This is a genomic window from Limosilactobacillus sp. C0001E2, from assembly GCF_056590915.1.
The window spans coordinates 1-57,671 of the sequence record NZ_JBWPXC010000007.1; the positions used below are offsets into that span (position 1 = coordinate 1).

At 44.1% G+C, this 57,671-nt stretch carries 51 protein-coding genes and 3 pseudogenes (1 of these 54 running past the window's edge); 8 read left to right on the forward strand and 46 right to left on the reverse strand.

The window, feature by feature from the left end:
• Positions 1-472: 472 nt before the first annotated feature.
• The 11 genes from lysS to pth all read right to left on the reverse strand — a co-directional run bounded on the left by lysS (position 473) and on the right by pth (position 13,743).
• The gene (gene lysS / locus AC1EKL_RS07365; protein WP_480189447.1) at positions 473-1,972 is read right to left on the reverse strand and encodes a lysine--tRNA ligase; all 1,500 of its coding nucleotides are present in this window, start codon (positions 1,970-1,972) and stop codon (positions 473-475) included.
• A 14-nt stretch (positions 1,973-1,986) separates the two neighbouring features.
• Positions 1,987-2,991 (reverse strand): tRNA dihydrouridine synthase DusB, encoded by a 1,005-nt coding sequence (dusB, locus tag AC1EKL_RS07370; RefSeq protein ID WP_480190263.1) that lies wholly within the window; start codon positions 2,989-2,991, stop codon positions 1,987-1,989.
• Positions 2,992-3,048: 57 nt separating this feature from the next.
• On the reverse strand, positions 3,049-3,936 hold the full coding sequence (gene hslO / locus AC1EKL_RS07375; protein WP_480189449.1) for an Hsp33 family molecular chaperone HslO: 888 nt from the start codon (positions 3,934-3,936) through the stop codon (positions 3,049-3,051).
• A gap of 104 nt (positions 3,937-4,040) precedes the next feature.
• Positions 4,041-6,167: an ATP-dependent zinc metalloprotease FtsH gene (gene ftsH, locus AC1EKL_RS07380; RefSeq protein ID WP_480189450.1), complete on the reverse strand. Its 2,127-nt coding sequence runs from the start codon at positions 6,165-6,167 to the stop codon at positions 4,041-4,043.
• Positions 6,168-6,252: 85 nt separating this feature from the next.
• Positions 6,253-6,804 (reverse strand): hypoxanthine phosphoribosyltransferase, encoded by a 552-nt coding sequence (gene hpt, locus AC1EKL_RS07385; RefSeq protein WP_480189451.1) that lies wholly within the window; start codon positions 6,802-6,804, stop codon positions 6,253-6,255.
• Between the two features lie 15 nt (positions 6,805-6,819).
• Positions 6,820-8,166: a tRNA lysidine(34) synthetase TilS gene (gene tilS / locus AC1EKL_RS07390; protein ID WP_480189452.1), complete on the reverse strand. Its 1,347-nt coding sequence runs from the start codon at positions 8,164-8,166 to the stop codon at positions 6,820-6,822.
• Positions 8,166-8,669, reverse strand: a complete 504-nt coding sequence (locus AC1EKL_RS07395; protein WP_480189453.1) for a S1 domain-containing RNA-binding protein — start codon at positions 8,667-8,669, stop codon at positions 8,166-8,168. The genes tilS and AC1EKL_RS07395 overlap by 1 nt, the downstream gene beginning before the upstream one ends.
• Before the next feature lie 133 nt (positions 8,670-8,802).
• Complete coding sequence (locus AC1EKL_RS07400) at positions 8,803-9,174, reverse strand: FtsB family cell division protein (RefSeq protein ID WP_480172860.1); 372 nt, start codon at positions 9,172-9,174, stop codon at positions 8,803-8,805.
• 156 nt (positions 9,175-9,330) lie between these two features.
• A complete protein-coding gene (locus tag AC1EKL_RS07405; RefSeq protein WP_006917345.1) occupies positions 9,331-9,606 on the reverse strand; it encodes an RNA-binding S4 domain-containing protein in 276 nt (91 codons plus the stop codon).
• 10 nt (positions 9,607-9,616) lie between these two features.
• Positions 9,617-13,156, reverse strand: coding sequence for a transcription-repair coupling factor (mfd, locus tag AC1EKL_RS07410; RefSeq protein ID WP_480190264.1), 3,540 nt, complete (start codon positions 13,154-13,156; stop codon positions 9,617-9,619).
• A gap of 23 nt (positions 13,157-13,179) precedes the next feature.
• Positions 13,180-13,743: an aminoacyl-tRNA hydrolase gene (pth, locus tag AC1EKL_RS07415; protein ID WP_480189455.1), complete on the reverse strand. Its 564-nt coding sequence runs from the start codon at positions 13,741-13,743 to the stop codon at positions 13,180-13,182.
• A 180-nt stretch (positions 13,744-13,923) separates the two neighbouring features.
• On the opposite strand from pth, the gene cbpA reads away from it, so the two are divergent.
• Positions 13,924-14,565, forward strand: coding sequence for a cyclic di-AMP binding protein CbpA (gene cbpA, locus AC1EKL_RS07420; RefSeq protein WP_480189494.1), 642 nt, complete (start codon positions 13,924-13,926; stop codon positions 14,563-14,565).
• Positions 14,566-14,610: 45 nt separating this feature from the next.
• On the opposite strand, the gene AC1EKL_RS07425 is transcribed toward cbpA, so the two are convergent.
• The 8 genes from AC1EKL_RS07425 to AC1EKL_RS07460 all read right to left on the reverse strand — a co-directional run bounded on the left by AC1EKL_RS07425 (position 14,611) and on the right by AC1EKL_RS07460 (position 22,548).
• Positions 14,611-16,083: an MFS transporter gene (locus AC1EKL_RS07425; RefSeq protein WP_480189456.1), complete on the reverse strand. Its 1,473-nt coding sequence runs from the start codon at positions 16,081-16,083 to the stop codon at positions 14,611-14,613.
• A gap of 71 nt (positions 16,084-16,154) precedes the next feature.
• Positions 16,155-16,508, reverse strand: a complete 354-nt coding sequence (locus tag AC1EKL_RS07430; protein WP_480189495.1) for a type II toxin-antitoxin system PemK/MazF family toxin — start codon at positions 16,506-16,508, stop codon at positions 16,155-16,157.
• A gap of 2 nt (positions 16,509-16,510) precedes the next feature.
• Positions 16,511-17,647 (reverse strand): alanine racemase, encoded by a 1,137-nt coding sequence (gene alr, locus AC1EKL_RS07435; RefSeq protein WP_480189457.1) that lies wholly within the window; start codon positions 17,645-17,647, stop codon positions 16,511-16,513.
• On the reverse strand, positions 17,640-18,011 hold the full coding sequence (gene acpS, locus AC1EKL_RS07440) for a holo-ACP synthase (RefSeq protein WP_480189458.1): 372 nt from the start codon (positions 18,009-18,011) through the stop codon (positions 17,640-17,642). Before acpS ends, alr begins: the two co-directional genes overlap by 8 nt.
• A gap of 19 nt (positions 18,012-18,030) precedes the next feature.
• Entirely contained in the window at positions 18,031-19,497 is a 1,467-nt protein-coding gene (gene cshA, locus AC1EKL_RS07445; protein WP_480189459.1) for a degradosome RNA helicase CshA, read from the reverse strand.
• 85 nt (positions 19,498-19,582) lie between these two features.
• Positions 19,583-20,962 (reverse strand): UDP-N-acetylmuramoyl-tripeptide--D-alanyl-D-alanine ligase, encoded by a 1,380-nt coding sequence (locus AC1EKL_RS07450; RefSeq protein ID WP_480189460.1) that lies wholly within the window; start codon positions 20,960-20,962, stop codon positions 19,583-19,585.
• Between the two features lie 108 nt (positions 20,963-21,070).
• Positions 21,071-21,964, reverse strand: a complete 894-nt coding sequence (gene htpX, locus AC1EKL_RS07455; RefSeq protein WP_480189461.1) for a zinc metalloprotease HtpX — start codon at positions 21,962-21,964, stop codon at positions 21,071-21,073.
• A 17-nt stretch (positions 21,965-21,981) separates the two neighbouring features.
• Positions 21,982-22,548 carry a LemA family protein gene (locus AC1EKL_RS07460; protein ID WP_480189462.1) on the reverse strand — a complete coding sequence of 189 codons (567 nt, stop codon included), beginning with the start codon at positions 22,546-22,548 and terminating at the stop codon, positions 21,982-21,984.
• Positions 22,549-22,681: 133 nt separating this feature from the next.
• On the opposite strand from AC1EKL_RS07460, the gene AC1EKL_RS07465 reads away from it, so the two are divergent.
• Positions 22,682-23,143 (forward strand): low molecular weight protein-tyrosine-phosphatase, encoded by a 462-nt coding sequence (locus AC1EKL_RS07465; RefSeq protein WP_480189463.1) that lies wholly within the window; start codon positions 22,682-22,684, stop codon positions 23,141-23,143.
• A 54-nt stretch (positions 23,144-23,197) separates the two neighbouring features.
• On the opposite strand, the gene AC1EKL_RS07470 is transcribed toward AC1EKL_RS07465, so the two are convergent.
• Entirely contained in the window at positions 23,198-23,884 is a 687-nt protein-coding gene (locus tag AC1EKL_RS07470) for a class A sortase (RefSeq protein ID WP_480189464.1), read from the reverse strand.
• A 73-nt stretch (positions 23,885-23,957) separates the two neighbouring features.
• Here AC1EKL_RS07470 and AC1EKL_RS07475 point away from each other — a divergent pair, with 73 nt between their 5' ends.
• Complete coding sequence (locus AC1EKL_RS07475) at positions 23,958-25,172, forward strand: MFS transporter (RefSeq protein WP_480189465.1); 1,215 nt, start codon at positions 23,958-23,960, stop codon at positions 25,170-25,172.
• Positions 25,173-25,219: 47 nt separating this feature from the next.
• Here the strand turns inward: AC1EKL_RS07475 and AC1EKL_RS07480 are convergent, their stop codons facing one another.
• The 5 genes from AC1EKL_RS07480 to AC1EKL_RS07500 all read right to left on the reverse strand — a co-directional run bounded on the left by AC1EKL_RS07480 (position 25,220) and on the right by AC1EKL_RS07500 (position 29,786).
• On the reverse strand, positions 25,220-25,471 hold the full coding sequence (locus AC1EKL_RS07480; protein WP_006917318.1) for a type B 50S ribosomal protein L31: 252 nt from the start codon (positions 25,469-25,471) through the stop codon (positions 25,220-25,222).
• A gap of 96 nt (positions 25,472-25,567) precedes the next feature.
• The gene (locus tag AC1EKL_RS07485) at positions 25,568-26,830 is read right to left on the reverse strand and encodes a UDP-N-acetylglucosamine 1-carboxyvinyltransferase (RefSeq protein WP_480190265.1); all 1,263 of its coding nucleotides are present in this window, start codon (positions 26,828-26,830) and stop codon (positions 25,568-25,570) included.
• Between the two features lie 208 nt (positions 26,831-27,038).
• Entirely contained in the window at positions 27,039-28,643 is a 1,605-nt protein-coding gene (locus tag AC1EKL_RS07490) for a CTP synthase (protein ID WP_480189467.1), read from the reverse strand.
• 147 nt (positions 28,644-28,790) lie between these two features.
• Positions 28,791-29,333, reverse strand: coding sequence for a DNA-directed RNA polymerase subunit delta (gene rpoE / locus AC1EKL_RS07495; RefSeq protein ID WP_480189468.1), 543 nt, complete (start codon positions 29,331-29,333; stop codon positions 28,791-28,793).
• Between the two features lie 45 nt (positions 29,334-29,378).
• Positions 29,379-29,786 (reverse strand): YwiB family protein, encoded by a 408-nt coding sequence (locus AC1EKL_RS07500; RefSeq protein WP_480189469.1) that lies wholly within the window; start codon positions 29,784-29,786, stop codon positions 29,379-29,381.
• Between the two features lie 137 nt (positions 29,787-29,923).
• On the opposite strand from AC1EKL_RS07500, the gene AC1EKL_RS07505 reads away from it, so the two are divergent.
• Entirely contained in the window at positions 29,924-31,279 is a 1,356-nt protein-coding gene (locus AC1EKL_RS07505) for an HD domain-containing protein (RefSeq protein ID WP_480189470.1), read from the forward strand.
• Between the two features lie 72 nt (positions 31,280-31,351).
• Here AC1EKL_RS07505 and AC1EKL_RS07510 read toward each other — a convergent pair whose 3' ends face one another.
• The 18 genes and pseudogenes from AC1EKL_RS07510 to AC1EKL_RS07595 all read right to left on the reverse strand — a co-directional run bounded on the left by AC1EKL_RS07510 (position 31,352) and on the right by AC1EKL_RS07595 (position 49,947).
• Positions 31,352-32,059 (reverse strand): outer membrane protein assembly factor BamD, encoded by a 708-nt coding sequence (locus tag AC1EKL_RS07510; RefSeq protein ID WP_464465533.1) that lies wholly within the window; start codon positions 32,057-32,059, stop codon positions 31,352-31,354.
• Positions 32,060-32,165: 106 nt separating this feature from the next.
• Positions 32,166-33,149 (reverse strand): ribose-phosphate diphosphokinase, encoded by a 984-nt coding sequence (locus AC1EKL_RS07515; protein ID WP_480189471.1) that lies wholly within the window; start codon positions 33,147-33,149, stop codon positions 32,166-32,168.
• A 64-nt stretch (positions 33,150-33,213) separates the two neighbouring features.
• A complete protein-coding gene (gene glmU / locus AC1EKL_RS07520) occupies positions 33,214-34,581 on the reverse strand; it encodes a bifunctional UDP-N-acetylglucosamine diphosphorylase/glucosamine-1-phosphate N-acetyltransferase GlmU (protein WP_480189472.1) in 1,368 nt (455 codons plus the stop codon).
• A 15-nt stretch (positions 34,582-34,596) separates the two neighbouring features.
• Positions 34,597-35,427, reverse strand: coding sequence for a pur operon repressor (gene purR / locus AC1EKL_RS07525; RefSeq protein ID WP_480189473.1), 831 nt, complete (start codon positions 35,425-35,427; stop codon positions 34,597-34,599).
• A 157-nt stretch (positions 35,428-35,584) separates the two neighbouring features.
• Positions 35,585-36,370: a metal ABC transporter permease gene (locus AC1EKL_RS07530; protein ID WP_480189474.1), complete on the reverse strand. Its 786-nt coding sequence runs from the start codon at positions 36,368-36,370 to the stop codon at positions 35,585-35,587.
• A complete protein-coding gene (locus tag AC1EKL_RS07535; RefSeq protein WP_480189475.1) occupies positions 36,363-37,037 on the reverse strand; it encodes a metal ABC transporter ATP-binding protein in 675 nt (224 codons plus the stop codon). The genes AC1EKL_RS07530 and AC1EKL_RS07535 overlap by 8 nt, the downstream gene beginning before the upstream one ends.
• A 1-nt stretch (position 37,038) precedes the next feature.
• Positions 37,039-37,937: pseudogene (locus tag AC1EKL_RS07540) on the reverse strand (metal ABC transporter solute-binding protein, Zn/Mn family).
• A 129-nt stretch (positions 37,938-38,066) separates the two neighbouring features.
• A complete protein-coding gene (ispE, locus tag AC1EKL_RS07545) occupies positions 38,067-38,918 on the reverse strand; it encodes a 4-(cytidine 5'-diphospho)-2-C-methyl-D-erythritol kinase (RefSeq protein WP_480189476.1) in 852 nt (283 codons plus the stop codon).
• 171 nt (positions 38,919-39,089) lie between these two features.
• Complete coding sequence (gene rsmA, locus AC1EKL_RS07550) at positions 39,090-39,986, reverse strand: 16S rRNA (adenine(1518)-N(6)/adenine(1519)-N(6))-dimethyltransferase RsmA (RefSeq protein WP_480189477.1); 897 nt, start codon at positions 39,984-39,986, stop codon at positions 39,090-39,092.
• Positions 39,967-40,539 (reverse strand): ribonuclease M5, encoded by a 573-nt coding sequence (gene rnmV / locus AC1EKL_RS07555; protein ID WP_480189478.1) that lies wholly within the window; start codon positions 40,537-40,539, stop codon positions 39,967-39,969. The genes rsmA and rnmV overlap by 20 nt, the downstream gene beginning before the upstream one ends.
• Positions 40,526-41,335 carry a TatD family hydrolase gene (locus AC1EKL_RS07560; RefSeq protein ID WP_480189479.1) on the reverse strand — a complete coding sequence of 270 codons (810 nt, stop codon included), beginning with the start codon at positions 41,333-41,335 and terminating at the stop codon, positions 40,526-40,528. The genes rnmV and AC1EKL_RS07560 overlap by 14 nt, the downstream gene beginning before the upstream one ends.
• Before the next feature lie 25 nt (positions 41,336-41,360).
• A complete protein-coding gene (gene metG / locus AC1EKL_RS07565) occupies positions 41,361-43,385 on the reverse strand; it encodes a methionine--tRNA ligase (RefSeq protein ID WP_480190266.1) in 2,025 nt (674 codons plus the stop codon).
• A gap of 93 nt (positions 43,386-43,478) precedes the next feature.
• Positions 43,479-44,330 carry a DUF72 domain-containing protein gene (locus AC1EKL_RS07570; RefSeq protein ID WP_480189481.1) on the reverse strand — a complete coding sequence of 284 codons (852 nt, stop codon included), beginning with the start codon at positions 44,328-44,330 and terminating at the stop codon, positions 43,479-43,481.
• A 550-nt stretch (positions 44,331-44,880) separates the two neighbouring features.
• Positions 44,881-45,981 carry an MFS transporter gene (locus tag AC1EKL_RS07575; protein WP_480189482.1) on the reverse strand — a complete coding sequence of 367 codons (1,101 nt, stop codon included), beginning with the start codon at positions 45,979-45,981 and terminating at the stop codon, positions 44,881-44,883.
• A 96-nt stretch (positions 45,982-46,077) separates the two neighbouring features.
• The gene (locus AC1EKL_RS07580; RefSeq protein WP_480189483.1) at positions 46,078-46,779 is read right to left on the reverse strand and encodes an NAD-dependent protein deacylase; all 702 of its coding nucleotides are present in this window, start codon (positions 46,777-46,779) and stop codon (positions 46,078-46,080) included.
• A 4-nt stretch (positions 46,780-46,783) separates the two neighbouring features.
• Positions 46,784-47,755 carry an IpaB/EvcA family protein gene (locus tag AC1EKL_RS07585; RefSeq protein WP_480189484.1) on the reverse strand — a complete coding sequence of 324 codons (972 nt, stop codon included), beginning with the start codon at positions 47,753-47,755 and terminating at the stop codon, positions 46,784-46,786.
• Position 47,756: 1 nt separating this feature from the next.
• Entirely contained in the window at positions 47,757-49,010 is a 1,254-nt protein-coding gene (locus AC1EKL_RS07590) for a hydroxymethylglutaryl-CoA reductase, degradative (protein WP_480189485.1), read from the reverse strand.
• The gene (locus tag AC1EKL_RS07595; RefSeq protein ID WP_480189486.1) at positions 49,003-49,947 is read right to left on the reverse strand and encodes a Ppx/GppA phosphatase family protein; all 945 of its coding nucleotides are present in this window, start codon (positions 49,945-49,947) and stop codon (positions 49,003-49,005) included. The genes AC1EKL_RS07590 and AC1EKL_RS07595 overlap by 8 nt, the downstream gene beginning before the upstream one ends.
• 178 nt (positions 49,948-50,125) lie before the next feature.
• On the opposite strand from AC1EKL_RS07595, the pseudogene helD reads away from it, so the two are divergent.
• The 4 genes and pseudogenes from helD to asd all read left to right on the forward strand — a co-directional run bounded on the left by helD (position 50,126) and on the right by asd (position 54,751).
• A pseudogene (helD, locus tag AC1EKL_RS07600) lies at positions 50,126-52,445 on the forward strand (RNA polymerase recycling motor HelD).
• A gap of 17 nt (positions 52,446-52,462) precedes the next feature.
• Positions 52,463-52,765, forward strand: a complete 303-nt coding sequence (locus tag AC1EKL_RS07605; protein WP_480189496.1) for an ArsR/SmtB family transcription factor — start codon at positions 52,463-52,465, stop codon at positions 52,763-52,765.
• 253 nt (positions 52,766-53,018) lie between these two features.
• Positions 53,019-53,582 (forward strand): cadmium resistance transporter, encoded by a 564-nt coding sequence (locus AC1EKL_RS07610; RefSeq protein ID WP_480189487.1) that lies wholly within the window; start codon positions 53,019-53,021, stop codon positions 53,580-53,582.
• A 74-nt stretch (positions 53,583-53,656) separates the two neighbouring features.
• Positions 53,657-54,751: an aspartate-semialdehyde dehydrogenase gene (asd, locus tag AC1EKL_RS07615; RefSeq protein ID WP_480189488.1), complete on the forward strand. Its 1,095-nt coding sequence runs from the start codon at positions 53,657-53,659 to the stop codon at positions 54,749-54,751.
• Between the two features lie 53 nt (positions 54,752-54,804).
• Here the strand turns inward: asd and AC1EKL_RS07620 are convergent.
• From AC1EKL_RS07620 to AC1EKL_RS07630, 3 genes and pseudogenes are all read right to left on the reverse strand, one after another.
• Positions 54,805-55,661 (reverse strand): annotated as a pseudogene (locus AC1EKL_RS07620) (alpha/beta hydrolase).
• Between the two features lies 1 nt (position 55,662).
• Positions 55,663-56,823, reverse strand: a complete 1,161-nt coding sequence (locus AC1EKL_RS07625) for a cation:proton antiporter (RefSeq protein ID WP_480189489.1) — start codon at positions 56,821-56,823, stop codon at positions 55,663-55,665.
• Positions 56,824-56,845: 22 nt separating this feature from the next.
• Positions 56,846-57,671: the 3' portion of an aldo/keto reductase gene (locus AC1EKL_RS07630; protein ID WP_480190267.1), read on the reverse strand. 65 nt of this gene lie beyond the right edge of the window; the window shows 826 of its 891 coding nt (coding positions 66-891); its start codon lies beyond the right edge, outside the window; its stop codon occupies positions 56,846-56,848.

Sequence of the window (57,671 nt, forward strand, 5' to 3'; positions counted from 1 at the left end):
TTGCTTTGATCTTCCGATCAAAGACCCTACACATTTGATTCGTCGAAACTTTATTCAGTTTTCAAAGGTCTACCATGCTGACTGATAACTCAGAAAGCATTTGTTATATTACAACGTTATCAAGAATTTGTCAACAACTTTTTTGAAGAAGTCAATTAAAACTGACAACTTTTAAAATATATCATATTGATATCTCATCGTCAACATCAAATTTGATATATTTTTCGTTGAAACAACAAGCTGTCGTAACAACGCTTATATACTATAAAGAACCAAGCATTAAAAGTCAACACTCTTTTCTTGATAGCCAAACTACAAATCTGCAATACCACGAACTTTATGCAAAATGCATCATATATTATCCATAAATTGTGAACTTTTTCAGCTCATACTACTTAATCATTCCTCTTTTCAAACTAAATACCTAACAATAAAAAAATAAAGAAAAGTCAAAAAATGACTTTTCTTTATTTTAGTTATTCGTCTTTGGCCGCATCGTTGGGAAAAGTAAAACATCCCGGATAGACTTGGCATCCGTCATCAACATTACTAACCGATCAATTCCAACACCGAGTCCCCCTGTTGGTGGCATCCCATATTCGAGCGCTTCTACAAAGTCTTCATCAATTGGTTGGTATTCATCATTACCTTCAGCATGTTCCTTTGCTTCCGCTTCAAAACGCTGCAGCTGATCAATTGGATCATTTAATTCTGTAAAGGCATTTGCGTATTCATTCCCTAAAATGTACAGCTCAAACCGATCCGTAAATCGTGGATCTTCACGGTTCAAATGTGCTAATGGTGAAATTTCCTTTGGATGGCCATAGATAAAGATCGGTTGTTCTAGCTGATCCTGCACCTTATCTTCAAAGAAGGCGTTGATAATATGACCAACTTTCCACCAATCTTCATACTGAACTCCATTTTCATCAGCCAGTTTACGAGCTTCTTCAACAGTCATTTCAGGCCAGAAGTCTACCCCAGTGAACTTCTTAATGGCATCGACCATGTGCATCCGCTCAAATGGTTTGCTGAAATCAAGTTCTGTCCCTTGATAATTAACCTTAAGATCATCACTAACTACTTTGGCAGCGGTCTTAAAGATTCCTTCGGTTTCCTGCATAACATCATTAAAATCGAAGTAAGCAGCATAGGTTTCCATCGTGTCAAATTCTGGATTATGGTGCGGATCCATTCCTTCATTTCGGAAAATCCGGCCGAGTTCGTAAACCCGTTCCATGCCACCAACAATCAAACGCTTTAGGCGTAATTCAGTAGCAATTCGCATATACATATCAATGTCAAGGGCATTATGGTGCGTAATAAACGGCCGTGCCTCGGCACCTGATGCCACGTTTTCCAAAATTGGTGTTTCAACTTCCGTAAAATCGTTACTATCCATATAGTTCCGGATTGCCTTAATGATCTTAGTCCGGGTCTGGAAGCGTTCAAAGCTGTCACGGTTGGTAATTAAATCCAAGTACCGCTGACGATATACTAATTCAGGGTCTTGCAAACCATGGTACTTATCTGGGAGCGGACGCAGAGCCTTCGTCAAGAAAGTCATTTTACGTGCACGAATCGTTAATTCACCCATCCGGGTCTTAATTACATCACCAGTGATTCCCCAGAAGTCACCAATATCTGAATCTTTAAACAGCTGATACGTTTCTTCACCAACAACATCTTGACGAACATAAAATTGAATCTTGCCGCCACGATCTAGCAAGTCAGCAAAACTAGCCTTCCCACTACCCCGCTTGGCAATCATTCGACCAGCAATTGTCACTTCGTTTTGTTGTTGAGCTAATAATTCTTCACTATCATTACCGTACTTTGCCCGAATTTCTGTTGAAATATCGTGATCCGGTGCAAAACGGTGCCCAAATGGGTCAATCCCTTGCTCACGCAATGCGTCCATCTTTTGCCGACGGACAAGCATTTGATCATTTAACTTTTCTTCCTTTGCCATCAATAATCCTCCTCTTACTGTGTGGTTTGCTTCTTAGCAAGTCGTTCTTCGTATTGATCCAAAAAACGGTCAAAAATTTCATCGGCCTCGGCCTGTTTAGTCGCCGACATTAACGCAACCTTAGTCCGTGCAGACCGTGGAATTCCTTTGAGATAGTAGGCCGCCTGACCGCGAAATTCACGGATTCCAACATACTCACCCTTTAAATTGCAAAGCGCTGCTAAGTGTTCCTTAGCGGTCTGGATCTTTTGTTGAGGAGTCGCTTCTGGTAGTAACTCCCCAGTTTCCAAATAATGTTCTGTCCGGGTCAACATCCATGGGTTACCCATTGCTGCCCGACCAATCATCACAGCATCAGCACCCACTTCATCTAACATCCGTTTGGCGTCTTCTGGAGTTTTGACATCCCCATTACCCATAAACGGAATTGTTAATTGTCCGGCCACTTCTTTTAGGATATCCCAATCAGCATGTCCTGTATACATTTGTTTTCTGGTTCGACCATGCATTGCGATTGCCGAAGCACCTGCTCGTTCTGCTGCCAGTGCATTCTCAACCGCAAAAATGTGTTTATCATCCCAGCCAGTCCGCATTTTAACGGTCACCGGTTTTTGAACAGCATCCACGACATAAGAAACCATCTCGTACACCTTGTTGGGATCAAGTAACCACCGTGCTCCAGCATCAGTATTCACAACTTTATTGACCGGGCACCCCATATTGATATCAATCACATCGGCAGCCGTGTGTTGATCAATAAACTTAGCCCCTTCAACTAAAGTCTCCTTGGTGCCACCAAAAATCTGGATTCCCATCGGATGTTCATGCGGATCCACTGTCGTCATCGACAAGGTCTTTTTATTATGATACATAATCCCGCGATCAGAAATCATCTCGCAAACTACGTAACCAGCACCAAATTTTTTACAAATTACCCGAAAGGCCTTATTTGTGACCCCCGCCATCGGTGCCACAACGACTTGATTGGGAATTTTAACGTCCCCAATGTGCCATTCCATGAGCTTTCCTCCTTCTCTACAAAAATCACAATCACTATTGTATCACAGCAATGCAAACTATTTTTGTGCAGCAATCATTGCCTTTAATTCATCTTCTGTAAATTCATACTTTTTGCCACAGAATTGGCAGACCGCTTGCGCGCCATGATCCTTCGTAATCATCTCTTGTAAATCGGCCTTTTTCACACTGGCCAAGGCCTTAGCAAAACGTTCCTTTGAGCAATTACATTGGTACTTCACCGGTATTTTATCTAAAATCTTTAATTCCTTCCCAGCAAAGATACGCTTTAAAATATCTTCCGGTGTATCACCATCCCGAAGCATTTCTGACACAAGTGGTAAGTCTTTGATTGATTTTTCCAATTCTTCAATCTGTTCATCTTTCGCTCCCGGCAATACTTGAACCATAAATCCACCAGCAACCCCAATCTGATCATCCTTTTCAACAAACACGGATAACCCAACTGCGGACGGAATTTGTTCTGACTGTGCGAGATAGTAAGTAAAATCATCACCTAACTCACCAGAAACTAGGTCAACCTCTCCAGTATATGGCGTTTTATCACCTGGATTCATTTTGGTAACTGCTAACGTTCCCTGATGACCGACTGCTCCAGCCACATCAATCTTTCCCTTACTATTCAGCGGTAAATTTACGTGAGGGTTGTGAACATAGCCCTTAACCGTTCCATTGGCTGTCCCGTCTGCCACAATAAAGCCAACTGGACCATTGCCTTGAATTTTAACAGTTAAACCTGCATCACCTTGTAAACCAGATGTTGACAATAATAATGTTCCAATCAACGTCCGGCCAAGCGCTGCCGAAGCGGCACTCCAAGTACCGTGAATTTTTTGGGCCTCCGCTACCAAGTGCGTCGCGTTGACCGCATAAGCACGAAACATGCCATTTTCTGCCACTGCTTTTACTAAATAATCTTCCGTCATCTTTAACTCCTCCAGTTAAAATATCTGCACCTATTTTATCATTAAATGACTACTAAAAAAGGAATTGTGCTTGCTTGGCACAATTCCTTCAATTTAATTAATCATTAATCATCATCTGTAGAATGATGGTCGGTAGTTTTATCTTCACCATTAGTTGATGAATTGTCATAACTACTCTTTGGAGCAACCGTCTCATCAGAACTGTCTGGTAGTTCATCCGCTTTTTCTTGATCACTCTTTGCGTTTTCTCGACGCTCTAATTCACGCTTTGATTCCTCAAAAGTTGCTGCCCGCTGTTCATCTTCCGCAGCTTCAACATCCTTTTCTGGCATCTTCCCGTCCTTGTAAAGGCTGAGAATTTGCTTTTCATCAAGCGTTTCATACTTCAGCAATGCTTCCGCAATCAGCTTATGTTGATCACGATGCGTTTCAATAATATGCAATGCCCGTTGATGACCTTCAGTTAAGATCCGCCGAACTTCTTCATCAACTAAGGCCGCGGTCTTTTCTGAATATGGCGACTGATCATAACCTTGACCAGTAAAGACTTGACCAGAGCTCTGTAGTTCGACTGGCCCAATCTTGTCACTCATTCCGTATTGGGTGACCATAGAACGAGCGATCTGGGTTGCTTGTTCAAAGTCATTTGAAGCCCCAGATGATTGGGAGTTGAAAATCAATTCTTCGGCAGCACGACCACCCATCAGACCAGCAATTTGTTCCTCAGCATTCTTCTTACTCATTAGCATCTGGTCTTCCTTTGGCAGCATGATGGCATAACCACCAGCTCGTCCACGAGGAACAATCGTTACCTTATGAACGACTCGTGCATCGTTCAGAACTAACCCAACAATGGTGTGCCCAGCTTCGTGGTATGCCACTGTCTTGCGTTCTTGTGGTGAAACTACTCGATCTCGCTTAGCTGGACCTGCAATTACCCGGTCTTCAGCCTCATCAACATCAGATGCATCAATTTCGGTCTTATTCCGGCGGGCCGCTAACAACGCTGCCTCGTTTAACAGGTTAGCTAAATCTGCCCCGACAAAACCTGGCGTTTGTTTAGCAATTTCCTTCAAATCGACATCTGGTGCCAACGGCTTATTCTTGGCATGAACCCGTAAAATAGCTTCCCGGCCCTTAACGTCTGGTCGACCAACCAGAATTTTCCGGTCAAACCGGCCAGGACGCAGCAAGGCTGGATCAAGGACGTCGGAACGGTTCGTAGCAGCCATAACAATGACTCCTTCATCGCCTTGAAAACCATCCATTTCAACCAACAGTTGGTTCAAGGTTTGTTCCCGTTCATCATGGCCACCACCCATGCCGTTACCACGGCGGCGACCCACGGCATCAATTTCATCAATGAAAATGATCGATGGTGCATTCTTTTTGGCTTGATCAAAAAGATCCCGGACACGACTAGCACCGACCCCGACAAACATTTCAACGAAGTCCGAACCAGAAATTGAATAGAATGGTACACCCGCTTCACCAGCAACGGCTTTGGCTAGCAAAGTCTTACCAGTACCTGGAGGTCCTTCCAGCAAGACCCCAGATGGAATCTTGGCACCTAATTTCATAAACTTCTTCGGGTCTTTCAAGAATTCAACAACTTCGACCAGTTCTTGTTTTTCTTCTTCTTCACCGGCCACATCTGAGAAGCGCACCTTGTTATCTTTGGAGTTAGATGGTTTGGCCTTGGTTTTACCAAAATTCATCACTCCACGGCCGCCGCCTTGCCCTGCTTGACCCATCATCATATAGAAGAAGAGGATCATAATTACAATTGGTAAGGCCGTGACTAACAAGTTAACCCAAATACTATTGGACTCTTCTGGATGCGTAGTGATCTTAACGTTATTTTTATCCGCATACTTTTGTAATTGGTTAACCGTCACGTCACTTTGCAAAACAGAACTTTGGAAATTGGTCGTGGTGCTTGAGTGTTGGTTCATTAAGGAAAAACCAGCTTGATTGTCGCTAGACATCTTTTGCGGCTTTCGATAAGTCCCCGTAACTTTGTAAACACCACCATTTGGTTGAACTTGGAAACTCTTAACCTGATTCTTACGTAACGCAGTCACAAACTGAGTCTGGGAAACGTTTTTGCTTTGGCCGCCATTATTATTGCCGCCAAAGAAAAAGTAAACAATTCCCATGATGCACAGGAAGATAACTGCATAGAAGAGCACGTTATGAGTAAATCCGTTATTTTTACGATTGTTGTTCATAACAACCTCCTATTCCTAGCAGTGTTGGTGCTTATTGATTACAGTGCATTCATAATAGCATATTTGACCATCACTGACCAATATTTTAATCATGTTTTTTTTGGTACACACTGGGCTTTAAAACCCCAATATATGGTAGGTTACGATACAACCCTTGATAATCTAGTCCGTAACCTACTAAAAATTCGTTCGGTACATCAAAACCAACGTAATCAGCTTGAACATCAACGACCCGACCAGCCGGCTTGTCAAAAATGGAACAAATCTTGATGCTGTTAGCACCGCGGTCTTTGAGTAAATCAATCAGAAACTTGAGGGTACGGCCAGTATCCACAATATCCTCGCAGATAATCACATCTTTTCCTTTGATGTCATTTTTTAGGTCGTGCAATAACTTTACTGAACCCGTCGAAGAAGTCCCTCCTTGATAGCTGGAAACATCTACAAAATCAATGTGGGCATACAAATCAAGACGCTTGTAAAGATCCATCGTAAACATAATTGCCCCGGTTAAGACCGCAACCACAACTATATCCCGCTTACCAGCATAATCATGATTCAATTCTTTGGCAAGCTCACTGACCCGCTGGTCAATTTGGTGTTGGTCATAAATGACGCGTTCAATATCGTTATTCATCGTTCTCTCCCGTATCTATTTTTGACAAAAATATCTCTTTTCATACCGTTGGTCACGAACTTGCTGCCGATCCAGCCAGGCCGTTTTGTGACCAATTAACCAAAGCACTTGATCAAGCCGATCAACAACCACTAACTGTTGCTGTCGCTGGTCAAGTGGTACTTTTTGGTTAATTAGAACCCGGCGGATTGCTTGATGATGACCCGACTTAAGCCGAATCCGATCCGTCGCCTGCCACGGTCTGGCCCTTAACGGCAGCTGATCGCTAGCTAGCCATACCTCAGCAATTGTGTGCGCTTGTGGGTGACTAAAAATCCCCCATTGCTCACCAGCAGGCCCCGTGTACCAATGGTCAAATTTTACCATAAAACCACTAACTTTTTGCTTTTTTGTGGGTAAATTCTGAACCTTTTTTAGTTCTGCCCGCTGATAGTTCTTAATTAACTGTAAATCACTACTAATCATCATTGTTGAAGATGGCGACTGTTGATTACACAAAAAATGGTCAATTTGGTGACTGCGCTGCTCTTGTAGATCAAACATTCCTTGATCATTAATCCAGCGATATAGTAGCCAACGCCGAATCAGCGGCTCTTGTTGTTGGTAACTGGCGATATCTAGTTGACCATTGTGAACTAGCTTAGTTATAAGCGATGTGACGATGGCATCCTTCATCGTTAATAATTCCGTTAACTGGTCATGAAACTTAAGCAGGTGTTCCACCATCCGCGGATTTTCTTGCTCCCATTCAGGAAGATAGTGATGGCGAACCCGATTTCTCAGCGTCATGTTTTCATGATTTGTTGCATCTTCATACCACTTCAATTGATGTGCACGAGCATACTCAATTAATGATTTTTTGGTAACTCGCAGAAACGGCCGCAACAATTGTCCATTTGCAAACGGCCGGGCCTCACGAATCCCGACAGTAGCGGTAACATCTCCAGTTCGCAATAGCTTCATCAGCATCGTTTCCGCAAGGTCATTTTCATGATGGGCAGTCAGTAAATAAGCTGCCTTCGTTTCGTGCATTACCTGGGCGAAAAAACGGTACCGCTCCTGACGTGCCGCATTTTCAATACCATGCTGCGGATGTTTTTCCCACTGGTCAACATAAAGTCGAACTCCCATTTGTTGACATCGCTGCCGCAAAAACTGTTCTTCCTGCTGACTTTGCGCTCGCAAATGGTGATTGACATGAGCCACCACCACCTGATTGGCTGGTAATAGTGCGTTAAGCACTTGGAGTAAAGTCATTGAATCAACACCGGTAGAAACGGCAACCACCAGCGGTTGCTTCAACGAAAAAAAACGGTACCGCTCTAGGCACCGTTTTACTGTCAAATAAAGTTGATCAGTCATTAGCTCCGCCGACCACCACCGCCGCCACGCTTGCCATCAGTTTGCCGTTTTAACGTTGACAGTCGTGATTCACTCTCTTTCATGTAGCTTGCTAGCATATCGTCAAAGTGACTCTTTTCATGGCGTCCGCCAAAGCCACCTTGGGCTCCGTGGTGACTTCGTTGAAAATGTCCTGATCGTTGGGTACCACGCTCATGAACTCCGTGATGTTCATTTGCTGATCGATGTTCATGATGGTCATGCCGCTCATGATGATGGTCACTCTTTTGTTCTTCTGCTGCTTTAATTGATAAGGCAATCTTGCCATCATCCGCCACTTTAATCACTTTGACCGTGACCTCATCCCCCACTGAGAGGACATCATGAATATCCTTGACGTAATGATTTGATACCTGACTGATGTGAACTAATCCGGTCTGGTGATCAGCTAAATCAATAAATGCCCCAAAGTTAGTAATGCCTGATACCTTACCAGTAACCTTAGCTCCTTCTTCAATTGCCATGAACTAGCAATCCTCCTACTTCTAATAAAATTTTAATCTACCCGAGTATAGCATACCCAATGGTTAAATTAATAGTCTCTACCGCCATTAAACAATGAACGGGGCTGGAAATCTCCCGCCCCGTTCATTATTGCTACTTGACGAAATTATAAATTGTTTCGCCGTCCTTCGCATAATTATACTTTTCACGAACCAATTCCTGCAGATAGCTTGGATTATGCATTTTTTTGACTTGTTTTTTCAGCTTAGTATTGGTGGCCTTTTTATTCGTGAGGGTCACATTGGCTTTCGCAATGTTGTGATTAACCTTCCCCAATTCCCGTTTGGTTCCAATAATTTGGATTGCCAAGATCAGGAATAAAACGATAAAAATTCCCAAAATAACCTTTGCCCGACGCATATGAACCCGATAACGATAGGCCTGTTCACTGCTTTGCTCCAGCTCGCGTTGCCGAGTAAAGGGAGTATTTAATTTTGTAATGTTATTTTTAAACTGGTTTTTCATTACATAATCCCCGCTTTGCTTATCAGTAATAAAGTATACCAATCAAGCCAACAAAATGTCTACAACTTTTATAATAAATCGTAGCAGAAAAGTCCCTAAATTACTAGTAAATCTCTAATAATTTTACTAAGCTTTTGAACTTCAATTTAGCGGACGTTAAATTTGGTCATCAAAATTTTCCGCATAACTAACGTCTAAAATTTCATACATATTTTCGGCTTCTGCCTTTTTAGTTGTTTCAAGGATTTGGTTAACCTTGACCTGTTCCGTTTTATTGCCAAACTTAATCGTTAGTACATCACCAGCGCGAACATCCGTTGATGATTTAGCCACTTTATCATTAATCAAAATCCGTCCTTGATCGGCAATTTTTTTAGCAATGGTTCGTCGCTTAATAATTCGTGAAACTTTTAAAAATCGATCTAAACGCATGTATTTTTCCTCATTTCTTTATATCTTGCTTATCCTGAGCATCCTGCACAAGATCCGCTAAATACTCAACTAGTTTTAAAAGTTGTTGCAGCCAATCCTGCTGGGTCATCTTCGGCTGAATGATTAACCGCACAGTAATTGCACCATCATCAGTAGTCCCTAAAGTAGACTTAAAACGGGTTTGGGCAACTCCTTGGATAATATCGGCCGCCTTCACATACTGGCTGGCTTGATGATCAAACGTCAGGTGGATATCGTCCCCCTTTTGTTTAATCTTCGTCAGCATGGCCTGATCAGCATTCATCTTTAATTCACCAATCAATAACAGGTTTGCAACGGGCTGACCATATTCCCCAAAGCGATCAATCAAATCTCCTTGCAGGTCTAACAATTCATCCTTGCTTTGCGCCTTGCGGATCTGCTTATATAATTCGATCTTTTGTCGCTGATCACTCACATAATCACTTGGCAAGTATGCTTCGACTGCCACATCAATTTCTGTATTGGTAGTTTTGGGCCGCTGATGTCCCTGTTTCTTAGCAACGGCGTCCGCTAACATATCCGAATATAAATCATACCCTACAGAATCAATAAAACCATGCTGTTGTTTACCTAACAGATTACCAGCACCCCGAATTGCCAAATCGCGCATGGCAATCTTAAATCCGCTCCCCAATTCTGTAAAATCGCGAATAGCTGCCAGTCGTTTCTCTCCGGGCTCCGTCAAAACTTTGTTTGGTTGATACATAAAGTATGCGTAGGCCACCCGGTTGCTGCGCCCAATTCGTCCCCGAATTTGGTAAAGCTGGGCTAACCCCATGCGGTCAGCATTTTCAACAAATAACGTGTTGACGTTTGGAATATCCACCCCAGTTTCAATAATGGAAGTGGTAACTAACACATCATACTCACCACGAATAAAGTCATACAAAACGCCTTCCAGTTGAGCCTCACTCATTTGACCATGAATATCGGCCACCCGTGCTTCAGGAACCAGTGTTTTAATTTCGTTAACAACGTGCTCAATATCATTAACTAGATTATGTAAGTAATAAACTTGACCGCCACGCTTCATTTCACGAAGAATGCCATCACGGATTGCTGACCAGTTTTGCTCTAAAACGTAGGTTTGAATTGGAAAGCGGCCCACTGGCGGCGTTTCTAAAACCGATAAATCTCGGACACCGAGCATCGACATGTGCAGAGTCCGTGGAATTGGCGTCGCCGTTAGCGTTAAAACATCAACGTTAGATTTCAACTGTTTTAGCTTTTCCTTATGTTTAACCCCAAAGCGTTGCTCCTCATCAATGATTAACAGACCGAGGTCTTTGAAATGAACATCCTTCGACAGTAAGCGGTGGGTTCCAACAACCACGTCAATGGAACCATCCGCCAAACCTTTTTCGATGGTCTTCATTTGCTTGGGCGTCCGGAAACGTGACATCATTTCGATCTTCACTGGGAAGCCCTCAAACCGTTCCCGCATCGTATCGTAGTGTTGCTGAGCCAAAATCGTGGTAGGAACTAGAAAGGCAACCTGTTTACCACCAGCGACTGCCTTAAAAACAGCTCGGAGTGCTACTTCAGTTTTCCCATAACCGACGTTCCCAACCAGCAAGCGATCCATCGGCTTTGGTTTTTCCATGTCAGCCTTAACTTCATTGATACTTCGCAGTTGGTCCTTAGTTTCAGAATACGGAAATTCATGATCAAATTTTTCTTGTAAATAATCATCTTTGGGATAAGCAAAGCCCTTGGCCGTCTTTCGTTGGGCATATAAATCCACTAAGTCCCCTGCAATATTTTCAACTTTTTGTGCGACCCGACGTTTGGTTTTGGCCCATTCATTGCCGCCTAGTTTATTGATGTGCGGTTTCGTTGATTCGGAAGAAACGTATTTTTGCACCAGATTTAATTGCGTCACAGGAACAAAAATTTGGGCATGGTCACGATAGTCAATTACGATGTAATCCTGATGAACCCCATCGACCGTCATCGTTTTAATGCCCGCAAAAATTCCAATTCCATGATTGACATGCACAACGTAGTCACCGGGCTTCAAGTCAGTATAATTTTTAATCCGTTCCGCATTCGCCAGCTTTTGTGCCCGGGGACGCCGCTTTTTAACCTGCTTGAACATTTCCGCTTCAGTAATGACCACTAATTGGGCCGCCGGCATTTCAAACCCATGGTTAAGATTAGCGGCCACCAACTGAATTTTATGTAGCTGGAGATCTGCAAAATCAGTCTCCAGTGCAGCCACTTGAAAATCCTGCAGGGTCTGGGCAACCTGACGCCGTCGTTCATCACTCTTTGTCATGATGACTACCGTCTCACCCTGCTCTTTATAACGTTGTAATTCGGTTTTTAACAACTCCATCTGACCGAAGAATTGCTGCATGGAACGGGTGGTCAATTCGACAATCTGCTTAAAGCGAAGTGCTCCCATTCCCTTTTTGAAGAGGGCAAGAAACAATGCCGCCTGCTGCGAATATGTAATCACTTCGCCAGCATCATTCCCGATTTGGCCACCATTTTGTCGTTGATGATAACTCATTCGTTCCTGCAACCATTGTTGTTCATCCGTTTTCAAGTCTCGATCAGTTTCTTTAATTCGTGAAAAATCATCTACGATTAAAGTCCCATCCGCAGGCAGGTAATCTAACAAATTAGCCGGCTGTGGATAAACCATATCTGCATACGTTAATAATCCATTCTCTAAATTACCGGCTTTTAAACTCTCGAGCAGGGGCCGAAAATGGTTCTCAATTTGGCGAGCATCCTGTTCATCACTGGCCTGATCGTGCAACGTTTCGTATTCTGTGGTTAATTGCTGCTGTAATTTTGTCAACCGTTGTTGATCGACAATCAAATCTGTGGCTGGCAACACCGTTACTGCTTGAACATTCTCGATGCTGCGTTGACTGTTCGCTTCAAAATACCGCAATGAATCAACTTCAGTGTCGAATAAATCAATCCGGACCGGGTACTTGGTATTCAGCGCGTAAATATCAATGATCGAGCCCCGAACTGCAAAGTCACCCGGTGCCATTACCATCTTTTGGCGTTGATAACCCATCATCATCAATTTTTGCGCTGTTTGTTGTGGATCAATTTCCGCACCAATTTTGATCTCCAACTGAGCATCACTAAAGACTTCGGGTGCCACCAACGGCCGGCGCAAACCACCGGTTGCCGTCACAATCACTGCTGACTGTCCATTCAGCAAAGCGTTCATTGCCTGAACCCGTTGCAGTCGAAAGTCAGGAGAACTTGTGGCAATCTCCATCGCTAGTGACTCTTCAACCGGAAACTGGTAAACCGCCGTCTCTGGTAATAAATTTTCTAGGTCAGCGGCGAGCGACTGCATGTGAAATAAACTATCGCACACTACCACTTGAGGTGTCGTACTGTTTTGCTGAATGGTGGCTAACAAAGCCGTCTTGGCAGAACCACCAACCCCCGTCACTAATTGTCGACCACCATCTTGCAATCCAGCTTGAATCTTTTTAAATTGGGGTGTGCTAGCGACAAATTCTTCAAGTTGCAAATAGCTCCCTCCTTTTTAATTCATTAATTATAATCGTTCATTAGTTCTGCAAAGTTTTCCCCATGTACCCAATCTTCGAGGGCATGTTCAGCCGTAATCACAGCTTCATCAAATTGAGGTCGTTCATCCTTACTAAATTTTCCTAACACATGGCTTACCACGGTCCCATGAGCTGGATGATCAATGCCTAACTTGACTCGATTAAACTTGTCCGTGCCAATGTAGTGAATAATACTTTTGAGCCCATTATGGCCACCAGACTTTCCGTGCGTTTTCAAACGGACCTTGCCCACTGGCGTATCCAAGTCGTCATTCACAACCACCATGTCCTCCAGGGGAATATCGTAGTAATCCATCAATGGTTTAACAGCTCGCCCGGAATCATTCATAAAGGTCGTTGGCTTGACCAGCATGACTTTTTGACCGTCAATCATTCCAGAAACAACAACGGCTTCAATATTTTTGGCATGTTTAAAGGCGCCTAAATGATAATCACGCGCCAGTTGTTCCACAACCATAAATCCGGTGTTATGACGAGTTTCATCATAACGGGTCCCCACATTACCAAGCCCAACAATCATTTTCATTTTAAAATCTCCTTTGAACTACAAAAAGGCCGCGCCAGAGCATTCCGCCCTTTGCCCAGCTTTATTATTACCATTATACCCTAGCATCACCGAATGCAAAATTCCTGATTTGTTTTCTCATGATTTTTTAATTTTATGGTATGATGATGGTAGTTATTATACAAAAATGGAGATTGAATGATGATCTTTAATTCACTGATTAAACCAAAGGATGAGTTAACTACCCTGACCGAAGATGTGACACTTGAAGAAGCCTTAAAAGTCTTGGAAGACTCTGGTTACCGCTGTGTTCCAGTGCTTGATCCTTCCAAAAAAATGTTTCGGGGTAACATTTACAAAATGCATATCTACCGCCATAAATCCCGCGGTGGGGATATGTCATTACCGGTAACTTCCTTATTAAAAAATTCAACGAAGTTTATCTCGATTAATGCCGACTTTTACAACGTCTTCTTTACCATCCGTGATTTGCCATACATTACTGTTTTAGATAGTCACAATAATTTCTATGGTATTCTTACCCATAACAGTCTGTTAAAACTGTTGGCCGAAGCTTGGAATGTCAACAATGGTCGTTACGTTCTCAATGTCCACCTCTCCGATGAACGGGGTGAACTGGCCCAAACCACCAAAGAGATTACTCGCTTCTGCCAAATCGCCAACGTCATTTCGTTAGACCCAGATGATCAAGATGGCAAGCAGGTGTTATTCACTCTCCCAGCCGATGTGGATCGCGATCGAGTCACCAAAATCGTGAAACGTTTGCAAAAGAAGGGCTTTACCGTTACTGAAGTCGAAGATCTACATCATAGTAATGTTTAAAATAAAGCGCGAAGTTGTAATAATGCAGCAACTTCGCGCTTTGTTTTAATTTTCTTTTTTAAGATGGTGTTGCCACCCCAACGGAACCACGATTACCAAAGAAACGATAATTAAGACCACTGCCGCCCAAATGATGTTCCGGTAGCCTTGATAAAGGATTCCCCGCATCATCGGCAACAGACTTTTCGGTAAATTCACGGCTGTTTTGGCATTTGATAACTGATTCAGCATCCGTAAAGTAATTCCATGGTGTTGTTGAACCCCTAAGAATAGTTCATGATTTAAAATTACTCCATAAACGGCTGACATCAAAGTCTGACTTAAAATCCGCAGTAAATAACCAAGGGAAGTAGCAATCGGGACATCTCGTAGTTCCGCATCTGTTTGGACATTAATTTGGAGAATATTAAACACCAATCCGACGCCGAAACCTTCGAATGCTCCCATTACCAACAGCAACCAGAACGGAGAAGCCTGACCGCCAATCATAATACCAAGGTACGCAATGAAAATTGCACCAGCACCACAGGTAACAATCCAATATTTGCCCCACCGATCTTGCAAGAATGGTACTAATTCAGAACCAATAAAATTAGTAATCGCTCCGGGAATTTGTGTCATTCCCCCTAATAGGGCACTCAAGCCTAAAATTCCTTGAGCCCACATTGGAATATAGGTAATGAAAGCAATGAATGATCCCCAAATGATCACGAATAGTAAAAAATCAATGACCAATTCACGATTTTTAAAGAGCCGGCTTGGAATGATTGGATCAGGAGCAATCGTATCGACCCGGACCATCCAAATTAAGAGGGCGATTCCGGCAATTATCAAGGCTGCAACCAGGAGTGGTGAAGCCGAGCCAAGTAACTGCACTGCTACTAAAATCATCACTAAACTAACTACCAATAGTGAAGCGCCTAAATAATCAACCGGCTTCCCCGCCGCCTGCTTTGAAACATTTTTATAAAATAGACTAACAATCGTAATGGCCAATAACGCAATTGGCACGTTGACATAGAACACCCAGTGCCAGCTCAACGCATCGACAATCCAACCTCCTAATAATGGGCCGATGATTGAGGCCGTCCCAAAACAGGCACTAGCAATCCCTAATACCTGCGCTCGTTGACTGAGATCCTCATACAATTCCGCAAAAACGATAAATGGAATGGTGTTCATTCCACCAGCACCAATCCCCATCACTGTTCGGGCAATAATGAACCACAGAATGTTCGGCGCTAGGGCTTGAAAAACCGCTCCTACCAAAAATAATGAAGTTGCGGCAATGTACGCCTGTTTATTTCCTTTGTGTTCTCCAAATTTACTCCATAGGGGCGTCGCCACCGCCATTCCCAACAGGAAGGTGGCAATGATCCAACCCATGTATTGCAAGCCATGCAAATCACTAGTAATCGCCGGCAGTGCCGTATTGACAATCGTTCCGTCCATCCCTGCCATGATATTCGACAGTAGTAGTGCGCCGGTAACAATCGTCCGCCGTTGATGTTGTTCCAAAAAGATTCCTCCTTCAAAACGGTCTCTAGCTTTCGCCCATGACGAACACTAGAGACCGTTAATTGTATTATTTAATTTAAACTGAGACTAACTCGCAGTGCTCGATTAACTGCCTGCATTGTTGCCTGATTTAATTGACCAATCTGGTCAGCTAAGCGCTGCTTATCGATTGTTCGAATTTGCTCAAGCAGGATTTGCGAATCACGTTTAATTCCCTTCACATTTTGTTTGATTGGAACGTGAGTTGGCAACCGATGCTTTTGCATTTGGGCCGTGATCGGAGCAACAATCACCGTCGGGCTATGCAGATTTCCAACATCGTTTTGTACAATCACCACGGGCCGAAAACCACCCTGCTCCGACCCAATCACTGGTGAAAGCCGAGCATAATAAATTGCTCCCCGTTGGATCTGCTGCCCCAAAATCGTCACTCCTCTTCTTGGCAATCCACATACTTGCGGGCAAGTCGGTCGCCAAAGCCCGTCAGTACTTCATAATTAATGGTACCGAGCTGATCAGCCAAATCAGTTGCCGTAATTTCTTGGTCACCAGACCTCCCCAGCAAAATTGCTTCTGTTCCTACCGGCATCTGATGTGGTAAACGAATCATCATCTGATCCATACAGATTCGTCCTAAAATATCGCAAACCTGACCATCAACAAGGACATGATATCCAGTTAAACCACGACGGTAGCCATCCGCGTAACCGACTGGTAAAGTAGCCACCCACTCATCCTGTTGGGCAGTATAGGTCGCTCCATAACTGACCGATTCGCCCTGATGCAACTTCTTCACGAACGTAGCGTGGGTAACCAGCGATGTTACTGGCTGTAACTTAAACGATGGTTGGAGTTCACGACCAGACGGATTACAACCGTACAGGGAAATCCCCATGCGTACGGTGTTGCTCTCAATATCCTGTTGATGCCACAGTCCTGTGGCGGAATTAGCCATGTGTACATACCGTGGCCGGTGATCAACTACCGCTAAAAACTGCTTCCACTTGGTTAACTGACGCTCAAAATATGTTTCATCCGCACTATCAGCTGTTGCAAAGTGTGTAAAAATACCTTCAAATTCAAATTCTGGCGCTTGAACCAGTTGCAGTGCCTGCTTAAATTCAGCCACATCTTGGAACCCAATTCTCCCCATTCCGGTATCCAAACCCAGGTGAACTTTCAATGGTTGGTGAACATGATTCGTTTGTGCCACCTTTTGGTATTCCTTTAGCCAGTCCACAGAACCAACCGTTAAGGAAATTCCGTTCTCGGCTGCTAATGGTGCGTACTGCACTGGCGTGATCCCTAATACCAAGATGGTCTCTTGCAAACCAGCGTTCCGCAGTGTAAAGCCTTCGTCCAATAGCGCAACACAAAAACCAGCGACTCCTTCTTCAGAAAGAACGTGGGCAACTTGTGTCATTCCGTTACCATACGCATCAGCCTTTACGACCCCAAAAATATGACTGCCTGCTGGCAATGCTGCTTTTTGAGCACGAATATTATGGCGCAATGCACCAAGGTCAACTACCACATTTGTATTTCGTAAACGAGCGCTATTCATCGTTTGTCGTCTCCTTTTCTAAAACTACCTCTGTCATTACTAGTTTACCAGTATGGCTCACCGATGCCAAAGATTGTCCGCAAAAAGGCGACTTGGTAATGATTGGCCGTCCCGCTACATTATCAATAATTTCAATATCTTGAAAACCTACCTGAGCACCAATTCCCGTGCCAAAGGCTTTCGCAAAGGATTCCTTGAGTGACCACCGGCCACTTAGGTACTCCCACTTCCGCTGACCACGAAATTGGGCCATTTGTTGTTGCTCGTCGGGTGTTAAGACCCGTTCAACAAATTGAGGTTGCTTAGTTACCACTCGCTTGACGCGTTCAATTTCCGTAAGGTCGATGCCGATTCCATACAACACCACAATCACCTAATTTCAATTAGTCCTTTTTACGCCGCATACTAAATTTATGACCATTTGACCGTCGCTTTCCATAATGACGACGCTCTCCAGAATTACGGTGACCCCGGTAATGATGATTATTCCGGCTGTTGCGTCCCCGTGATTGGTGATGACGGTGTCGTCTTGGCAGTGGTCGCTCTGGTGTAATCTTAACTGGCACCTTACTTGCATCATCGGTGGTCAGATCATTCAAAAGTGCCGCCACTAAGTCAACTGCATCATGGGTCGCCAACAATTTTTCTGCTGATTGCCGATACTTATCTGTTGCTTCATCCTTAATCAAGTCATCAATATCATTGACTGCACTGGCAACTTGACCCCGAAAGGCTTCTTCTTCGGTTGGTGGTTTCAGTGGCAACATCCGGACCCGAGTAAGTTTTTCAATTTCGTGTAAGTAATCCATTTCATTGGGGGTGACAAAGGTCAATGACACACCATGGTGTCCGGCCCGGCCGGTTCGCCCAATTCGGTGAACGTAACTGTCAGGGTCGGATGGAATATCGTAGTTATAAACATGGGTAACGCCTGAAATATCGAGCCCCCGTGCAGCCACATCAGTTGCCACGAGAATATCCAAATCACCATTTTTAAACTTTTTCATGATTTTTGAACGCCGATCCTGTGTCAAATCACCATGAATTCCGGCCGCATTATAACCACGAGCCACTAATCCCCTGGATAATTCATCAACCCGCCGCTTCGTCCGACCAAACACGATCGTCAAATCCGGATCTTGGACATCAATCAACCGCGTCATAATATCAAACTTCTCGTAGTCCTTAGCTCGCACATAATATTGATCGACTAAATCAGTTGTTAACTCCTTGGCCTTAATCTTTACAGTCTGTGGGTCCCGCATAAATTGGACCCCAATCCGCTTAATTTCTGGTGGCATGGTTGCTGAGAAGAGCAGTGTTTGGCGCTTTTCTGGGGTTTCCTTAATGATTGCTTCAATGTCATCCAAGAAGCCCATGTTAAGCATTTCATCTGCTTCATCCAAAACCAACGTTTGAATATGCTCTAGATTAACAGTTCCCCGACTAATATGATCACGGAGTCGGCCGGGCGTCCCCACTAAAATTTGCGGATGCTTCTTCAATGAGTTAATCTGCCGCCGAATATCTGCACCACCATAAACAACTTGTACCTTAACGTGCTTATCGTGGCCCAATCGGTACAGTTCCTCTTGAGTTTGAATTGCTAATTCCCGGGTTGGCGAGATCACAATCGCTTGGATGGCAGGATTATCTAAATCAACATGTTCAATAATCGGCAGGCCAAACGCCGCCGTCTTCCCCGTCCCAGTCTGGGCTTGGCCAATCACGTCTTGCCCCTTTAAAACCATCGGAATTGTTTGGGCTTGAATTGGGGTAGCTTCTTCGTAACCGCTTTGCTTCACTGCCCGCAACAAACTCTTCGATAAACCTAATTCTCCAAATTTCAAAAAATTCACCTCATCATTAATTTCTGCTGAAAACACCACTACTTCATTGGCGTTGATATCTGGCCAATAGTAGTGGTGCCAAACATTATTTTGCTTTGAGTGCGTTTAAAACATTTTCTAGGTGGATACCATGACTTCCCTTCAGAAGCACAATATCATCCGCCTGAATTGTCTTTTGTAAATCATTAATCAACTGGTCTTGATCATCACTGGCATAGTGTTTGAGATCAGCGTCTGGATACCCATCAGCTAACAACTGATCTTTTAACGCAGTCATTTTATTACCAATCAAAAAGACCTTTTGGAAATGCTGGTGGTTAATCTCCGTTGCCAAACCAGCGTGCAATTTAGCTGAGGCATCCCCCAGTTCTAACATATCGCCGAGCACAATCAACCGTCGCCCGGTTTCCGGAAGTTCATTTAACGTCTCCAAGACTTCTTTAACTGCCGTTGGATTAGAGTTATAAACATCCGAAAGGATCTTTTCACCCTGTTGACCAGTCAGCCATTCAGCGCGATTTTCCGTTAACTCAACATTGGCTAACCCAATCTTGAGGTGGCTTGGCGTCACATGCAATAAGTGACCCACCATCATCGCGGCCATTGCATTATTCACATTGTATTCACCAATCATTGGGATTGTGAATTCTTCATCTGGCCAAAGGTTAACTTTGAAGTGCAAATCATGGTCCGACTGTTCAACGCTAGTGGCATAAATGTCATTATCAAGTTGCCGACCAAATGTCTTCTGCCCTTGTTTAAGGTCCTTCGCCCGTTCACGCAACAGCGGTTCATCGCCATTGTAGACAAAGGTACCATCTTCACGTAGCCCATGAGTAATCTCCATCTTAGCATCCGCGATCCGGTCTCGGCTGCCGAAGAATTCGATATGCGCCTCACCAATCATTGTCAATACAGCAATGTCTGGAGTAACGAGCTTGCTCAATTCATCCAGCTCACCAAAATGACTCATCCCCATTTCAACCACAACGGCTTCCGTATTGGACTCCATATTCAATAACGTCACGGGCACACCGATCGCATTATTAAAGTTGGCGTAGGTCTTGGTAACGTTCATTTGCGTACTCAAGATTGAAGCAATCATATCTTTCGTCGTCGTCTTACCATTGCTGCCACTCACAGCTACGACTAACGGATTAATCTTGTGGAGATAGTACTTACCCAATTGTTGCAATGCAGCCAAAGGATCATCCACCACAATCCGTGGATAACCATCATCTTCATAAGAATGATCAGCTGCCCATAACGTGGCGCTTGCCCCATTCTGAAAGGCTGTTGCTACAAACTCATGACCATCGCGGGCCCCTTGTAGCGGAACAAATAAATCACCGTTTTTAAGTTTCCGACTGTCAAAAGCGACGCCAGAAACCTCAATTTCAGACCATTGCTCAATATCATTTTGTGCATCAACCGCCCGGGCGATTTCTGCGATGTTCATTTTCATGAGTAATCCTCTTCTTCTTTCATCCAGTTAATGATCAAGTTAAAATTATAGCACTGATCGCCCCCACGGGACAATATAAAAAGCTAACCATTTCTGGTTAGCTCAATCCTACATTCGTTGGAGACGGGCGATCCGGTCATCTAACGGCGGGTGGGTATCAAAGAGGTGGCTAAACCACCGCTTTTTACCGTTTCGTTCCGGATCACTAATGTACAATGCCGAAGAATTAGGATCCGCATTCTTCATCGGTACCGCATATTTTAGCTTACTCAGTGCCGAGATCATTCCGTGCGGATTTCTGGTTAATTCAACCGCACCGGCATCGGCCAAGTATTCGCGATTTCGAGATAACGCCATTTGGGCAATTGAAGCTGCCAACGGCGCCAAAATAATTAGTAAAATCGAACCAAAAATTGCGATTACGCCGCCACCATCACGATCATCGTCCCGACTGCTTCCGCCAAACCACCAAATATGACTGACAAATCCAGTCAGTGCCCCAATTGCCGACGCCAATGCCAACGCAATCGTTTGAAGCCGAATATCGTAGTTACGAACATGCGACATTTCATGTCCGATCACTCCTTCTAACTCCTCTCGATTCATCAACTGTAAAAGTCCAGTCGTTGCGGCCACCGCTGCGTGTTCAGGATTATTACCCGTCGCAAAGGCATTCGGACTCGGATCATCAATGATGTAAACCCGCGGCATGGGAACCTGCGCGACCATTGCCATATCTTCAACGACGTGCCATAATTCTGGCGCTTCATTGGCAGAGTGAAGCTCATGGGCATGGTTCATCCGCATCACAACATCCGTTGACTGCCCGACCATCACTGAAATATAGATTAAAGCAATGACCAGAGCGATAATAATTCCGCCAACCGCACTCCCGGCAAAAAGGTAACCAACAGCTGCGCCGACCAGCGCTACTAGGGCAGTAAACCCTGCCATCACCACAACCGTCATTCGATTATTTCGTGCAATTTGTTGATATAACATCAGTCATCACCAACTCACTAATTTAAATCACTAAAATCCACTTTCGGGTTGGTCTTGGCTTCCTCAGGCACTTGTAAGTAGTCAAGCTTAGTAAAGTGATGAATTCCGGCCACAATATTGGCAGGGAATGTTTGAATCCGAGCATCAAAAGCCGCCACCGTTGAATTATATAGTTGTCGGGAATACGCAATTTTATTTTCCGTATTACTTAATTCTTCCATCAACTTACTAAATTCGATGCTGGCCTTCAGATCAGGATAATTTTCAGCCACTGCGTAAAGAGAATTCAGTGCTCCAGTCAGCTTATCGGAAACTGCCATTTTCTCTTGATGAGCATCTGCCGGTAATTCGCTAATTTGCTGCCGTAAAGCTGTAACCTTTTCCAGAGTTTTTGCTTCGTAATTACTGTAGCCCTTCACCGTTTGAACTAAATTTGGGATCAAATCATTTCGCCGTTGCAATTGCACATCGATTTGACTCCATGATTCCTGCGCATTGGTCCGCATCTTGACTAAACCATTGTAAATACTAATGTAGGCCACAACGATTACCGCAAGCACCACGATAATAATAATTGTCGTCATATCATCAATCTCCTTCATATTTTTATATAATAATACCAGTGATTTGAATCAAGGAAAAGTTAAGTCTTTACTAAGAAAAGTGGCTTTTTAACTACCAATTCCGTATGATTAAGAAAAAAGCGAGGTATTCAAAATGAAAGTTTTATTTGTTTGTTTAGGTAACATTTGTCGATCCCCGCTTGCCGAAGCAATGTTTCGGCAAATGGTTAAAGAACATGGTTTGAGTGGTCAAATCACCATTGATTCAGCCGGAACCAGTAGTGAGGAAGAAGGCAACCACCCTTATCCTGGCATTCAGCAAATCATGACCAAGTATCATCTGGATGGTCATCAGCTGGTTTCCCGTCCCATCACGATGAATGACTTTGATCAATTCGACCTCATCATCGGGATGGACGATATGAACCTGCGCCACCTCCACGCCATCGCTCCCGCAGACGCACAAAGCAAAATTCATGGTATTTATGATCTAACCCCCGGTAAACAAGGTGCGGCCATTCCAGACCCATGGTATACCCACGAATTTCAAAAGACTTATGACGCTCTTCATGAAGCACTTCCGTACTGGCTTCAATACGTTACTGATCATCAATAGCTACTTAAAAAGCGATTCAGAGAATAGCAATAGCCATCTTTGAATCGCTTCTTTTTAATGATTTGTGTAGCCCTGGCTCAGACTCTTTTGAACTTTCGTTGGTGCTTGCTTGAACTTCATCGACTTGACAAAGGCTCCCCGAATCATTAGCCGACGCGAGCCAGTTTTATTACAAGTAATCAGCGTCACAATTTTTTCGGGCGTGTTGTCGACGACATCTACCCGCGTCGCGTCAATAAACTGCCGTTGAGTAATCCGATACTCGTAAACCTTCGTCATATCGGTCAGATAAATCTTTTGACCAACTTTAGCATCATAGTAGAGTGGCGAGAAGAGAATCCGGGATCCATGTGCCATATTATGACCAGCTAACGCATAGTTGCCTTCGCCCATCTGCTGATCGACGCGCATCGTCCCAGCAGCTAACGCTAAGGTGTTATTGTCCACTCCCTTACCAATTGGTACGGACATTTTGATTGCCGGAATTGAGATCACACCAATCACATTAATGGATTGACGGCGAGCCCGGGCGCGGGCAACAGATTGGAGATTCAAATCCTGCACATTACTAAAATCATACTTTGCTTTCTTCTGGTTGTTTTTTTGAACCGTTTGTTGAGTAATCCGCGGGTGGTACGTCCCCACTAAATAGTACTTAATTTGTTGATTAAAAATTAAGGCTAAACTGACGATGAACAGGACCACAATTGCTGTCCAGCGGAGCCATTCTTTCTTTTTCATCCCTTTTACCTACTTTTCGTTAGTGTTATCATAACAGAATTAGTATACATCATTTTACAGGAGAGTGATAATTTTGTCCGGACAACAACCAGTTTGGGTCCGTAATTTACGAGTACTTTCAATTGGGGTTTTCTTTGCTGGAATGGGATTTTCCGAAATTATGCCATTCCTTTCCCTTTACATCGCCACCCTTGGTAACTACTCTCACCAGCAATTAAATTTTTATTCTGGCGTAGTTTTTGCGGTCATGTATTGTGTATCGGCCATTGTTTCACCATATTGGGGAAAACTCGCTGATAAAAAAGGCCGAAAACCGATGATTTTGCGGGCATCATTAGGGATGGCCATTGTCATTGCTGCCATGGGACTGGTTACCAACGTTTGGCAATTAATCGGCTTACGCATGGCCCAGGGAGTCTTTGCAGGATTCGTAAGTAATTCCAACGCCTTAATTGCTACTGAAACACCTAAAAAGAAGTCCGGTCAGGCCCTTGGCACAATGGCGGCCGGCGTAACCGGTGGAAATTTGCTCGGGCCACTATTAGGTGGAACATTGGCCGAAATCTTCAGCTACCGAGTTACCTTTTTCATTACCGGAGCGATCCTTTTTATTATTTTTCTTGGCTGTCTTTTCTTCGTCCATGAGGAAGGTTTCCAACCAGTACAAGACAAAAAACTAGATAAAGCAACGGGGGTCATCCATGAGCTGCAATCACCACGAATTATCTTCGGATTGCTCATTACGACCATGATTATTCAAGCCGCTAACAACTCAATTAATCCGATTATTTCGCTCTTCATTAAAGAACTAATGCACGGTGGGAAAGGGGTTACTTTCGTCAGCGGTGTCATTGCGGCATTGCCAGGGGTGGCAACCATGGTGGCTGCCCCACTGCTCGGTCGCCTTGGAGACCAAATTGGGACGCAAAAGATTCTCATTTCCGGTTTTATTATCAGTATCCTGTGTTTTGTACCGAGCGCCTTTGTGCAAAACCCCTGGCAACTGGGGATTTTACGCTTCCTGATTGGTATTGCTGACGCTTCGCTTTTCCCGCAAGTCCAAACGTTACTGACTAAAAACTCACCAAGTATGTTAACGGGCCGAATTTTTAGTTGGAACCAAAGTTTTATGTATATCGGTAATATCATGGGTCCATTAATTGGTGGCTTTGTGGCGGGGCTTTACGATTACAGTGCGGTTTTCCTTTCTACCGCCTTCATTGTATTAATCAATATGATCCTCTTTATCTTCAACGTTTACCGGCCCTTAAAACTACAAGCTAAATAAAAAGATCTCGACAAAATGTCGAGATCTTTTTTGTTTGGTTATCGAGCTTAGTTGTTCTTGAAACCGTACTTCTTGTTGAACTTGTCGACTGCCCCATCGGCTTGAGTAAACTTTTGCTTACCAGTGTAGAATGGGTGTGAGTCAGAAGTAACTTCAACCCGGATTAATGGGTATTCGTTACCGTCTTCCCACTTAACAGTTTCCTTTGAAGTAGCAGTTGAGCCAGATAAGAACTTGTAGCCAGTTGAAGAATCTTCAAAAACTACGTAATGATAATCTGGATGAATTCCTTGTTTCATAATTTATACGCTCCTTTGCCATGAATCATTGCCTGAAACATAGTTATTTTTACAACTACGATAGGATAACATAATTTGAAGCTGAACGCAAACTAATTAATCATCATCTTCAATTGTAACATCCCCATTGAGTCGGTTCAGCTTCCATACAATCCGGTCATAGCCCCGCAGAATATTATCTGCTTTATGGATCACAGTGGTCCCTTTAGCCATTAAACCGGCAATCACCAGTGCAGCGCCAGCACGAATTTCACCTGCTTCAACATCCGCACCGTGCAATTCTTCCGTATGGTCAATCGTGATTTGTCCATCACCAGTACTAATCTTCATGCCCATTTTCTGTAATTCGGGAATGTGCTTAACCCGCTTTGGATAAATTGTATCAACAACCGTACTCTCCCCATTTGCTAATGACATCAAGGGGGTTAATGGTTGTTGTAAATCAGTTGCGAACCCTGGGTATGGCATTGTCTTGACATGAACTGGATTGAGGTGGTCTGTTGCAGGAACATAGATCTTATCACTATCAATTTGCAGATCCACGCCCATTTCCATCAGTTTACTGGTGTATGCTTCCAAGTGTTCTGGAATTACATTTTTAAGCATCACACCATCACCCAAGGCTGCCGCTAATGACAGGTATGTTCCCGTTTCAATCCGGTCTGCAATAATCGTGTGGGTGTTCATCGATTGCAGGGTATCAACTCCGGTTATCCGCACCACGTCCGTTCCGACACCCCGAATTTTAGCCCCCATGTTATTAAGGAAAGTTGCTAAATCAATAATTTCCGGTTCCCGAGCCGCGTTTTCAATAATCGTCGTCCCTTCAGCACGAACAGCTGCCAGAATTGCATTAATCGTGGCCCCCACAGAAACCATATCCATGAAGATCCGTGTCCCGTGCAACCCATTAGGCGCATCCAGATGGACAGTTCCCGCGTGTTCGCTAACGTTAGCCCCCAATGCTTTAAAGGCCTTTAAGTGCTGATCAATTGGCCGCGGACCAATATTATCACCACCAGGGAAAGTCAGAGTTGCGCGGTGGAATCGTCCTAACAGGGCGCCCATAAAGTAGTACGATGCGCGCAAACTCTTAATTGCTTTACTCGGTAGTTCTGCCTCAACGATTTCAGTTGGGTCAATGTCTAATACCCCGTGGGTGAAGTTGGATTTGACATTCATTGACTCCAAAATAATCATCAAGTTATGAACATCCAAGATGTCAGGGACAGTATCAAACTGGACTGGCGTGTCTGCCAAAATAGCTGCCGGAATTAATGCCACCGTACTATTTTTGGCACCACCGATGGTTACTTCGCCAGCTATTCGGTTTCCTCCTTGAATGATCAGTTTTTTCATGTTGATCTTTCCTCACTTAAAATCTTTATTTTGTATCTTTTTAATGCATTATTATTATATTTAAACAGTCAATAAACATAATAAAGAACCTCCGTCTAAATTACAACCTTTTCGTTAAATAATTAAACTTTCTTCAAATTAATTTTCACCATCTTGCACCAAAAAACGCAGTTCACTTTTCAGTAAACTGCGTCTTATTTCATTCAAATTACTTATTATCCACCGCTGCCTTAACAAAGGCACCAAAAAGCCCTTCTGGATGGTTTGGCCGGGACAAAAATTCTGGGTGGTATTGAGCCGCCACAAAGAACTTCTTCTCTGGAAGTTCAACTACTTCAACCAGGTTTCGTTCTGGGTTAACTCCCGAAACTACTAAGCCGGCCTTTTCCATTTCATCACGGTACTTATTGTTGAATTCATAACGGTGCCGATGCCGTTCGTGAATCATTGGCTTGTTATCATAAGCAGCCGCTGCAACCGTTCCAGGCTTCAAACGACATGCGTAAGCACCCAAACGTTGCGTTCCACCAAGATCTTCGACGTCAGCTTGATCCGCCATCAAGTCAATAATGTTGTGATCGGTATTCGGATCGAATTCAGTCGAGTTGGCATCTTTGTAGCCAAGAACGTCCCGGGCATATTCGATGCAGGCCGTTTGCATTCCAAGGCAGATGCCTAAGTATGGCACATCATTTTCCCTAGCATACTTAATTGCGGTAATCATCCCTTCAATGCCCCGACTACCAAAACCACCTGGAACGAGGATTCCATCGTAATCGCCCAGCGTCTCGGCAACGTTTTCTTCATTGATATTTTCCGCATTAAAGTGGTCAATCTTCACGTCAGCATCAACTGGATATCCCGCATGACGTAACGCTTCGTTAACAGAAATGTAGGCATCTTGAAGATCGGTATACTTACCAACCATCGCAATCCGCACCGTCTTAGTCAGGTCATTTTCAATATGATCAACCATCTTTGTCCACTCACGCATGTCAGCAACTGGCGCATCCAACTTGAAGTGGTCCACTACCAATTGATCCATCCCCTGCTTTTGCAAGTTCAATGGAATTTCGTATAAGTTTGGTACATCCAGGGATTCAATAACGGCTTTCGGATCAACGTCACAGAAAAGAGCAATCTTCTTTCGCATTTCTTCTGTAATTGGCTTCTCCGTCCGTACAACCAGAATGTTTGGCTGGATTCCTAAGCCCCGTAATTCACGCACACTATGTTGGGTTGGCTTGGTCTTCATTTCACCAGCTGCCCGTAAGTATGGAATCAACGTTGCGTGGATGTATAAAACGTTGTCCGCTCCGGCTTCCTTCTTCATTTGCCGAATAGCTTCTACGAATGGTTGGGATTCAATGTCACCAACGGTCCCACCAATTTCCGTAATCACAACATCAGCATCCGTACTTTCGCCAGCCCGCTTAATCTTATCCTTAATCATGTTAGTAATATGCGGAATAACTTGAACCGTCCGACCAAGGTAGTCACCACGCCGTTCTTTCCGCAATACTTCAGAATAAATCTTCCCCGTCGTTACGTTAGAATATTTATTTAAATTATTATTAATGAATCGTTCGTAGTGCCCTAAATCAAGGTCAGTTTCCGTTCCGTCATCCGTTACGAAAACTTCACCGTGTTGGTATGGGCTCATCGTACCGGGATCAACATTGATATATGGATCAAACTTTTGAATCGCAATTTTAAGTCCCCGGTTCTTTAACAGGCGTCCTAATGATGCCGCAATAATTCCCTTACCAAGTGACGAAACAACCCCACCAGTTACAAAAATGTACTTTGTCATTCTTACTCTCCTTTTCTAATACGCTACAAACGAAAAAACTCCCCATTTCTTAGTGAAACAGGGAGCTATTGAAACGAGATGTCCCAAGCAATCTTGGGAGCCCAAGTAAAATAATACAAAGGCTAGTCACAATAGTCAAGCAGAAATTTATTCTTCATCTCCATCATCGTAACTATCATCATCGTCATGTAATTCTGACAAGTGACTTTCAATGTCGCTATCCGTATCATCGTCTTCGATCGGATTGTCATCATCGTAATCATCTGAATCGTCATCGTCATTCAGATCATCATCTTCTGGATCGTCATTATCGTAATCGATCACATCATCATCGTCGTCACTTCCGGTCAAGAAAGCATTGACCTTCCGCCGACGCTTCTTTGGACGATCATCATCGTCATCATCAGATTCACCAATCGTGGCTTCATCAATTGAGTCGTATGGGTACCATGCACGTAATCCCCAAGTGTTATCACCAAGGGAGATAAAACTGCCATCGACGTTCAAATCAGTGTAGAACTGGGAAAGTCGTTCCCGAATTTCCTCATCACTCTTACCAAGATATTGTTGAATTTCATTTGTTAAGTCGGCAAAGGCCATTGCTTCACCATGATAAGCTAAGATGGCGTGGGCGACTTCGATCATCGAAAGTTCTGATTTATCTTGGCCATCGAAAACCTTTAAATCCAAATTGGTGCACATCCCTTCAAAAAGTCTAAGTTACATATTACAATATCAGGGCGCAAATTGCAATTGAATTCGGTAAGTTCCCAAGACCTGTCCCTGATTCTTCAACCGATATGTCGCTTGCAGTGAACCCGTATGATTAGTAAAATCCACCTTTTTAATTAATTGGCGGGTTTCGACCCCTAGGTGAATAATTCCGTACTCAGTTCGGTACCTAGTCATCGTTTCAGCACCCGCCTCAAAGACTAGCCTAGTTTGCCGTGGACCGCGGCGGTCTAATTGCACCCGGTCCTCATCCAGTCGGAACTGGACAGGCGTCTCTTGATTATCCTGGTGCTCTAAGTAGCGCAGGTAAACCTGCCCGCCGTTCAACCGGATTAATTGACCACTTTCTGTAAATTCAAAGTGTTCAGTCTCACTTCCCATCGTCATGGAAGTCGTCAAGTGAACTGTCACTGGAAATACTTCTTTAATCGTTCTTCACCCACCTTTAACCCTTTTAATTATAAACTGACCATCGCTAAATGACCACCAGTGCTTTCTGGCAGCAGGTTTTGTATAATAGAGAAAAAGTTTACGTTAGGAAGCGAACTATGAGTTTTAAAGACGAAGATCTACCTCGCGAAAAAGTGTTCAGGGACCCAATCCATGGCCACGTCATTGTCGATAACCAAATTATTCTCGATTTAATTAATACTCCGGAATTTCAACGACTTCGCCGGGTCAAACAACTTGGTACCACCTCGTTGACCTTCCACGGTGCGGAACATTCCCGTTTTGGCCATTGCCTAGGGGTCTATGAAATTGCCCGTCGGATGTGCAATCACTTTCAAAGAAATTATCCCAGCAAGCGCCCTGGTGATGGTCTCTGGGATGATCGTGAACGACCAGTGGCACTGACTGCTGCACTCCTGCATGACCTTGGCCATGGCCCTTATTCACACACTTTTGAGCACATTTTCCACACGGACCACGAAGCCATTACCCGGCAAATTATCACTAGTCCTGAAACTAATGTTAACCAAATTTTACGACGGGTCAGTCCTGAATTTCCGCAACAGGTAGCCAGTGTGATTGATCATACGTACCCAAATCAGCAGGTCGTTCAAATGATCTCCAGTCAAGTCGATGCTGATCGGATGGATTATCTGCAACGGGACGCTTATTATACCGGTACCAACTACGGTAAATACGATCTCGACCGGGTATTACGAGTAATGCGTCCCATTCACAACGGGATTGCTTTTGAAATTTCGGGAATGCATGCGGTTGAAGACTACATCATTAGTCGGTTGCAGATGTACCTTCAAATTTACTTCCACCCGGTTTCGCGTTCAATGGAAGTCATTTTAGACCACCTGCTAATGCGAGCTAAGTACCTTTACCAGCACCCAAGTGACTATTCCCCGGTCTTTACACCTCACCTGCTCATGCCATTTTTTAATGGTCACTATACCATTAATGACTACCTTTCTTTAGATGATGGTGTGTTGACAACCTACTTTCTACATTGGCGTAATTCTGGTGACGATATTCTGAGTGACTTGGCCCAACGCTTTTTAAACCGTCGGCCACTAAAGTCGGTCCTATATGATGCAACCACTGAACCGCTCTTACCAAAATTGCGGGATTTGATTTCAACCGCCGGCTTTAATGACCATTACTATACGGCTACAAATTCCAGCTATAAATTGCCGTACGACACTTATAACCCGCGCGATTCCCAGCCCCAAAGTCAGATTGAGTTGATTCAACCTAATGGTGAACTGATTGAATTATCACAGGTCAGTACCCTCGTTGCTAGTATTGCTGGTAAGGAAGCGGGCGATGAACGCTTCTTCTTCCCGAAAGAAATGCTCGTCCAACATGACAATATTGAAATCTTCCAGCCGATCTACGATGAATTTCAACAGTACATTCAAAATAATCATATTGTTGCTCCCCAATAAATTAAAAATGGAACGTAGAAACAGTCCATCTGACTGCTCAATCACGTTCCATTTTTTATTTAAATTGATGATTTAGTTAACTTTCGTTGCTGAACCAGTATTAGAATTATATTCATAAATACCAATCATGCTTGCAACTGAGTTATCGGAATTATTTTGCCGAACTTCAAAGCGATATACGTTCCCTTGCTTGGAAACTGGAATAATTCCGTACCCCTTCTTATTGAAGCCCATCTTATTAGCAAAGTCCGTTACCACATCTTCTTTAGTGGCCCGCGCTGCATCCGCGTTTGCGACCCGTTGTGAACTAGACGTCGCTTGTGAACTGCTGCTTTGACTCGTTTGCTTGGTCGAGCTAGATTCAATCTCACCATTAATGGCTTTCGAAATCTTTACCCGTAATGCCTTGTAGGCCTTCTTCATTGGCTTACTGCTGGATTTCATACCTGGTAATTCGGCTTCAGCTTCTTGGTAGTCACCCTTGTTATAATCTTCACGGGCTTCAAGGTAACTATCCAAGTCTTCTTCAAGATATTCAACCTTTTTGTTTTCGTGTTCGACATCATCTAAGAGGTCATAGGCTTTTTGATATTGGCCCTTAGTAATTAAATCATTAGCTTTCTTATAAGCTTTGTCAGCGGCACTTTCTGTGACCTTCGCTGACTTCGTTGAGTTATTATCTGAACTGGCGCTATTCTTTTGTCCACATCCGGCTAACCCGAACACCAGGGCAACTCCCGCTGTGGAAAGTGCCAACTTAGACATTAAACTCTTTTTCATTTTCATTATTCCTCCTTAATCAGGGTTAGGAACATTATACCATTTTTACCGAATAACCAAAAATCGTTTACTAAGGTCAGCACTGATCTTAATAAACGATTTAAAATTATTCTTTATTAACTTTATCAAAGAGATTCTTGAACAGTGGACTAACTGGCCGGTTTTCATTAATCCGCTTAATTGCATCAGCAATTAATGGGGCCACGGAAACTTGCTTGATCTTCGCAATTTGCTTTTCCTTTGGTAATTGAATTGAGTCAGTAACCACCACTTCTTTAATTGGTGAATCTTCTAGTCGTTCAATTGCTGGACCAGATAATACCGCATGGGTACAAGAAGCATAGACTTCGGTTGCCCCGGCATCCATTAATGCCTTTGATCCCAAGGTGATCGTCCCGGCAGTATCAATCATATCATCAATCATGATACACTTTTTACCTTGTACATTCCCAATAATATGCATGATTTTAGCAACATTCGCCTTAGGCCGCCGCTTATCAATAATGGCAATTGGCGCCTTTAAAAATTCAGCTAAGGCGCGGGCCCGAACAACCCCACCATGGTCTGGTGAAATTACGACTGCATCCTTAGCCACACCCTGTTTGATGAAGTAATCAGCCAGTAATGGTGCACCCATCAAGTGGTCAACTGGAATATCGAAGAACCCTTGAATTTGTGCTGCGTGCAAGTCTAAGGCGATCACCCGATCAACACCAGAATTCTGCAGCATATTAGCAACTAATTTGGCCGTAATTGGTTCCCGTGAACGGGCCTTCCGATCTTGACGGGCGTAACCATAGTATGGCATGACCACATTGATGGTCTTAGCACTCGCCCGCCGTAAAGCATCAATCATAATCAACAATTCCATTAAGTTGTCATTTACGGGTGCTGACGTGGATTGAATAATATATACATTATCGCCCCGGATACTTTCTTCAATATTGATTTGAATTTCACCGTCACTAAACCGGTCAACGGATAATTTACCAAGTTCGACACCGACTTCATCGGCAATTTTTTCAGCCAATGGACGGTTTGAACTTAAAGAAAAAATCTTCAGATTCGGGTCAAAATATTTCTGTTTCATGAGGTCCTCCAAATTAAAATCCCTTTACCACTCTTATCTTATTAATTGGGGTGCGAAAAAGCAACTACCACGGGAGTTTTTTTGCGTAATTCGCCTTATTAGTTTGCCGTTGACGGGCAATTGCCATGTCAAATTGTTTAGTATCGTCCGTAATGGTTGAACCGGCTGCCACAAATGAATCAGCCGCGATGTTAACTGGTGCTACTAAATTACTGTTGCTACCGATAAATGCGTGGTCGCCAACATTGGTATGGTGCTTCTTTGCACCGTCATAGTTAACAAAGACCACTCCACACCCAACGTTAATGTTCTTACCAAGGGTGGCATCACCAACGTAGGTTAAATGACCAACCTTGGTTCCTTCACCAATGTAGGCTTTCTTAACCTCACAGAAATTACCGATGTGGACATGTTTGCCAATTTCCGCTTGGGGCCGTAAGTGGCTATTCGGACCAATATCAGAGCCATCATGCATTTCCGCTTGTTCCAGAGTGGATGAAATAATTTGGACGCCATCGTGAATCCGTGAATCCGTGATTCGGGAGCCAGCACCAATCAAGCAGTCACTACCGATGACAGTATTGCCCTTAATTACAACGTTGCCTTCCACAACTGTATCGCGGCCAATCTTAACACCAGCATCAATATAGGTTGTTTCTGGATCAACCATCGTGACCCCATTCATCATTAGTTCATCATTGATCCGCTTCCGCATGATCTTATTAGCTTGGGCCAGTGCCACCCGGTTGTTGACTCCCATCGATTCATCGAAGTCAGCCATTTTGTATGCCGTAACCACTTCACCTTGTTGCTTCAAAATAGCAATCACATCAGTCAAGTAGTATTCACCCTGTGCATTATCATTATTAATCTTCTTCAGGGCTGCAAAAAGCTTCTTATTATCGAAACAGTAGACCCCTGTGTTGATTTCATGAATTTCCCGTTCTTTTTGACTAGCGTCCTTTTGTTCCACGATCCGTTCCACAATGCCAACATCATTCCGGACAATCCGGCCGTAACCGGTTGGATCAGGAGCAACGGAAGTTAAGATAGTTACTGCCGCTTTCCGTTGCTTATGGTATTCGAACAACTTGTTAAAGGTATCAGCAGTAAATAATGGTGTGTCACCGCTGACTACCAGTGTTTCACCATCAATGTCGCCTAGTAGGTCTTCAGTCTGCATTACGGCATGACCAGTCCCCAATTGTTGTTTTTGGAGGGCAAACTTAGAACGAGGACCAATGGTGTTTTCCACACTTTCCGCCCCATAGCCAACCACGGTCACAATATTATCAATCTTAGCCGCTTCAAGTTGACTCAGCACGTGTTCCACCATGCTCTTACCACAAACTTCGTGCAAAACTTTGTATAATTTAGACTTCATTCGGGTACCCTTGCCGGCTGCCAGAATAATTGCGTTTTTCTGTTGCATGACTCTCATTGCTCCTTATTTCTTAAAAACTTTTTCCAAATAGTTACCTGGTTGGGCACTTAAATGCCGGTTAACCCCATCTTGGGCATCCACTTTAATTAATGAAGTGCAATCTTCAACTAGTCGTTCACCGTCAAACTGACCTTCTGCAAACGCGGTCATCCCCACTAGGTGGGCGCCAAATTCTTGGATAAGGGACTTCATTCCGTTCATCGTCCCACCACCCTTGAGAAAGTCGTCAACTACAACCACGTTAGCGCCTTCCTTCATCGTTCGGAGGGACAGTTCCATCTTTTTGATCCGTTGGGATGAACCTGATACGTAGTTAACACTGACGGTCGAACCTTCCGTAATATGGGAAGAATTACGAACAATTACAAACGGTCGATTGAGATACATCGCAACACTCTGGGCAATTGGAATCCCCTTGGTTTCTACGGTCATGATCACATCAACATCTTGATCAACGTACTGGGTGGCAATCAAGCGACCCACTTCACGTAAAATGTCCGGACGCCCCAGCAAATCGGATAAATAAACATAACCACCTGGTAACAGTCGACTATCATCATTCACTGCTTGGACCAGTTCATCAATTACTGTTGCCGCGTTTTTCTCAGAATATAGTGGCGTCAAACGTGCACCACCACTAGCTCCGGGAAGAGTTTCCAGGCGACCGACACCCCATCGTTCAACTGTATTCCGAATAATACTTAAATCTTCACTAATTGATGACTTAGCTGAGTCATAACGATGGCCAAAAAACTTTAGGGAAACCAGTTCTCGTGGGTGATCCAGTAAATAGCGAGTCATGTCCACTAGCCGGTTGCTTCGTCTAACTTTCATTATGTAGCTCCTTTAATTCATTATGCTGTTAATACAAACGTTTTGTGTACCTTCAAATCATAACATAATTGTTCGTCTTTTAACTGATTTTTCCATAATTTCACTAAAAAAAGCGGACCTCATTCGGCTCGCTTGGTAAATACCAATTATTTTCATTTTAATCGTTAGCTCGCTGCCGATATAACAGGGCAGATAAGTAGATCAGTACTTCAATTGTCGAAGTGAAAAAGCTGACTGGCCAGTTTGTAATGTAGGCTAAGTATAATCCCAGCCAAATTCCCAATAGCGCGAATAAAATTGCTAATCCAATCATCTTGGTCGTGTAGTATTTTGCACTGGCCGCAGGCAGTGTCAATAGGACAAAAATCAATAGCGTCCCCACAATTTGGACTGCCACACTAACGCTCATTGCCAAGAGCAAAAGGAAGATGACGGAAATCACCGTTTCGTTTAACCCGTTCGCTGCTGCACCCTCAGGATCAAATGAGGAAAATTTCAATTTACGGTAAATAAGGAAAACAATCACGAGAACAACCGCAGAGAGGCATACCAGCTGCACAACCTCATGGCGGCTAATGCCGACAACGCTCCCAAACAAGATACTTGTGGCTGAACTGGCAGTTTTACTGGAAAGATACAAAAAGAGAATTCCTAACCCGATGAATAGCGCTGACACTGCCGAAATAACTGACTCTCGGCGAGATTCATCAATACTCAATTGACCAACCATCACTGAACTAAGAATGGTAAATAAAAGCATCCCATTTAAAGCTGGCCAGCCCATAAAAAGAGCAAACGATGCACCAGCAAAACCAATCTCTGAAAGGGTGTGGGTCATAAATGGCATATTCCGCGCCACCACAAAAACCCCAATTACTCCACTAACAATTGCAATAAATGTACCGGCCACAAACGCATAACGCATAAAGCTGAGACTAAACATTGCGCACCTCCTCATCACTTGGTAATTCATTAATGGGGCCGCTTTGGTAAGAGCCATCTGGTAATAACTGCAAGTAGCGTGTTCCATAGCGCTTTGCTAAACCCCAATCGTGAGTGATAAAGAGCACACTCAAGCCATTTTGTTGAAACTTAGCTACAAAATCTAATAAATCGTACTTCATTTCATTGTCTAAACTGGCCGTCGATTCATCCAAAATTAATAGTTGCGGATCATCAACGAGTGCTTGGGCCAAATAGGCCCGCTGCTTTTCACCACCGGATGCTAACCCCAGTGGTCGGTCTTCAATCGTGGTTAAATTAGTTTCCCGAATAATCCGATCTAAACGATGCTGCTCAGTCTTTTTTAACCAAGGCCAGCGTGATTGAGTGAGGTTGAGCGCCACAAAATCCCGGACCGCTAATGGATAGTTAGCCGGTAAGTTGCGAAACTGCGGGACATAACCAATCTTTAAGTGATTGGCCCGACTAATTTCACCGCGGCGGGGCTTCAACTCCCCTAATAAGGCGCGAACCACCGTCGTCTTTCCGGCACCATTTTCACCAATCATCACTAAAAAGTCGCCTGAATTGACCTGAAAACTTAAATTTTCAATGACGGTATGGTCACCATACGCTAAGCTGAGGTCATCAACTGAAATCAATGCCATCTTATTCACCCTGTTCTTGAATCTTAATTAGTTGCTGATACTGTGATTGCATCCACTCGGTATAGGTTTGGTTTCCGTCACGTTGAGGACCGGAACATCGTATTGCCGAGCAAGTTTCAACATATTTTTAATTGTGGAGTTACTTTCCTGCTTATTATTAACGAAGAACGCTACCCGATGTTGACGAATTGCTGATTGCATCGCCGCAATTTCCTTTGGTGAGGGATCATTATCATCCTCAACCGCCTTTGCAAATCGCTGGTTCGCGATTCGGTACCCCAAATTATCTAAAGCATAGTCAAAAACTGGCTCACTCACCAATACAACATTCCGTTGGGGGTCCACGCCGCGTTTGGCTTGCGCAATCGTTTTGTTAAGCGGAGCCAATTGCTTTTGATAACGCCGGGCGCGGGCGTAGTAGTACGCGCGGTGTTTTGGATCCAATTTAGCATACTTTTGGGCTAGTTGGGTGGCCAAATTACTCATTGTGGATGGCTGATACCAAACATGTTCGTTGTTTCCTGCTTTTTTATGGGCCACGTCTCGGCCAACATTAATCACGGTTTGCTCATGATCCGTGGACTTGGTCATTTTTTGCAACCAGGTATCATACCCTAAGCCATTTTCGATCACGACATTAGCTTCGGCTAACTGCTGCGCCTGCTTGGTCGATGGTTGAAAATCGTGTGTATCAACGGCTGCACTATTGATAAAAGACGTCACATCTCCATATTTACCAGCAACACTCTGGGCAACTTCACCATAAAAGTTCAAACTGGTGACCACCCGAATCGGTCGTTGCTGGCGATGTAAATGTGGTTGCCAACCAGTGATCATTAGAATTAAGACACCAACCAAACTAGTAATTAAACCAATTAAACCCCACCGCTTTTTCTTCATCGCACTACTCCCTTATCGTTAATCGTAATTATTACTATTAATCTATAAAAAAATATCTTACCGAACTTTTCAAAAATAATCAACAAAAAAAACTGGGATCACTCCCAGTCATCTTGGATATCAATATTTTTACAACAACATCACTAAATATACTTCACCACAAAAGCCACGCATACTGTTATAAATTCGCTTAGCCCGTGACTCGCTGTGACAGAGGCCAAAAACGGTCGGACCAGTCCCACTCATGTGCGCCATATCAGCGCCTAATTTGAGCATTCCGTCCTTAAGCTTTTTAATCTTAGGATATTCCTTCATTGTTACTGGTTCTAAAACGTTCCCCATTTTGGCAAAGGCATGTTGCCAATGTTCCTGCTCAATGGCCTCGAGTAACCCTTCGTTGTCCAAATGCACAATTTTTTCATAATTAATTTGACGCAGAATCGTCGGCGTTGAAACACTGACGCTTGGTTTGGCAATGACCGCCCAGTAATGAGGGCACTGCGGTAACAAACGGATTTGTTCTCCATGTCCCGTCACGTGGGCAGTGTGACTATAAATACAATACGGAACATCTGAATCAATCGTCAATGATAATTCAGCCAGCTCATTCAAGGATAAGCCCAAATTCCAGCCACGATTGAGGCCACGTAACACTGCAGCAGCATCTGACGACCCACCGCCCAAGCCAGCCGCCACCGGGATATTTTTCTTAATGCGCACCGTGACTCCTTCTGGACGGTGAAACCTGGTCTTTAAGATATGTGCAGCTTGATAGGCTAGATTACGTTGGTCATTCGGTAAAAAGCCGCTATCAGTGTATATCTTAATCGTTTGTGGTCGGGTATGAATATCGATGGTTAAATAGTCTGCTAAATCAATCGAGTTCATCACCATGTTCCATTGCGGCGAACCATCTAGGTAGCGCATTGGTGTATCCAATGACAAATTGATTTTCGCAGGTGCCTTCTCCGTGACAATCATTGCCTCACCCCTCCCTCAGTTGTCTATTTTCTTTTTATAGTAACTTGCTTCATCATTTAAGGCAAGAACAATTCAGGAGGAGCTGTGGATAAAAGCGTCACGAATAAACAAATAAGCTCCAGCACTGATCAAAACCAGCTCTGGAGCTTACTCTATGTTCTTTTTCGTAATCTAAATTATTTGTTTTTCATGCAGTCCATTTGCTAACTGAATAAATTGCAAAAGCGAGAGGGTTTCTGGCCGATTGGTGCTGGCAATCTGAAGATGATCTAAAACGTCTTTGACCGCTTGCTGTTTTGTTTTGTCTTTCCCCATTAATGGTTTCAGATTGTTCCACAAGTTTTTTCGCCGGTGGGCAAAACAGGTCTTAATCAAACTAAATAGCTTGGCTTGATCGAAAGGCTGCTCCGTAAGCGCTGTGGTGCGTGGTGTTAATACCACGATGGCAGAATCAACATTGGGCGCTGGAACAAACGAATGCCGAGATACGCCAAACGCAAGCTGTGCGGTCATCGAGTATTCAATGGCTAAAGTTAAAGCTCCATACTGCTTAGTCCCAACTTTAGCCGTTAGCCGCTCTGCAACTTCCTTTTGCATCATGACACAAATGGCTGCCCATTGCACAGAGCTATTAAGCAGGTTCATCAAAATGGGACTAGTAATGTAGTAGGGTAAATTAGCGACCACTTTAACCGGTCGACTTGGATCAGTAAACTCTTCTTGAATCAACTTCGGTAGGTTTGCCTTCAAAACATCTTGATTAATCACCTTGACATTCTTATACGGTGACAGAACATCCGCCAAAAGTGGCAATAAATCAGTGTCAATCTCCAAGGCTACGACTTCACCAGCTGATTTAGCCAATTGTTCGGTCAAGGCCCCCAAACCGGGCCCAATTTCAATGACATTATCTTGTTTCGTAATCTGGGCAGCATCGACAATCCCCGTCAGCACGTTCAAATCAGTTAAAAAGTTTTGTCCAAACCCCTTTTTGGCATGAATCCCGTACTTTTTAATGATTTCGCGAGTCCGTTGACTACTCCCAATTTCACTTTTGGCCATCTTCATCCTCCTGATTGACTTGTACCATTGCCTTTTGAAATTGTGTTCGAGAGACCCGAAAAACGTTCAGCCGTTTTAGCATTTGCTTTCCGTTACCGTAACCAATTCCCAAAATTTGTCCTAATCGTTCACGACGGTACCGAGCAGTCGCACCACCAACCAAATTGGCCTTTACCATATCAGTTCGGGTAAATTCGGGCTGATCAACCTCTTCTTCAGTATACAAATTACTAAGAGCTTTGCGAATCACCAGCTGCGAGGCATGTTCCACCCCCAAACTGCCGTGCGCTTCTGTCGGTACACCTTGCCGCCGTTGAATAAAGGCGTGCTTCACTCCCGGAATCGCTTGACTGATCATTTTGCGCAGCCGTTCCCCGTTGAAATCCGGGTCGGTAAAAACGATCAAGCCACGCTGCGCCTGGAGCTTCTTTAGTTGCTCAACATCAGCTAACGATAAAGCAGACCCGTTTGTTTCAAACGTGTCTGCATCTACCGCCCGCTGAACTTGTTTCGTATCATCTTTGCCTTCGACAACAATGACTTCTTTAATCTTTTTCATGTGGGACTCTTTCTTTAAATAACCGATCAGCATTTTGATAACTTACCTGGGCAATCGTCTGTGGTGACTCGTCTAATAACTCACTTAATGCCAACACCGTATAATACGTAAAACCAGGTTCATTCTGCTTGCCCCGGTAAGGCATGGGCGTCAGATATGGTGCATCCGTTTCTACCATCATCCGATCTAATGGCGTTACCTTTGCCGCCTCATGCACCGCGGTTGCCCGATGGAAACTCACCACGCCACTGTATGAGAGATGCATCCCCAACGCTAGAAATTTACGAGCCCATTCGGCATCACCAGCAAAACTATGCATAACCCCACCAAAGTCGCCAACATGATTAGCTTTAAGAATTTGGTAGGTATCCGCTAGTGCTTCTCGACAATGAATGGAAACCGGTAAATGAAACTCACGAGCTAACGTTAGTTGTTCTTCAAAAACCCGCTGTTGGACTGCGCGCGGACTAGTATCCCAGTGATAATCTAAGCCAATCTCACCAATACCAACTACACGGGAATCCGCTAACTGAGCTCGAAGTGTAGTTTGGGCTTTTTGATCATAATCCTTAGCATCTTCCGGATGCCAGCCAACGATGGCGCGCAGTTCAGAATACTGATGCGCTAATTGAAGCGCGCGTTCATTCAGGACCTGATTTGAACCTACCATATTCATCGTTACTACGCCATAATGACGCGCCCGAGCCAGGTAAGCCGGCACGTCATCATAAAAACAATCATCATTCAAATGAGTATGGGAATCATAAATTTTTAATGGAATGACTGGACTAACCATTCTGGACTCCTTCACAACCGCTTAATTAGCCAATTTCTGAACCAGGAACCAGACTATCTGGCAGAATCAGCAATTGAACCTCACCATCATGTTCAGCAGATAGTAACATTCCTTGGCTTAATTCACCACGCATCTTTCGTGGCTTCAAGTTGGCAACAAATGCTACCTTCTTCCCAACCAGCTTTTCATGTTCTGGATACCATTGTGCAATTCCAGACAGAATTTGCCGACCTTCTGGTGTGCCATCGTCAATTTGGAATTTTAGTAATTTATCCGCTCCTTGAACGTGACCAGCGGCTTTAATTTCACCAACTTGTAAGGCTACTTTATCAAAGGCTTCAATCCGAATTGCTTTCTTTCCGGTCGTCTGCTCTTGTTCCTTCTGTTGAGCTGCTTTCTTGGCTTGTTCCATTACCTTACGCCCCTTTTGCTTGGTATTAGCCGTCATTTGGGACTTCAAGAAAGCAACTTCTTCCTTTACATCACGCCGCGGGAAGATGGGTTTCCCCTTCTTAACCACAATGATCGTTGCCGGAAAATCATTAAATGATAAGTCATTCAGGGTTATTTCAGTATCTGCTAACCCTAATTGTTGCAAAATTTCCTTTGGTGCATTGGTCATTGTTGGTTGCAAGAGTGCTGCAATAAACCGCAATGCTTTTGCCAAATGAGTCATAACATCAGATAATTCAGCTTTTTTATCCTCATCCTTAGCTAATACCCAAGGTTCGGTTTCATCAATGTACTTGTTGGCCCGGGAAATCAATTTCCAAACATTAGCTAAGGCTTCTGCAAAGTGACATTGATCCATCAAATCACTGTATTCGGCAAGTACATCTACGGCGGTTTGTTCAAGATCTTGGTCATATGGCGTCGTTGCCGTGTTGGTCCCCTGAACTTGACCACCCTGGTACTTATTAATCATCGCTACCGTCCGGTTAAGCAGGTTTCCGAGGTCATTAGCCAGGTCAAAGTTTACTTTATCAACAAAGTCTTCCGGACTGAAAATTCCATCATTACCAAATGGCATTGCTCTCAACAGGTAATAACGTGTGGCATCTAAACCGTAACGTTCCACTAAGGTTTGTGGGTAAATGACGTTTCCCTTTGACTTGGACATCTTGCCGTCCTTCATCGTTAACCAACCGTGACCAATGACATGCTTTGGTAATGGCAGTCCAAGGGCATGCAGCATGATTGGCCAATAAATCGTGTGGAAACGGACAATTTCTTTACCGACCATGTGCACATCTGCCGGCCAGTACTTCTTAAATAAGCTGTCGTCATCTGAACCGTAGCCAAGCGCCGTAATGTAGTTTGACAGCGCATCAATCCACACGTAAACCACGTGTTTAGGATCATTTGGCACCTTAACCCCCCAATTGAAGGAAGTTCGCGTCACCGCTAGATCTTCAAGCCCTGGTTTCAGGAAGTTATTGACCATTTCGTTCATCCGCGTGTGTGGTTCAATGAAATCCGGATGTTCCTTGTAATAGTCCATTAACCAATCGGCATACTTGCTCATCTTGAAGAAATATGATTCTTCTTCGACCAATTGAACTTCATGACCCGATGGTGCTTTCCCGCCGATAACCTTACCATTATCATCACGGTACACTTCCGCAAGCTGACTTTCCGTGAAGTATTCTTCATCATCCACTGAATACCAGCCGGTATACTTGCCCTTGTAAATATCACCTTGATCCAGTAGCTTTTGGAAAATCTTTTGAACTGCCCGTTCATGATAGTCATCTGTAGTCCGAATGAACTTATCGTTGGTAATATCTAAAGTCTTCCATAACTTTTTAATGCCCGCAGCCATTTGGTCAACGTACTCTTGGGGCTTCATTCCTAACTGTTCAGCCTTTTGTTCAATCTTCAAGCCGTGTTCGTCCGTCCCGGTCAAATAAAAGACATCATAACCAGTGAGTCGCTTAAAACTAGCTTCTGCGTCGCAGGCAATTGTAGTGTATGAATTTCCAATATGCAGTTTGCCAGATGGATAATAAATCGGTGTTGTAATGTAGTATGTTGGTTTGGTGTCAGCCATTCCGCATTCCCTCTTTCTCATGTGGTAATTAAAAATAGTATAGCAAAGAACACCCAAAAATTCGATTATTACCGCCCATTTATTGGGTACGGCTTAAAAAAGGTCGAGCTGTTTGGGATCTCGGGGAACTAGTCCACAAAAATGCAATCCCATAATTTTCTGTAAGGTTTGCGCATTTGGTGCAGCATCCCGTCCAGAGTTATTGTTAAAGATTACGCAAACCTCTCTTGGTGCTGGCTGTAATGCTAAAATACGTTGACTCAGGTTTCGCAACTGTTCATCAGAATACCGGTATAAAGTCCGCTTCTTTCGCCATTCCTGTCCTGGGTGATTCCATCCCTGCGTATTCCGTCCATGAAGACGAATCAGTACCAAATTCGGATTAGTAGTGGCCAGATAAAAGGGCACCGAGGCTTCAATCTGGTTAGGTTCATCCGCAGCCACCAACGTCAGTTTTAAGTCCTGACAATAGCCAACTAATGATTTGACCACTGCCGAGCGATACCAACTCCGATTTCGCAATTCAATGGCAATCGGTAACGATCCCATCCACTGACGGACCTTCATCAAGTACTCAATATTTTTTACTGTGGCATCAAATTGTGGTGGAAATTGGAAGAGGACTGTTTTGAGTTGATTAGTTGCCAATAATGGACGAAGGACCTGCTTAAAACGCGCAAACATTTCCGGTAATGAAATTCCATCTGGCGTTACCGCTCGTGGATGCTTCGTCATGGATTGGTGGGCTTTGACAATGAACTGAAAATCAGGACTCACATCATTAATCCATTGCTGCACCGTTTTTAATTGGGGCAGCGCGTAGAAAAAGGTGTCCACTTCGACTGCTGGCAAATACTGGGCATATTCCCGCAAGGTCACTGGCCGTGGTTCATTGATAAGTGCGGGATGCTCCGTCCAAGTCGTCAAAGCGAGTGTCGTCTTCATCTAATCCCTCCTTTTCTAAATAAGAATTTGGACTCATTTACTCATAATTCGGCTTTTAATTAAAAAACGCTAAGTGTATATTTTTAACTATATTCAGGCGTTTTATGCATAATCTATCATTTCGTCACGAAAAAACAGTAATTAATTGCACTCGACTGAATAGCCTTCAGCATTCATTTTTTATTACTTTCTCATAGTACCACAAATCCCTTTAAAACGGCATTTCTTCGTGTTATTTTAAGGATGAAATGAAAGGAGACGATAGTTATGTTTAAACACTTATTACACCGTTTACCAACCACTCACCAGATAAGTCAGCATGAACGTAAGGATCGTCTGCCACGGATCTGGAAAGTCGCGGGTAAAACCATTAATTTTAGTTAACCAAAAAGGGAGCGTGACAGAAGTCATTTATGACTTCGTTTTCACGCCCCCGAAAGCACAAATAGGCCTCCAGAGTTCGGCTTTGCCGAGCACTGGAGGCCATTTGTGTACTGCGCTGTTCGCTTTTTATTAAAGTAATCGTGTTTGTGTCACAACCCCCTTTTACTTATGCAGTCTTCATTTCGTGACTCACTCCAAAAGTAATAAAGAATGAAACGAGCATAAAAAAGGCCACTACTAAGTATGGTGCCTGGTAGTTCATATCAAGTAAGGCTCCAGAGAGCAGTGGACCAACAATGTTGCCAATGCTTGTTAATGACATGTTAATCCCGTTCAACAACCCCTGATTACTTTCACTCATCTTGGTCAGTAAAGTCGTAATTACCGGGCGCAACATATCAAAACCTTCATAAACCACTAACGTGGCCACAAATAACTGCCAGTGAGAATGATCATAAATCACAATCAGCGTCCCGATCACACTAATGAAGAAGCTCCACCGAATAATCTGGACTTCACCGAACCAAATCACAAGGTGATCAAATAAAAAGACTTGCAACAGCAAAGACAATACTCCATTCACAGTTAAAACAGCCGCAATGGTAGTTAGATCGAAATGGTGAACTTGGTTAACGTACAGACTATAAATGCTTTCAAAGCCGGCCAGGCCAAAGGCAGAGACGAGAATCATTACGAAGAGAACCACCAGGGCCGGGGTCATCATCTTTTTCACGGCATCCCAACTACTGCCGGCCAGCTCTTCATCTGCCCGCTCGGTATGGCTTTGCCGCTCTTCTTGTTCATCCGCCGGCAAGGCAAAGAACGCCACAATGGCACTAATAATGCCCAAAACTCCGGCAACCCAAAATGGCATTTTATAGCTAATGTTGGCCAGCAGACCACCAAGTCCGGGGACGAGCATTAAACCACCACTAAAGGCCGCAGAAAGGCCATCAACCGCCCGTGACAAGTCAAATAGCCAGAGCTTACTAGTCGCAGCAAAGACAAATTCAGCGAGGCCGAAAACAATCAGCCCCCAAACTAACATCGGTTTTCGACCCGTCCGATCAGAAATACGGCCTATGATCGGCGAAGCAACAAATTGCACGAGGGCAAATAGCGATGACATCATTCCCATATCAAATGCCGAAAAGTGATATTCATTCCGGATAAACGGCATGACCGGGAAAATGAGACTCATCCCTAAACAAATTAAAAATTCACAAAATAAGACAATTCCAATTGTATATTTGACCTGTTTACTCATTGAATCGCCCTCCTTTCGTCTTAGTACGTACAAAGAAGCCCCCAAAGGTTGGCAAGCCATCTTTGGAGACCACAATTTTATTTTAAATTCAGTCTATCATTTAACATCTAATTCAGCAAAGTATTTAGTGGCATCTGCTTGAATCATTGTAAAATCAACTGGCAAGTTTAAAGTTTGTTGGTTAATGGCCAACACTTTAGCTGCTGGATTAGCATACTGCAGTAACCCCGCAAATGGATATACTTTCATGGACGTTCCGACAATAACAACCAAATCGGCATTGGCCATCGCATTCACTGACTGTGAAATGGCCGCTTGAGAAATTCCTTCATCGTATAACACGATGTCTGGGCGTAAGCTTCCTCCATCCTTCTCATGAATCCGACTCTTTAAATAATCGGCCACTGGAACTGTTTCATGACATTTTTCACAGTAGACGTGGTAAAGATTGCCATGAAAGTCGACTAAATGCTTCGTTCCTGCTTCTTCATATAAATTATCAATATTCTGGGTAATTACGGTTGCCCGATCCTGCTGCGTTAACGCCGCCTGTTTTTCATGAATCACATTGGGCCGTGCATCCGGAAAGTACAGGTTCTGTTTGCAGTAATTGTAGAAACCCTCAGGATCTTCCACAAAGTAACGGTGGCTCAAATAGTATTCCGCATTTTTATTTTGCGTATACAAGCCGTTAGCAGAACGAAAGTCTGGAATCCCGGAAGCCGTGGAAACCCCCGCACCTGTTAGAAATACGATGTGGTTTGCATCATCAAAAAGTTGTTGTTCTGCGACTGCCATTTGATCACTTCCTTACAATAAATGGCACGTTTAGTTCCTTTAATAGTTGTTCCACTGGTTCGTCGTACATCTTAACAAATGCTTGGGCACGATCTTTCCCTGCGGGCCCATGTAAGGTAAAGGAATTTTGATGGTCATTCCGCCGAAGGCCAATGTAAACATCATCATGTCCCTGCCGATCCTTCATATCTGAATGGAAGATTTCAAAGACCTGCCGGACCTTAAGCCGTAGTTGTCGCGCGCTTAATACAGGCGAAACCGTTGTAAATTCATTATTATGCAATGCTGGCAGTCCCCACTCAAGGAGTTGCGCATCAAAGAGCTGATACAATTTGACGATTTGTCGCCGCATTTCAAATGGAGAATCAATCCGTCGTTCCGTAATTTGATCATACATCTTTTGGGCAGCTGCGAATGCGACTGGATAATCAGTGGTCAGTTGATCCTTAAATTGGTCAATGTGGTCACCATAAAAAACCAGTGCGTCTAGTAGCGTCAATAGCCGAAGTGTCCGTTCATCGTCATCGCCCTGGTCGTTTTCTTTAGAAATTGTAGCTTGAATTCCTTTTAGATATTCGGCTTCGACTTGTTCATCAATCAAGCCGTGCTTCCGTTGCTCAGCCACCACCACCCGGTGCATTGCGACGTCATATAAATCAGTTGACATAATCATCATTTGTTCATCCAACTGTTCATCACCAAGTGAGAGCTGGAAGAAGATCTGCGGAAAGCCCCGCAGAAGCATCAATAAATGCAATAATTCATGGGAAGCCGTATAGTTTGGCGCCGTCATGTCAGTCACCGTAATTACTAAACCGCCTGGCAATGTTGTTTGCCGAGCCTGATCATGACGAACATAGCCAACGGGTTCCTTATCTTGATCAAATTGCACGAAAACACTGCCCTCCGGATAAAGCTCATTGACCGCATCCAACAAGCTTTGGGCTTCCTGGTTTAATTGAAATGGTTTCGGCATGTTATTGCTCCTTTCGTAACTGCTGTAATAGTTGCTTAGCGACCGCTGTATCGACTTTCGGCACGGTCCGCAATAATTCCGTTAATGGTTCAATTTCATTAGTATTAGCACCGACACTAATTGCAAGTGAACGATACTGTAATTTCATATGACCGGATTGAATGCCCGTCGTGGCAAGTGCCCGTAATGCCGCTAAATTTTGCGCTAAGCCAACACTGGCGAGCACCGCACTGAATTCTTGCGCACTTTTAATCTGACTGATTTGATAATTAACTTTGGATTGAGGGGTCAATTTGATGGATCCACCAACCACCCCCACCGTTAATGGAATAGTAAGCATCCCTTCTAGCCCATTATTAACTAATCGCCACTGACTTAAGCCACGATACTGACCGTCACGGGCCGCATAGGCATGGGCGCCAGCTTCAACCGCACGCCAATCATTACCGCTGGCGATCACCGCAGCATCAATTCCGTTCATAATTCCCTTATTATGGGTCACTGCGCGGTAAGGATCTGCTTGCGCAACTTCACTCAACTCTGCAATCCGTTCAGCAACTTGGTGCCCCGTCATTTTCTTTGTCGCAAGCTCGTCATTATGTACTAAACACTTCACCGTTTGCACAGCATCAACTGCATAATTGCTCAAAATCGCTGCTAAAACATGCCAGTCATGTTGTTGACAATATTCACCAACGGCTTCTGCCATCGTGTTCACACTATTGGCCCCCATGGCTTGATCAACGTCAATGAGAATGTCCAAACTAAGGAACCGTCCAGTGCGCCGCACCTGATAGTTTTTCGCACCCGCTCCCCGTTTTTTCATCGATGGGTGTGCATCATTAGCAACTTGCAAAATAACTTCACGATTTTTTTGACACCATTCACTAAACTGCTGCTCATCCGCATCACTAATCAGAACCTGGCCACGCACAATCCGGGTTTGTGGATCAGCTTGAAAGCCACCACTGGCTGAAATCCGTTTGGCACCATTACATGCAGCAGCAATTACTGACGGTTCTTCAATGGCCATTGGGACAACATAATGTTGGCCATTCACCTTGAGCTGGATTGCTACCCCTTCTGGGAGCTGATAGTCCATCACGTAATTTTCGATCAATTCGTTATTAATTGACGTGGTCTGGTCGCGTAACGTTTGTTCTTCAGTTGACGTTAACTGACAATGTTTCGCAATCAACCGCTGCCGTTCAGTGACTGATTTTTGGTAAAGTCCTTTCATCCAATCATTACGCATGATCGTCACCATCCCGAGTTTGGCGGCGCTGAATATACTCTGTAATAATTCCTTCACGAACCCCACTTTCCGAGAAAATAACCCGGCCATCACTGTTGCGTTGTAAAAGGCAAATCAGAGGCAGCATTCCACCAACGATGATGTCCGCCCGATCACTTTCCAAACCTGGCATCTTTTTTCGCTGGGCAAGATTCTTACTTAATAACTCCCGGTAAGTAGAATAGACAATCCGTGAAGTTAAACGATAACCATGAATTCCCCGGTACTTTGACCGTCGGTGAGTCTTGCTCATCCTTGCAAGTGTCCGGTTGGCACCACCTAACAAAACAATTGGTACCCGGTTAGCGTAACGTAGCCAGGGCACCTTATTGTAGCGTTGCGTCACCATTGTCTGGGCCCGAAACAACTCAGCTGCTCGAACAAAGCCTCCCAGATGGAATTGTTCTGAAAGATTAACCGCGCCAAATGGCAAAGAAATCATATCCCGAGCCTTCCGGTGCTGGACCAAAACTAACTCACAACTGGCCCCACCAACATCTAAAATTAAGCAGTGGTCCAATTTAAGTGTTCGAACAACCCCTAAATAGTCGTAATAAGCTTCCTGACGACCCGACAAAACTCGTAGTTCAATGCCAGTCTCATTTTTAACCCGAGCTAAGAACTCCTGCTGATTGCGTGCTTGGCGAACCGCTGCCGTGGTAATGGCAATTACTTGCACATTGTTAAAGCGTTCATAGACCTTTTTAAAACGCTTCAGGGCAGCAATGGTATGGTTCATCGCCTTGGTTTGCAAGATTTTTTCGGGGCCCATCCCTTCAGAGAGTCGTGTATTTTCCTTGACCCGCTTAATCTCGTGAAACGTTCCATTTGGATTGATCTGGGTTATTGCTAACCGTGCGGAATTAGACCCTAGATCAACAATCGCGAGGTTCTCCACGACCCATCACCTTCTTTTTGATTTTTTTGTCGAAAATATACCCTTTTAATGGTACCATGATATTTCTTCACTAACATTAGTAAAGTTAACCTATTTCAAAAAAATTATCCCACTAAGCGTCAGCTGCTCACTATGTTAAAATAAGTAAGTTCAATTATCTGTCAATGGAGGTCTTGGCATGGCAACTACAAATGAAAAAATCGTTGAACAAGCACGTGTTGATCAAGTCATTCAAAATATTGATCAGCAAATTCAACAGACCAAGCAAGCCAGCAAAGCGGCGCATCAAGAAACTCGCGCGGTTGAACAAAACTACGGTGAAAATGCCTCAATCAACCGTTACGAAATTGATGATATTGCTGAATCTCGCTCCGCTCTGGAACAACAACGCCAATTGGTTGCCCGGGCTACCGAAAATGAAGACATTCTCAAGCGGCAGTTAGCCACCCTCCAAGAACTGCACAAGTCACCTTACTTTGGACGGATCCAAATTCAAGAACCAGGCAGTGATGAAGTTGAAACCCTCTATATCGGCATCGCCTCATTGATGAACAGCGATAAGACCGACTTTTTAGTTTATGATTGGCGAGCACCCATCTCCAGTGTGTACTACAACGGAACTCTCGGAAAAGTCACCTATGATACACCAGCAGGTCCACAAACGGTCAAACTCGTGCAAAAACGTCAGTTCACCATCGTGGATGGCAAGATCACTAACATGTTTGACACTAACGAAACGGTTGGCGATGAAATGCTTCAGGCAGCGCTTAGTCAGCAAAATGATCAAACCATGCAAAACATCGTGGCCACCATTCAGCAAGAACAAAACGATATCATCAGAAATACCAGTAGTGACCTCCTCGTCGTCCAAGGGGTAGCCGGCAGTGGGAAAACTTCGACAATTCTGCAACGAATTGCCTACCTGCTCTATCACGCTAAGGAATCTTTAAACGCCGACCAGATTGTCCTGTTCTCACCTAACCAGCTTTTTAGTCAATACATTTCTGAAGTGTTACCTAGTTTGGGGGGAACGCAACATGCGGCAGGTCACCCTCGCTGGCTTTTTAAAACGACGTTTTGAAGGGCTCAATGTGGAAACCATTTTTGATCGGTATGAACAGCAGAATCATGCTCCTCAAGCCGGCCAGCACTTTCTTGAATCGGCTGCCGCAATGAAAGCAGTGCAACAGTACTTAAGTGAATTGCAGACTGGCCAGCAACAACTCAGTTTTACCGATATTAATTTTCATGAACGAGTCTTCTTCAGCGCCCACCATATTGCAGACATTTTCAACCAGCAGCCAGTGGCAATGTCAATACCAGACCGGCTCATTCGCACCAATAACATTCTCATCCGCGAAGTGCAAAAACGTTCCCGTCAAGAGGCCCAAAAAGATTGGCTGCAAAAAGAGCTTAATCAGCTCGACACCCAGGAAATTCACCGTTTAATGGGTAAACATACTATTGATGATTTCCCTGATGAACAGGCTCAAGCTCGTTATTTGGCTCGTCGACTAGCTCATCAGCGGCTGCGCGTCGTTGCTGATGCAGTTTATAACAATTACTTCTTAGATTTCAGTAGCCAGTATACTGATTTCCTTCATCATCTCCACTGGCCGGCAGCAGTTCCGACTGCAACCCGACATACCATTATTGAACAATACCGCCACGCCATTGAATTTCATCGGTTGCCACTAATGCATACCGCACCACTCATGTACTTACGGGACCTCATTACCGGGAACGGGCAAAACCGAGACTTCCAATTCGTCTTTATTGATGAAATGCAAGATTACTCCTCCGCGATGCTAATCTATCTTCACCACACGTTTCCAGAAGCCCGGTTTACGATTTTGGGTGATAGTGAACAAGCGCTTTTCTATCCTCTTCAACTCCCTGAACAGTTGCTAAAGACCGTGGCTGAAGATCTTCAAGCGCGCCATCCAAAACTAATCACCCTCCGGCAAAGCTACCGGTCAACAACTGAAATTACCAACTTTGCTAAGGCCCTCCTCCCAGATGGGCAACAAATTCATGCCTTTACCCGCCATGGGGACATCCCAATCCTGGCGATGACCTATAATGATCAAGAATGGGCAGCGCAGTTGGCGAAACTGGCCCAGCAAGAACTCCAGTCCTTCCCGACGGTGGCGATTCTAACTAAAAATCAAACTCAGGCGCAAAAGGTCTACCATGCTCTTTATCGAAAAGTCTCGACTCTTTCCCGGTTAACGAGCCACGACACCCAACTACCACATCGTGGTGTGGTCATCCTCCCTGCTTATTTAGCCAAGGGATTGGAATTCGATACGGTGATTTTATCAGACGTGAGCCAACAGGCATTAGGCAAGCAAGCTACCGGCCTACTGTACACCATGGCGACCCGGGCCATGCACCGGTTATCCATGATCAGCAACGGGCCTGTGAGCGACGCCTTTACTGAGACTGCGACTCGCCAACTGGTGGTTAATCGTGAAGCAATGGAAAAGGGGGAATAATTATCAACCAACACCAAATTAAATTTGCTGAACAGATCTTTAAATTGCTCAGTAACGAAAAACGGATTCGAATCCTCTATTTACTGGAAAATCATTCATTCAACGTCAGTGAGTTAAGTGAACAACTCGAACTTCCCCAACCAAGTGTCTCCCATCAATTGGCTCTACTTCGCCAGTACCAGTTGGTCCAAGCCCATCGAGATGGTAAACAAATTTTTTACACCCTTGATGACCCCCACATCATCGAAGTGTTAAATGATATGCTCGCGCACGTTCAACATACGATGAATCATCGTGATCATTGGAATCATCAAATCTAAAACTAAATTGGGAGTGAGACAAAAGTCATCAAATCGGACTTTCCAGCCGATTTGATGACTTTGTATTCGAACCCCCGCAAGGATGGCTAGGTTGGTCAACCGCTGATTCATCAGTGGTTGAACTGCCAGCCAGCTACTGTGCTGTTACATTTTTACCTTAAAAATAGTAAAGAGGTTGGGGGTAATTCCCAGTCTCTTGTTTTTTATAAACATATGTAATATATTGAATATGTTATATAAAGGAGATGTCAACATGAATTTAACTTTGATTACAATTACATTTTTGACGGTTAATTTGGATTTCTTCGTGATCTTACTCTTCTTATGCCAGCACTTTGCGCTACGGGATGTTCTGAGCGGGTATCTAATGGGCCTGTTAATTTTAATGACCAGTGCCTTTTTAATTGGGCAAACCTTGCAGCACTTTCTTCCAGAATGGTTGCTAGGTCTTTTAGGACTCATTCCAATTTGGACGGCCCTGCACGATCGTGACGAAGAATTTCAAATTAGTACCCAGCGTCGGCCAATTCTCACCACCCTACTGACTTATCTATCTGTCTGTACCGGGTGCAACTTGTCACTCTTTTTACCCGTCCTCGCCAATCAATCGTGGATCACGTTTGCGCTGACGATCGCCTACATTGGTCTACTCACAATTCTGATTGTCTTTTTAATTAACTGGATCCGCCAGTTCCAGCTCGTCCAATCTTTAATTCGCCGCTGGGGAGAACCACTAATGAAGGTTTGTTACATCGGGATTGGCATTTATGTTCTATTCGATAGTGGTTTAGTTCACCATTTAATTACTTTTATTTAGTAAAATATCCTTGGTTTATTCCGGCAACCGGTTTATAATTAAATTTCAATTAGAAAGATATGGAGGTTGTGATTATGGATCAAAAGCTCAAGGTCGGCGTCATTGGTGCCACCGGAATGGTAGGCCAACGCTTTGTTACGCTATTGGCGAACCACCCATGGTTTGAAGTAACTGTGGTGGCAGCAAGTAAACACAGTGCTGGACAAAAGTACGGTGACGCAGTCAAAGACCGGTGGAAGATGGGCGATACCCCAATTCCTGATGGTGTCAAGGATCTCACAATCTTGGATGCGGAAAATGTTGATGAGGTTGCGTCCCAAGTTGATTTTGTCTTCTCGGCAGTCCACATGTCAAAAGATGAAATTCGCAACATCGAAGAAGAATATGCCAAGCATGAAACCCCAGTTGTTTCTAACAACAGTGCTCACCGGTGGACCCCGGACGTACCAATGGTAATTCCGGAAATTAACCCCGAACATACTGACATAATTAAGTATCAACGGCAACGGTTAGGAACGGAACGTGGTTTCGTGGCGGTTAAGCCCAATTGTTCTATTCAAAGCTATACCCCAGCACTGGAAGCCTGGAAGAAGTTTGAACCAACCCAAGTGTTGGCATGTACTTACCAAGCAATTTCTGGAGCAGGAAAAACATTAGAAACGGCTCCTGAAATTCAAGGCAACGTCATTCCTTACATTCCTGGTGAAGAAGCCAAGTCTGAAGATGAACCACTGAAGATCTTCGGTCACGTTGATGATGACAAGAAAGCCATCGTCAAGGCAGAAAGCCCCGTCATTACAAGTCAATGTTTGCGGGTTCCAGTTTTGTATGGTCATACCGTAGCTTCCTTTGTAAACTTCAAGCAAAAGCCAACTAAGGAAGACTTAATCCAAGCATTGGAAGATTACAGTGGAGTTCCCCAAGAACTGAACTTGCCAAGTGCGCCTAAGCAATTCATCCAATACTTAGAAGATGACTTCCGGCCACAAGTACGTTACGATGTTAATTTCGAACACGGCATGGGAATTTCAATTGGACGCCTTCGTCCAGACAAGCTTTTTGATTGGAAATTCATTGGTTTATCCCACAACACGGCACGTGGTGCTGCTGGTGGTGCGATTGAATTTGCGGAACTACTAAAGGCCCAAGGTTACATTCAACCAAAGTAATGATATTAAAAAGACAACCGTAACGAGAAATTAATCCTGTTACGGTTGTTTTTTTATACTGTCCGGTTCCATAAAAAGCTGTTCAATAACGCGTTCACGTCTGGATTGGAATGCAATCGACTGTGCGATGCCTGCTTGCCTTTCATCTCCTGTTCTTGATAGGACTTTGCACGAGAGGCAACCAAGTAACGCATTGATTGCGCCGATTGAACGGTGAGGTCACCATCCGTTCCTGAACCCTTATCTCCATAAATATTCAGCACCATCGCCGAACGTGGATACGTTTTGCGTAGCCCTTCTAGATAGCGATATTGCTTCGTAACGTTATTCAAAGGATGACCATTTTTGGCTAGACGATCATGATTCTTATTCGTGTCAGCCATGACCAGGCCATTAAAGTGACCAGCAATCGCCACCTGCTTATTCAAACTGGGCAGACGCTGATCATCACCATATTGCCGTAGATAATACATAATCGCCATGTTCCCCATCGAATGACCTACTAAATTGATCCGCTTAAAACGGTACTGATTTTGTAACGTGACAATCACGTTCCGGACCCAGCGGCCATCCGTTCGATAGTTACCGTTCCGTGGATTATCAAAATTCACTTCGACAATTGGATTCGTACTCTTGGCCTTAATTTCACACTACCATTTGGACGGACATTGGCCCGGATCACCGCATTCTTGCTCGTAATTCCTTCTTTAACCGCCCCATTCACCATATATTCTTCAGCGTGGTAACTGCTTCCATAGCCGTGGAAAAATAATGTAGGCGTTCCAATTGTCGTTCGCCCGTTAACGGGGTGATACGAAACAGTTTTAGCAAATAACCGACCAGAGTAATAACTAAAACCTAATCCAGCAACTACCAGAATCACCAGTAGCCACCACCATCTTTTTTTCATCCTAATCCTCCTGGGCACCGTGCATCCGGTGAAGCGAATGTTTCAAAATAAACGGTGCTAAAATCGTTGCTAAGACAATAACAGTAATGATATCTGAGTAGTATTTTTCTGACAGTAAGTGGGCTTGAAAACCAATTTGGGCCGTAATCAATGACATTTCACCTCGGGCAATCATCCCGCTCCCGATAATGTAACTACTGTTGAGGTCAAAGCCAGTTAGCTTAGCACCGCCCCCACAACCTAGGAGCTTCGTCAGACAAGCTAGTACGGTCATCATGATGATGAACCACAATGAATCCAGGAAGTGGTCAAAACGCATACTTAACCCTACATTCACAAAAAAGATCGGAATAAACATCGCATAACCAATCGGAACAAAGCTGCGGTTAATTACTTCTTTTTTCTTCGTATTCGCAATGGCGATTCCCGCAAAGAATGAACCAACAGCCCCGCTCAGGTGAACGGCATCCGCTAAAGCGGCCATTCCTAGACATAAAATCATCGCCACAACGCTCGGTGCCGCGGTCGTCAACAAGTCAGAACTGATTTCCATTAAATATGGTGCCAACCACCGCACCAAAAGGTAAGTACCACCAAAAAAGATCACCTGTAAAAGAATAACTAATGGCAAACTCATCCGCTGTCCTGATTGGCCATTCATCATACTAATCAGGATACTCAAAAGGAACACACCACCGATATCGTCAGCGACGGCTGCCCCTAAAATCGTGGCCCCTTCTTTACTGCCAAGTTGGTTGTAATCCCGGAGGACCGCTACAGAAATACTGACTGAGGTTGCAGAAAAGATCACCCCGATAAAGAGCGATTCAAACCACTGCATTCCGTACAGGTCAGCGGCCACGCCCATTACGACAATCGGGAGAATCATTCCCATCAAGGCAACCACTACCGCTGGTTTTAGGTACTTTTTGAGCAAGCTCAAATCACTTTCTAAGCCGGCAATGAACATTAAAATAATGACCCCAATTTCTTGAAACTCATTAATCATGTGGGTCTGGGTAATCCATCCAAAAACCGCGGGACCCATCACAATACCGACTAAGATCTGTCCGATCACATCAGGAATTCCCATCCGCATACTAAAGTGTGAAACAACCTGAGTGACTAACAAAATAATGGCTAACGTTGCAATAAAGTTCATAAAATCCTCCGTGATTTAGTGGCTACCAATTACTTGGTGTCGCGACGTAGTCATCAACGCCGTCCGGATTGCCGGACCATTTGAATTTGTCATACCAAATAGCGTGTTGCTGTTGGTGTAAGGCGTCAATCATTAACATTTCGTTGGTGCTCAAAGTGAAATCAAAAATATCAGCGTTTTCCTGCATTCGCTGTTCGTGCGTCGTTTTCGGAATGGCAACAAATCCGTGTTGGAGGCTCCAACGTAATTCTACTTGGGCAGTCGTCTTGCCATGCCGTTGGGCAATTTCATGAATTCGTTTATTTTGAAGCAACTTTCCGTTACCAAGTGGAGACCAGGCTTCTAGCTGAATCCCTTGTTGTCGACAAAATTCGACAATTGGGCGTTGCAAAATGCCTGGGTTGAATTCAATTTGGTTAATGGCTGGTAGAACCGTTGCGTGATCAATCAAGTTGATCATCCGGCCATTATCGAAATTGCAGACCCCAATGGCACGTGCCTGACCATCCTTCAAGATGGCTTCCATGGCCCGCCATGTTTCATTAAACTTACCATTAACTGGCCAGTGCTCTAACAACAGGTCGACATGGTCCGTCTGGAGATCCTTAAGTTGGCCTTCAAAGCCGCGCCGAACGCGATCATAATCCCCCTGATCACCGTTAAAAATCTTGGTAGTGAGAAAAATTTGCTCCCGGTTGACGATACCAGCTGTGATGGCATCTTGAATTCCGGCACCAACACCGGATTCATTTCCATATTGCTTGGCCGTATCAATCAGGACGTAACCATTTGCTAAGGCAGTTTTAACCATTGCCCGCGTTTCATCTAACGGTGTTTTCCAAACCCCT

What these genes read in the sequence shown, in the direction of transcription:
- lysS (WP_480189447.1), bottom strand. Translation starts at nt 1,972, where the DNA reads ATGGCAAAGGAAGAAAAGTTAAATGATCAAATGCTTGTCCGTCGGCAA.
- dusB (WP_480190263.1), bottom strand. Translation starts at nt 2,991, where the DNA reads ATGGAATGGCACATTGGGGACGTTAAAATTCCCAATCAAGTCGTTGTG.
- hslO (WP_480189449.1), bottom strand. Translation starts at nt 3,936, where the DNA reads ATGACGGAAGATTATTTAGTAAAAGCAGTGGCAGAAAATGGCATGTTT.
- ftsH (WP_480189450.1), bottom strand. Translation starts at nt 6,167, where the DNA reads ATGAACAACAATCGTAAAAATAACGGATTTACTCATAACGTGCTCTTC.
- hpt (WP_480189451.1), bottom strand. Translation starts at nt 6,804, where the DNA reads ATGAATAACGATATTGAACGCGTCATTTATGACCAACACCAAATTGAC.
- tilS (WP_480189452.1), bottom strand. Translation starts at nt 8,166, where the DNA reads ATGACTGATCAACTTTATTTGACAGTAAAACGGTGCCTAGAGCGGTAC.
- AC1EKL_RS07395 (WP_480189453.1), bottom strand. Translation starts at nt 8,669, where the DNA reads ATGGCAATTGAAGAAGGAGCTAAGGTTACTGGTAAGGTATCAGGCATT.
- AC1EKL_RS07400 (WP_480172860.1), bottom strand. Translation starts at nt 9,174, where the DNA reads ATGAAAAACCAGTTTAAAAATAACATTACAAAATTAAATACTCCCTTT.
- AC1EKL_RS07405 (WP_006917345.1), bottom strand. Translation starts at nt 9,606, where the DNA reads ATGCGTTTAGATCGATTTTTAAAAGTTTCACGAATTATTAAGCGACGA.
- pth (WP_480189455.1), bottom strand. Translation starts at nt 13,743, where the DNA reads ATGAAAATGATTGTTGGGCTTGGTAATGTGGGGACCCGTTATGATGAA.
- cbpA (WP_480189494.1), top strand. Translation starts at nt 13,924, where the DNA reads ATGATCTTTAATTCACTGATTAAACCAAAGGATGAGTTAACTACCCTG.
- alr (WP_480189457.1), bottom strand. Translation starts at nt 17,647, where the DNA reads ATGAATAGCGCTCGTTTACGAAATACAAATGTGGTAGTTGACCTTGGT.
- AC1EKL_RS07450 (WP_480189460.1), bottom strand. Translation starts at nt 20,962, where the DNA reads ATGAAAATGAACATCGCAGAAATCGCCCGGGCGGTTGATGCACAAAAT.
- htpX (WP_480189461.1), bottom strand. Translation starts at nt 21,964, where the DNA reads ATGTTATATCAACAAATTGCACGAAATAATCGAATGACGGTTGTGGTG.
- AC1EKL_RS07460 (WP_480189462.1), bottom strand. Translation starts at nt 22,548, where the DNA reads ATGACGACAATTATTATTATCGTGGTGCTTGCGGTAATCGTTGTGGCC.
- AC1EKL_RS07465 (WP_480189463.1), top strand. Translation starts at nt 22,682, where the DNA reads ATGAAAGTTTTATTTGTTTGTTTAGGTAACATTTGTCGATCCCCGCTT.
- AC1EKL_RS07470 (WP_480189464.1), bottom strand. Translation starts at nt 23,884, where the DNA reads ATGAAAAAGAAAGAATGGCTCCGCTGGACAGCAATTGTGGTCCTGTTC.
- AC1EKL_RS07480 (WP_006917318.1), bottom strand. Translation starts at nt 25,471, where the DNA reads ATGAAACAAGGAATTCATCCAGATTATCATTACGTAGTTTTTGAAGAT.
- AC1EKL_RS07485 (WP_480190265.1), bottom strand. Translation starts at nt 26,830, where the DNA reads ATGAAAAAACTGATCATTCAAGGAGGAAACCGAATAGCTGGCGAAGTA.
- AC1EKL_RS07490 (WP_480189467.1), bottom strand. Translation starts at nt 28,643, where the DNA reads ATGACAAAGTACATTTTTGTAACTGGTGGGGTTGTTTCGTCACTTGGT.
- AC1EKL_RS07505 (WP_480189470.1), top strand. Translation starts at nt 29,924, where the DNA reads ATGAGTTTTAAAGACGAAGATCTACCTCGCGAAAAAGTGTTCAGGGAC.
- AC1EKL_RS07510 (WP_464465533.1), bottom strand. Translation starts at nt 32,059, where the DNA reads ATGAAAAAGAGTTTAATGTCTAAGTTGGCACTTTCCACAGCGGGAGTT.
- AC1EKL_RS07515 (WP_480189471.1), bottom strand. Translation starts at nt 33,149, where the DNA reads ATGAAACAGAAATATTTTGACCCGAATCTGAAGATTTTTTCTTTAAGT.
- glmU (WP_480189472.1), bottom strand. Translation starts at nt 34,581, where the DNA reads ATGCAACAGAAAAACGCAATTATTCTGGCAGCCGGCAAGGGTACCCGA.
- purR (WP_480189473.1), bottom strand. Translation starts at nt 35,427, where the DNA reads ATGAAAGTTAGACGAAGCAACCGGCTAGTGGACATGACTCGCTATTTA.
- AC1EKL_RS07530 (WP_480189474.1), bottom strand. Translation starts at nt 36,370, where the DNA reads ATGTTTAGTCTCAGCTTTATGCGTTATGCGTTTGTGGCCGGTACATTT.
- AC1EKL_RS07535 (WP_480189475.1), bottom strand. Translation starts at nt 37,037, where the DNA reads ATGGCATTGATTTCAGTTGATGACCTCAGCTTAGCGTATGGTGACCAT.
- ispE (WP_480189476.1), bottom strand. Translation starts at nt 38,918, where the DNA reads ATGATTGTCACGGAGAAGGCACCTGCGAAAATCAATTTGTCATTGGAT.
- rsmA (WP_480189477.1), bottom strand. Translation starts at nt 39,986, where the DNA reads ATGAAGATGGCCAAAAGTGAAATTGGGAGTAGTCAACGGACTCGCGAA.
- rnmV (WP_480189478.1), bottom strand. Translation starts at nt 40,539, where the DNA reads ATGAAAAAGATTAAAGAAGTCATTGTTGTCGAAGGCAAAGATGATACG.
- AC1EKL_RS07560 (WP_480189479.1), bottom strand. Translation starts at nt 41,335, where the DNA reads ATGGTTAGTCCAGTCATTCCATTAAAAATTTATGATTCCCATACTCAT.
- metG (WP_480190266.1), bottom strand. Translation starts at nt 43,385, where the DNA reads ATGGCTGACACCAAACCAACATACTACATTACAACACCGATTTATTAT.
- AC1EKL_RS07570 (WP_480189481.1), bottom strand. Translation starts at nt 44,330, where the DNA reads ATGAAGACGACACTCGCTTTGACGACTTGGACGGAGCATCCCGCACTT.
- AC1EKL_RS07575 (WP_480189482.1), bottom strand. Translation starts at nt 45,981, where the DNA reads ATGAGTAAACAGGTCAAATATACAATTGGAATTGTCTTATTTTGTGAA.
- AC1EKL_RS07580 (WP_480189483.1), bottom strand. Translation starts at nt 46,779, where the DNA reads ATGGCAGTCGCAGAACAACAACTTTTTGATGATGCAAACCACATCGTA.
- AC1EKL_RS07585 (WP_480189484.1), bottom strand. Translation starts at nt 47,755, where the DNA reads ATGCCGAAACCATTTCAATTAAACCAGGAAGCCCAAAGCTTGTTGGAT.
- AC1EKL_RS07590 (WP_480189485.1), bottom strand. Translation starts at nt 49,010, where the DNA reads ATGCGTAATGATTGGATGAAAGGACTTTACCAAAAATCAGTCACTGAA.
- AC1EKL_RS07610 (WP_480189487.1), top strand. Translation starts at nt 53,019, where the DNA reads ATGAATTTAACTTTGATTACAATTACATTTTTGACGGTTAATTTGGAT.
- asd (WP_480189488.1), top strand. Translation starts at nt 53,657, where the DNA reads ATGGATCAAAAGCTCAAGGTCGGCGTCATTGGTGCCACCGGAATGGTA.
- AC1EKL_RS07625 (WP_480189489.1), bottom strand. Translation starts at nt 56,823, where the DNA reads ATGAACTTTATTGCAACGTTAGCCATTATTTTGTTAGTCACTCAGGTT.